The following is a 55,797-nucleotide window of genomic DNA, read 5'->3' as shown; positions in this document are numbered from 1 at the left end:
GTGACCGGACGCGAACTGCAAGTTGTGGCTCTGCAGCGTCTGGAGGATCTGCAACACGACCTAGTTCACGGCGATTTCCAGCAAGGCACCACCTTGCGCGCATTGCCTGACGAAGCGGCTGTACAAAATTGGATGGCCGATCGACTACGACAGGCGCAGGGGACATCCTATTCGATTGAACGCGAAGTGCGGGTTGCCGATGAGAAGGAGCCAGATTTGCGATTCCGGGCGAAGGCCAGCGACGCGAATGTGGCGACTGAAATCAAGGTTGCGGAAAGCTGGACGATGCAGCAGCTTGAGGACGCGCTGATTACGCAGCTATGCGGACAGTATTTGCGCGGACAAGACGGTCGAGAAGGCATCCTTCTCCTGGTGCACCAGAAATCGCGTCCAAAGGGATGGGAGCTTCCCGATGGCACTTTCCTGAACTTTGGGGCGGTAGTGGAGCGACTGCGTGCTTTGGCCGCAAGCGTCCGGGGAAAATCACCTGTTGGCCCGCAGCCAGAACTCTGCGTGATCGATGTTTCGAGTTGCGTTCCTCTTGTCGAACGTCGCAAATCGTTCCGTAAGAAGTCTACGCGAGCGAGCAAAGACACCTCCGCGTAAGGGAGGCTGGAACTATTCGTTGAGTGAGAAGTGACGACTTGCACTCGCTGCGTCACTCCGTATCGCTGCACGTGGGCAATGGCCAATATGAGTCCAATGATCGCGGCGCGGTCTGGCAGTACCTTGCCGTTATAGGCCGCTCGAACTACGAGGGCCAGACCGACAGCATTCGATCGGTAAGTGACGCTCGCGGAAACCGGTAGGTCATTGCGTATGGTCGATCACAAGCCGCTCTCGGGTCTCAACATCACGCCGTTTCGCCGCCCACCTTCGGCGTCTTGTGTAGCTCGATCCAGAAGTCGTTGAGTTGATCGTCTTGTACGTTGAACCGGCGCAGCCAACCGTCGGTCGCTACGACCGTATTTAGCAGGGGAGCAGTGCTATCCCGTGTCCCGTCTTGCAGGGTATCAACGTTATCCGCGATGATCGGCCGCAGTGCACGGTTCAGAATGACGTACGCGGCGGGCGGCGATCGTCTGGCCGTCCGCCGAGGTTACCGTGTAAGGGTGATTTGGGATCGGTGCGCGTGTTTTGTCGTCGACGAGCTGGAAGCGGCCGCGATAAGCGCCGTCGTCTTGGGGCGTCGTCTGTGTGACAACGCTTTTGCCAGCGCCCACCGAGCCGCCTGTCCCTGAGGTCGGTTCCACCGTTGCCATGCCTTGTGATGCGATCAGCGTTGCACCGCATGCAGTCTTGTCGCCGTCGGTAGCTACGGCCCGGCCCCCGAATGTCATGCTGCGGACTCGGACGCCGACGATCGGATAGACGCCGCCGCACTTGGGGCATGACACCATGTTGCCTTCGAGCGCGAGTGGCTTGCCGAAGACGATGTTGGTAGATGTGCAGGCGAGCACCCGGCCACCGTGCGACGTCGTATCGCCTTCCCGAATGAACGCAGAACTCATGCCGAGTCCGCTGTTGAAATTTTGCGAGGACTGTAGCACGCACCGAATAAGGGTAACTACCCTGTCAAAGTTGCCGGGAGGCTTCGCAGTGAGCGGCGTGGTGCAATTTTTGACCGTCCAAAGTCACTTTTCATTGAACACAATGCCAGCTTTGCCGTTGCATCGGGGAGGGCTGCGGCACGGAGTTTCTTTGCGCGCAGCGTTCCAGACCGCACGGTGCTTCTCGACACGGCTGGCGTCATGCGACGTATTTGCCAGCTATCTCCAACTTTGTCTCCAAGTAAATGAGTGTTTTGGAGATACGCTTGGAGATAGTCGGACCCTTGGCCAATAAGGCTTCCGGGGTGAATTGAGCATATATCTCCAAATCTCCAGAAGTTTTCTGTTCGGGCGGCCGACGATCGGCGACTTACGCCACAATTTTTCGCTCGGTGGTCTCATTCGCATGGGTTCAACCGATTGGGGGTATGTTTGGGGGTTCAGATTCCAATCTACGATTCCATTTTCTTTTTGAATCAATATATTGGATAAGGATTGTTGATCCTGCAGCCGCACCAAATTGAACGAAGGGCCGGGAGGTTTTCCTCCCGGCCCTTCGTCGTTTCAGCGCTCACTTTACTGGCCGGCCAGTGCAGCCTGGATGCCTTCACCCAGTCCGGCGAGATACGCGCGCCCTTCACTGCCGTACTCGGGCCTGTCGAATGCCTTGCCGTCCACGACGACCAGGATCGCGGTCGCTTCTGTCGGCGCGATGCCCGCGGTGTTTTCGCCGATAAGATCAGGCGTGGCGACGCAGCCGCTTACGGGCGCTGCAACCACGCTGGAAGCTGGACCCCGATCAGGAGATTTTGATGTCGTGTGAAAAGTGTCGAAGCTTTAGCGGAACGAGTTCCAACTATGAGTATCTGGGTATAAATATTTCCAGGCATGCGGAGTTGTACCGGTGCAAGAATTGTGGCCAACTTCTAGAGATTGTTGCGGAAGCGAGAGCGCCATATTTTCTTACGCTTGAGCAGGCCAAAGAGCACTTTCCGGATGCCCGAAAAGATCTCGAAAATCTTGCACCATGAATGTGACCGCACGAGTATGCTCGAAGGGTACTAGGCTGGCGATGATGGCTGGAGGAGGTTCTCCGATCTCTTCTCGTCTTCTCGAAATACAAGGATTTGCCGGAGGTCCAGGAGCTGGCCAGAGACCTTCATGAGCAACTCGATCTTGCTTACCCAATTTACCGGGTTGCCGGTCCGGAATCTGCCAAAAAAGTGGATAAACTCCAATGTCCCCGCATTCGACGGTATTCGCCCCATTGATTGTGCCGGCGATTCAAAGTTGACTAAGCCTCTGCGCGAATACCTAATGCGCGTGCCCTCTTGATGATCGATGCGAGTAATTCGCGGAGTGTGATCGTGCTTCTGACTCATCCATGCCGCCGTAGCGGCTATGCCAGCTATAGAACGTCGCATCCGATATGCCGTGCTTGGGGCACAGATCCACGATCTTCATGCATGCCCCTCACATCTGCCTGAACAACCCCGCATACGCACGACTGACGGGCAGCATTTCCCGCTGCCCGTGCACGCGAATCCGCAACCGTCCCAGCAAGTCGCGCTCGATACGATCGATCGCTGCATACGCAACGATCACGCCGCGATGCACCTGCGCGAACCGTTCCGGATCGAGCCGCTGCATCAGCTCTTTCAGCGGCGTGCGAATCACGAGCCGTTCGCCGGCCGTGACGACTTCCGTGTATTTCTCCGACGCCTGGAAATACAGCACATCGTCGACCGAAACGAGCCGCGTCGCATCCTTCACGCCTACCGTCAGCCAGCGGATCGGCACCGCTTCTCTCGCTTGTGCCGCCTGCGCGAGCGCATCGGCCTGCGCAAGCGCCGGCCCGCCGCGCTGAAGCTTCGCGATACACCGCAGCAGCCGCTCGTCCGTCACCGGCTTCAACAGGTAGTCGACGGCCGCGCGATCGAATGCATCGACCGCATATTCGTCGTAGGCCGTGACGAACACGACATGCACGTCCGGCACCAGCGCGGCCAGCTTCAACCCGTCGATGCCGGGCATCCTGATGTCGAGAAACGCGATGTCCGGGCGTGGCGACGCGTTCAGCGCGGCCAGCGTTTCGATGCCGTTGCGCGGCATCGCGACGATTTCCAGTTCGGGCCAGAGTTGCCCCAACCGCTGCGCGAGCGAGGCGGACAGGTTCGGTTCGTCGTCGGCGATGAGGGCGGTCGGCATGTCAGTCGATCGGAATCAGCAGGGTAGCGGTGACGCCATACGCGGCGGTGGCGTTCGTTTCGACGCAGACGCGGCCGCGCTCGCCGTGCAGTGTCCGGATGCGCGCCGCGACGTTGGCGAGCCCGACGCCGCCATGCAGGCGCGTGTCGCTTTTACCGAGGCCGACGCCCGTATCGATCACGTTGAGTTCGAGTTTGTCGCCACGCATCCTGCCGCGAATCACGATCACGCCGCCGTCGATGGAAGGTTCGATCCCGTGCAGCAGTGCATTCTCGACGAGCGGTTGCAGCAGCAGCGGCGAGAACGGCAGCGCGTGCAGGTCCGCCGGCACGTCGATCGTATAAGAAAGCCGCTCGCCGAGCCGGATCGATGCGATCTTCAGCAGCGCTTCAACGAGTTCGAGTTCCTCGCCGAGCGTCGACGTCGCATCGCGCGTGCGTCGCAGGCTCGCGCGCAGGTAGCGGTTCAGGCTGTCGAGCATCGTCGATGCGCGGGCCGGGTCGCGCTCGATCAGGCTCTGCACGTTCGCGAGCGTATTGAACAGGAAGTGCGGCTCGATCTGCGCCTGCAACAGTGCCAGACGCGCGGCGGTCTCGGCCTGGCGTGCTTCGGCGGCTTCGCGGCGCTCGGTCTCGAGCGTTGCACGCATGCGCATCGATTGCAGGAACAACGATACGCACACGAACAGGATCGCCGAGATGAGCAACGACGGCCCATAGTTGTCCCATGTTCCGACGCGGGCGCGCCCGAACACGTGCGGCACGTTCCCGCGGACGATCGCTGCCGATATCTCGAAACCGACGAGCACGCTGGCCGGTGCAATCACGACGGTCTTCAGCGCGAGCCCCGGCTTGCGCGGCAGCAGGCGGTCGGCGGCGTGGCTGAACAGCAGCGCGCAGAAACCGATCGTGTTGGCGACGACGAGGTAGGGCAACAGCGGTTCGTTGAAATGGATCGCCCAGAACCCGAGGCCGACGACCGAGTTGAAGCACGCGAACGCAAGCAGCGCGGCCGGATCGCGCAGCAGCCGCGGCGGGGCGCCGGCGGGTGGCTGCGGAATCGGCGACGGGTCGGACGTGGCTCGCATGGTGTCGGGTGAAGGTGGGCGCGCGATGCGCCGATGGCCTGACCTTACTGCCGGACCGGTCGATAACGCGCCCGTTGCGACGAACGGCGCGCGGCTTCGACGAAGCGCGTCGGCTGCCGACGGTTGGCCGGTTTCCGCCACGAGTGTAGTGGAAGGTGCTGCGGAAGGACATGGGGTGTTGCCGGTTGCGCGTCGAGCACGAAGCGCCGGCCGGCGGGGGAGCGTGGACCATTCAGCTCGGACGTCGCCGGCGGCCGGATTCGGTGGCGCGTCATTCGTTCCGATTCGCCGGACGATCATCGCCGCGACGCGCAACTCGTCCGCAATTTCCGGCCGCCCGTCGCAAGCCGTGCCGTCTGCCTGAGCGGCGCAGTACGGTGTTGCCGTGTCCACTCCGACCAGGCGACTTCGACCATGTCCGCGCTCCTTCACCTGAAGCCTTACGTGTACGTAATGTTCTGCGTGCTGCTCTACATCGGCATCAAGCGCTGTTTCCCGCGCGAGGTGCCGGCGGCCCGACCGCTGATCTCGCCGGTGGCATTCGGGATGCTCGGCATCGTCAGCCTGAACGGGCTTTTTCCGCATGCCGGCATCGACGCGAACGCGATTGCGCTGGCGGCCGTCCTGGGCGGCGCAGCGCTGGGCTGGCTGCACGCGAGCCGGTGGCGGCTCGAGTATCGTCCTGCGTCGTCGGGCCTGCGCGTGCGCTTGCCCGGCGACGCCAGCCTGCTCGTCACGCTGATGCTGACGTTCGTCGCCGAGACCGGCATCCATTACGCGGTCGCCGTGCACGCGGCGTGGGCGGCGACGAGCGGCTTCGTGATGCTGTCGTTCGCGGTATGGGGCGTGCTCGTCGGGATGACGCTCGGGCGCGCGGTGAACGTGGTCGTGCGCTGCATGCGCCATGCGAGCGGATCGGCAAGCGGCGGGTTCCCGTATTCGGCCGACCCGCGATGAAGGGCGCGAAACAACCGGCGAGCAGGTAACCGCCGGCCGAGCATGCGATCCGTCTTCGTCAATTGGATCGGCATCGAATCGAAGCGGCATAACGCGCGCTGTCTTGCGCCCTGTTTTTCTGTCATGGCCGCGTCATGGTGCGCCCATAACGTTGCACGTTCCCGTCGCGACGACGTGCCCGCGTCGCAGGCAGGCCTGCCGGGATCTCGCTCCCGGCGGCGCGGCAGTCATGCCACGCGCCATTACATTCGAAAATACGATCGACGCCGGTTCGAACCGGATCGCGGACGATCAGGAGACAGGGACCATGCTGAGCCCGCATGAATTCTCGATGCTGTTGCGCGTTGCACGTGCGCCGGACAGCGTCGATCCGTCGAATCCGGCTTTTGCCGTGCTGGTCGAGAAGCGGCTGGTCGACGATACGCAGATGCGCATGAACGCCGTGGCCGCGCGCCCGGCGCTGACACCGGTCGGCCAGATGCTGCTGGCACGCTTCGACGAAGCGGCTTGAGAAAAAGCGTCACGCGTTCGTCGACACGAAGCGCGTGACGCGTCGAGGCTGTGCCGTTTATTGCGCGACCGGCACGGTCACATCGCTGCCGAACCAGTGCATCGAGATCTTCTTCAGCGTGCCGTCCTTGTGCAGCGAGTCGAGCGCGTCGTTGATCGCCTTCTCGAACTTCGGGTTGCCCTTGCGGAACGGGATCGCCATTTCCTGCTTGCCGCCGTTCAGCACTGCGCCCGCGCGCAGCGGCAGGTTCGACGTCTTGATCATGTACGGCAGCATCAGGCGGTCGTCGAGCGTCGCCTCGATCCGGCCGGCGGCGAGGTCGCGCAGTTTCTCCGGCGCGCCCGGATACGTCTGCACCTCGATGCCCGGCACGGTGCGCGCCATCTGGTCGTAGTTGGTGCCGAGCGTCACGCCGAGCTTCTTGCCCTTGAAATCGTCGAGCGACTTGAAGTTGCGCGTGTCGTCCTTGCGCTGGATCAGCTGGGCGGCCGAGTACGTGTACGGCTCGCTGAAGTCGAGCGCTTCCTTGCGCTGCGGCGTGATCGTGACCTGGTTGACGATCACGTCGAACTTGCCGGCCTGCAGGCCGGCGATGATGCCGCTCCATTCGGTCGGGATGAACTGCGTCTTCACGCCGAGCTTGCCGGCGACCGCGTTCGCGACGTCGACGTCGAAACCCTCGAGCTGGCCGGACGTGCCGCGCGAGTTGAACGGCGGATACGTGCCCTCGAGGCCGACGCGCAGCACGCCGGCTTTCTTGACCGAGTCGAGCAGGTCTTCGGCGTGCGCGGCGACGGCCGTGAAGCCGAGGGCCGACGCGAGCAGCAGGCCCGACAGCAGGAACTTCGAACGTTTCATCGCAGATCTCCAGAGGTCAATGTCGTGTGGTGAGCGCCGGGTATCGGTCGAACCCGGGGGCGGCCGGAATACGGGCATGTAGACACTACTCGCAACCGCGCCGCGCCGGAAGTCGAATTGGCCCTGATTGAAATCGATTTCAGCAGGGCGGGGGCGGCCGGCCGCGTGATTGGCGTGTGGGGGGGGCGTCGTACAAGGCGTGGGGAGTCGCGCAAGAAGTTGTTGCGCGGGTATCGCGAGTGACGGGCGAAATCACTCGAAATTCACTCCGATTTCAGGGTCAGCAAATTGATGATGAAAGTGGATTGCACGGAGTTGGACGCCTGGACGCGGATTGTCTGGCCTGCTGCAAGCCGTTCGTTGATCGTCGACCGGTTCAGCGTCCCGGGCACCAGTTGCTTGATCAGTGCCGGGTCAAGGTTCAAGCCGTCGTGCCCGGTTCAATCGTCACTTCCTCCTTGCGTTTGCGTGGCATAAAAGTGATTCCTTGGCTCTCGGTTTATGCCTCACACAAAAGATCGGATAAGCTCCTGCCCGTCGGTCTGGATAGACGGCCTTGTTGCCGACTACGCCGTCGTCGCGGATCTCGATCCGCAGTGAGTCGAAAAAATAGTCGCATGCATACATTGCGAAGAAATTGGAACGCTTTCATTCCAATGAGTGAATTTTCATTTTTAAGCCTATGTGTCGCCGCGGGTCTCGCCGTCGCGTGGTCGATAATTTTTATGCGAAAAATTACGAGGCAAAAGAAAATCACCTGGGGTGATGTCAAGACGTGGATCAGGAACGTCATCGATTCGCTCTAGTTGCGAATGGGAAACGACAATAGGATGAGACATGGGCCGGATACTGTGTAAATCGCATGGCGCAACCGGGGTGATACATGTTTCAAGCGATATTGCCGCCGACATGAAAACGGACGCGAGGCGCTTGAAGATTCTCCGTTACGACATCGACTGGCTGGGAGACGGACTCGCCGACATTTCATACTTTGTTTCGACCGATGTCGCGAAACAGTTCGGTTTGCCGGAGCCTGGTGATGCGCCGTTTGGATCGGATTTCGAGGATCAGCATGCGGCCGTCTTCGATGGGCTCGTTGCTGTTTGCGACAAGTGTTTTGGCGAGTATCAGAGCAGAGCTGCTTGACCGGTTGGGCTCACCATGTACTGGTCATGTGCCGAAGCGAGCCTGCGGATGGGCAGGGAGTCGATATCGAAGCCGACAAAGCGGCGTTCGAGATGCTGACGCTGGGCGTTGCGGTTCAGGTGGTGCGCACCAAGGTCGCGCCGACGCTAAAAAGGTACGGCAGCCTATCTCTACAACCTGCAAGTCGATGACAAGCCTGCTCAGTACACGAGAGCGAATTACGAGCCGGTCACGCTGAACGGCAAGTATCCTGCGCTTGCATCACGCTACACGCACAAGATTTTCAAGGTCGACCGGGTGTATGCACATCGGCTTGACCTGATCGCAAGCAAGCCTTGCGGTGACGGTTGGACCTGCGTCATTTTCTCGTCGGGTCTGGCGGCCAACGAAAATCCTGCGAAGCAGGGTATGGCGAAAATCTACGAGACAGTTCGATACCAGCCTTGATCGATGCGTTGTGCCCTGGTCACTGCTCGATAGCGTCTCCGTGTGGTGGCCAACAGTGTATTGGGACTGATCGGCAGCACTGGGAACGGGGCACATATCGCGCCTGCGTTGCTGGAGCCATCACCACGGCCAGATCGGCGCGTTCGCTTCATTGGCATAATCACGACCTTTTGCGGCATCATGCGCGAGCGCTGATGTCCGATTCCGTGATGCCGACGAACTACGTACGTGCTTTGCGGCGCTCACACGAATCTACCGACGATATCGCACATGCATGTCACGACGCCGTGCCATCCGCACCGCCAAACGTCACTCCCACCCCCTACAACCCATGCTCGCAACAACCGACCTGACGACCGTAGTCAGCCTGAAGCAGATCCTCGAAACGCCCGGCGACTTCTCTGGTTGGCTCCATCTACCGCCGAAGCCGTGGACGCTCGATACAGAGGGCGCATTCTCGGCAGACGCGCAACATGCCGAAGACGATGCATCGTCCTCGATCGCGCTGCAACCCGGCTGGAGCGTCACGCTGAACAGTGCGACGATCGAAGATATCGTGATCAACGCCCACGACCAAATCGACGAACCGAGCGTTTCGCAGTTGCTCGACGCATTCGTCTTTTACGTAGAGAACGATGAATTCATCCTGTTCTGACGACGTGGTTTGCCACACGTCATCATGAAATCCTGGCGGGACATCCTGATTGCAGCCAATCCGCTCGTTCGATTTCTCGAGGAGGATGCATTTTTGGCACCGTCTATCTCGGCAATCCCGCGGCGCATTACGTTGTCCGGGATGCGAAGGTCGCAAGTCGTTTAGCGACCGATGACTCCATCGACGATTTCGGTGAATTCAAGTGTCGGCATGCGGCTGACAGAGAGACCCGAGACCGGTATCGTTCGCAAGCGATTCGACAAGGCGCCATGTCGCCGGGAGGCACGATGCACACTCGGGATCTGAAGCAGTTCATCGTCGAAATTCGCGACACGGTGGGCGTGCACGCAAGCATCGGCGCACCTGCGCCCGACCATGCAACACACACGAGCTTCCTCTCCGTGAGCGATGAAATTGCTGCATGGTTCAGCGCACTCGACGATGTCGATCTGTCGATTCCCTGGACCGCCGACGACCTCCTGTTGTACGGCAACCAGGCGAGTCTCGCGCGTGGCCAGGCCGGCTATCGTGTCGACGCATCTGGCCGGCGTCTGTCCGGATGGCACGACGACTGGATCGTGCTGGGCCAGATGGGCGGCGATCCCGTGATCGTCGTCCCGGGAGGCGATGTGCTGTTCGACCGCCACGGCGCGGGCTCCTGGGCACCATCGCGCGTTGCGTCATCCCTCACGCACTTCGCCCACGCGCTGTGTATCTGGTGCGAGTTGTACGTTGGAAGGTACTCACGCGATATCTTCGACGACACGTATGAAATCCGGCCGGCATTCCTTGCTGAAGTCCGGGCGCGGATAGGCGAGGCGCTGCCCGATGCGGAAGCGGTGGTGTTCCTGGAGATGGTCGGCGGGTGAGTGCGGGCGAGCAGTCTCGAGCAATGCGCAGGCCAATCCGCAGGCAGCCCCGGGTGACACAAGTGATTGACTGAAACACGGTCTTACGTACGGCGAGAACGAAATGCTTGACCCCGACCAGGATGACGACCTGATCTACGTCTACGCAGGCAACTCCGGAGACGCACCGGTTCGCGAAGAACTTCCCGCGCGTCAGGTCGAGCCGGGCATCTACGAATTGCTGGCATCGCCTGGCCTGACGCTGAATCTCGCGAAAGGCGATCTTGTCCGCATGGATGACCCCGATCGTCCTGCCACGGTGCTGAAGCGCGGCGGAAACTACTGCATCCAGATCTATGGCGACGCGATTCCGGATCGCGACATCGACCGGCTTGCGCATGAGGTCGAATCCGAACTGGGCGGTACGCTCGACGGTCGTTACGGCGGCTCGCTCGCGTTATCGGTGCCGTCCGGTGCGGGAGGCGAACGAATTCGTACCGTCTTCGACGGCTTCACGGCAAGAACCGGCCTTGCCTGGTACTACGCGAACATCTACCGGAACTTCGAGGATCCGGACGACGAAACGCTGCTCGACTGGTGGCTCGAGCCGTGACGCGCAACATCGAACACGTGTACGTCGGAGATACCGACAGGAAGATCAACCGATGACCCGCACACCGACCATCGGCACGACCGTGGCCGAAATCGAAGCAGCCGAAGCATCACTCGGCCGCGCGTTGCCGCATTCGTTCGCGACATGGCTGCTGCTCAACAACGGCAGGTCGCTTGGCGGAGTGTCCGTGTTCCCCGTCTTCGATGCGCGCAATCCGCGCAAGACCTGGAATTCGATCGTTCGGCACTACAGCGAAGGTTGGCGCGCGTGGCGAGACAACTTCGACCACACGGATGCCGATTTCTCGAATCTGTTGCCGTTTGCCGAGTTCGGGACGGGTGACTACTATTGCTTCGACTACGACCGGACAGAGGCATCGTGCGAACCGGCCGTCGTCCTTTGGTCGCACGAGACGGGCGAGACGACGCCGGTATCCGACAGTTTCACGGCTTTTCTGTCGATGCAGGACGGCATGGAGGGGAGCGGGAAATGAACCTGACGGATGATCCGGCCGCGTTACGTGAACGCCAGGAGGCCGTGTGTGCGCGATACGCTCTGCGTGCTGCCGAACCCGGGCACAAGGTTGCGGTCGCGATAGCGACGCTCGGGCGGATGCCAGTCTATGGCACGCGCATCGCGCTGTCGGAAGGCGATGACATCGGCTGGTTTTTCCACTGCGGCGAATATTCAGAGGCGCCCGACTTCTACCAGCCGCTGCACGCCGCACATCTGCCCACCTACCTGCCGCTGGTCTTGCCCTATTTGATGCTGCCGCCCGGCGCGCGTTTCATCATCGACGACGCCGGCTACGAAGACGTCTGGATGGATCTCCCCGGCAACGAGGCGTCGCGGTGAGTGCGCGGCAGACCTTTCGCAAGGCGCTGATGCTGCTCGATCATGGCATGACGGATCGGGGCGAAGCCGTGCTGCATCTTGCGCTGACCGAGGCCGAGCAGGAGGGCGATCGCGTTGCCCTCGCCCAGTCGCTCGTCGCGCTGGGCGACCTGATGTGCGAGACGTCACGCAGTGGATCGGCGCGTCCGTTCCTGGAGCGGGCGCTTGCGGCGGCACGAGACCTCGATGCCGGCTTACTGGCGTGCGAGCGTGACAGGGCCGAACGATTGCTGGCGCGTATCGAATGCGAGCGCATCGGATTGCAGATTCGCGGCCCGGAAGATTTCAAGAACAGGACGTTCACGCTTGCCGACTTCATCGTGGTTGTGCGAGCGAAGGCCGAACGGCCGGAGGGCTACGATCCGGCGTGGCAATACGATGTGTACGGAAATGACGGCGATGCAGACTGGTGTCCGCGGCAGACGATCTATATCGGCGACAAGGTACACGTCGACGACGACGATCGCGAGCGCTACCCCGAGCGGGTCACTGAGCTCGGTTACGTATTCCGCTACTCGTGCGAGCACTTCCAGGACGTCGTCGATCTGGCCTGTCGCCAGAAACCGGGCGCATCGATCGACGACCTCGTCCGCTGTCTCAACCACTTTGATCGCCGCGACGACTTCCTCGATCTGGATTCGAACGGCGAGTAGCCGCGAGCACGACGAACGGGACGTCGCAACAAAAAAGGACCGCCGGGGCGGTCCTTTCTCATCGTGAAGCGAGGCAGAGAAGCCTCCGCTCCTCAAGGCAGCGAAATCGTCAAATTGGCCGATTCCGGCCCGACCTTGATGACCTGCGAATAAGGCGCCAACGCCTGCAGCGTCTTGTCCTTCAGATACGTATTGAGCCCGAGATACCCGAGGAGCGCCACCAGCGCAAAAACCGCCCCGATCGCCCAAACCGGCACTTCGCGTTTGAGTCGATGCGCGATCTGATCCGGCAACGGCCAATGCGGCGCGAACGGCGCCCGCTTGCCCTTCATATGCGCGATCTCGTCCCCCAGCCGTGCGGTGAGGTAAGCCAGCTTCTCCGGCCCTTCGAGCAGATACTTGCCCTGGAACCCGAGCAGCAGGCACATATGAAACACCTCGAGCGACTGCAGCCGCGCCGCACCCTGCGCGCGGCACTCCTCGAGATACTGAAAGAACTTCTCGCCCGCGAGCTGCTCGCCGAACAGCACGAGCTGCAGCGGCCGGCGTTCCCAGTCCGCACGGATCTTGAACTGCGACGACAGCACCATCTCGTCGATGGCCGCGCAGAACGCGAACTTCGCGCCGTACACATCCTCGGCCGCGATATTCAGCTTTTTCGCGCCGCGCTCGAAGTCCGACAGGAATTCCTGGATCCGCGTGCTGAACTCGCTCGCGCTATCCGGCTCCCGCCTGTTCTTGAGCAGGAACAGCATGAAGAACCCGTCGTACAGCAGGTCGAGCAGCGAACGGGCCTGGAACGAGGCATCCGTCGACGCCGGGGTATGCAGGGGAGGCGGCGCGTTGTCGCCGAACAGGGAAGGCGCGTAGCTCATGATGTGACCGCGATCAGTTCGAACTTCAGGTCATTGATGCCAGTCGGCGCGTAGATCATCGCGGACTGGGCCTGCAGCATGCGCTCGTACAGCGCGCCGCGCGAATCGAGCGCGAAGTAGCAGGCGCCGGGGCGCACCGGAATCGCGGGCGGTACCTGCGGCGTGTACGACAGCCGCACGCCGGGCATCGCCGACAGCACGAGCTTGTCGACGTCGTCGGGCGCACCGACCTTGAAGCGGGCCGGCACCGCATCGACGAGCTCGACGCTCGGCATGTCCGCGGACACCGCGAGGTAGAACTCGGTCTTGTCGTCGATCTTGCCGGAATCGAGGCGGCCGAGGTGGAACGACGGGCGCACCTCGTCGAGCGTGATCGCGAAGTAGCGCGTCGAGATCACGGTGTCGAGCAGCTCGCGCAGCATCAGGTCGAGACGCGCAAAGCTCGGGCCCGGATCGTCATGGCGGTACACCGGCAGGTCCGCGAGCGTGTAGCCCTTCGAGAACGTCATCAGCTGGCCCGCGAGGCGCAGCAGTTCCTGGAACAGCCGCTCGGGATGCAGCGCCGAATGCTGGTGCAGGTGCGCGAGCGTCGCGAACGCGGCGTTCGCCGTGTGCAGCAGCCAGAACGACGCGATGTCGCCCGAGCGGAATTCGATGATGTTCTTCGACGGCTCGCGGTGAAAGCCGTACAGCGCGTTCACCTTCGCCTGCAGCGCATCGACGAGCTGGCGCAGCCGCTGGTGCAGGATCGGCGATGCGTCGATCGCGAGGCACGGCGGCACGAAGCTGTCGTCGATCTCGAAACCGGACGTCGCGGTGCGGCGCACGCGTACGAGCGGCACCGACAGCAGCTGGTCGCGCGGTTCGCTGTGCGCGATCAGCTTGACCTGCGTCTTCAGGAACGTGATGTCGGCTTCGGCTGCGTCGGTGAAGTTGTCGCCGACGCTGGTCTGCTCGCTGACGAAACGCGTCATGAAGCCGGCGGCCGGATCGTCGCTGTAGTTGGTGCCGTTCTCGCGCAGCGGGTGCAGCGCGAGATAGAACACGAATTCGTTGATGCCGTCAGGCAGCGTGTCCAGCGCGATCGGCGGCGGCAGGTCGTCGGCCTGCGGCGCGGCATACAGCGCGCCGTCCGGGAACACGAGCGCGAGCTCGGCCACCCGCAGCACGTTGCTGCCGAGTGCGTCGCGGTCGATGCGCACCGAGCGCACGCCCCAGTTGTACGGCTGGATCGCCTGGATCGATTCGAACAGGCGCGCTTCGTGGTACGCGTCCTGTCGCTGAAAGTGTTGAGGCCGGAGGAACAGCCCTTCCCCCCACAGCACCTTGGCCGAATAACTCATGTCAAATCCGGTTAATGTCGCGTTGCGATGTAATCGATTCGTTCGTGCCCGAATTAAATCGCCAATTGTTAACTCTTGTTAATTGACATTCGTGCGTCATGTTTAACCGCAGGAGACCGAAGAAAGCAAATTCAGCGGTTGCGAAGGCGCACCCTGTTGCGGTGCGATGACGGTGCCATCGGTGACCGTCATCGCGCAATTATGCAGGCCGATGATTATGCCGGATTTCTCCGACTTCACCGGATCGAACGTCAGTTTCCATCGTTGTAGTGCGGGATCGCGGAACAGCGCGACGATGCCGAACGCTTGCGCTTCGCGCGAAACCTTCTCGGTCGCCGTATAGCGCTGGCCCGGAATCAGCGTGATTTCACGCACGTTCAGCAAATCCGCGCCCAGCGCGGCTTTTTCCTTGGTCGGATCCGTAAATGCGTCGAACGGCGCCTGCTGGAACGACGTCGGGTCCTTCAGCGCATAGAGCCGCACGACGAGCGCGAGCGGCTTGTTGTCGGTCGCGGCGTTCAGGTTCGGCGCCGCGGCGAGCGTGATGCCGAGGTTGCGCGGCGGCTTCTGCGCGTCGGGCACCTCGGGCTTGCCGATGCCGGCCGCGGACATCACGGCGCTCGCGGCCGAGCCGAGCAGCGGGGCGGCCGCGCATCCGGCCAGAAGGGCGCAGGCAAGCAGCGGCAGCGCATAGCGAATCATCAACGATCTCATCGTATTTCCGGCGTGCTGCCTTTATCCCTGTCAAATCTGCCGGGTATTTCCGCGCGCGTTGCGTATCCCCGACATTGCACTGTTCAACTATTAAGCACGCCCGCGTCGTGGCGAGCGCCCGGAAATTTTTTCCGCCGCCCCGGCGGCGCGTCGTGCAACCAGTAAAACTTGCCCATTCCGGCCGAAAGAAAAATCGCTGCGAGCCCGCGGCGAGCGGCCATTGGAGGGGGTAGCGCCCGGTTTTAAAAGGAATTACTCTTCACACGACGATTGAATTATGAAAAATTGATCGGTACTATACCCGCGCGCTTCTTGCAAAGCAAAAGAACCAGATTCTCAACGATTTAAAACTCACGCGCCGGTGGATATAACGATGAAAGACCGTCTCTTCGCAAAACTGTCTGGGGTAGTAGTGGCTTGCGGCGTGATCGCCGGCTGTGCGAGCCAGCCTCCCGCACCGCCGACTGCCGAGGTGTTCAACAAGTCGCTGGCGGATGCGGACGCAGTTGCGAAGGCGGGGGACCAGGACAAGGCTCTCGGCCTGTATCAGCAGCTCGCGAAGTCGGATCCGACGCGCGAGGAGCCGTGGTCGCGCATTGCGCAAATCCAGTTCGCACAGAACCACTACGGTCAGGCAATCGTTGCCGCGCAGGAAGCGCTGCAGCGCGACGCGACCGACCGTCAGGCGAAGAGCGTGCTGGCCGTGGCCGGCCTGCGGATCGCGACGCAGTCGCTCGGCGAGCTGCGTCAGGATTCGTCGCTCGCGGGCGACGCGAAGTCCGATGCGCAGGCGCTCGCGAAGCAACTGCGCGACACGCTGGGCGAATCGGCGCTGTTCCCGCCGGAGACGAAGGCCGTGAAGCCGCGCCCGCCGCGCCGGGTCGTTCATCGCCCGAAGACCGGCGGCGCACCGGCGGCCGAGGCAGCAGCGACCACCACGCCGACGCCGCCCACCACGCCGCAAAAGGGCGGCGCGGATCCGTTCGGCGCACTGCGCAACTGAAACCGCAACTGACGCGATAACCACAACTAACCTGGGAGCCGTCGAGATGGCCAAGAAAGAAAGCATTCAGAAAAGCTTGCAGAAAATACGGCCGCCGCGCGTCCAGCTGACCTATGAGGTCGAGAAGGGCGATGCGATCGAGGTGAAGGAACTGCCGTTCGTCGTCGGGGTCGTCGGCGATCTGGCGGGCCAGTCCGAAATCGAGCAGCCGAAGCTGCGCGACCGCAAGTTCGTCAACATCGACCGCGACAATTTCGACGACGTGATGAAGGCGATCGAGCCGCGTGCCGCGTTCCAGGTGGAAAACCGCCTGAGCCCGGAAGGCGGCAAGTTCGCGGTCGACCTGAAGTTCCGCTCGCTGTCGGATTTCAGCCCGGACGAAGTCGTCGAACAGGTCGAGCCGCTGCGCCGCCTGCTCGAGGCGCGCTCGAAGCTCGCCGACCTGCGCAACAAGCTCGCCGGCAACGACAAGCTCGAGGATCTGCTGTCCGAGGTGCTGAAGAACACGCAGCAGCTGCAGGAGCTCGCGAAGGGCACCGGCGGCGACAAAGACGGCGAATGACGACGGAGTGTTGAGATGAACCAGCAAACGGCTGCGGCCCAAGCGAGCGGCGCGGAATACGCCGCCGGGACTTCGCTGCTCGACGACATCGTCGAGAAGAGCAAGGTCGCGAAATCCGATTCCGAGCATGCGCGTGCGAAGGACCTGATCGGTGAACTCGTGCACCAGGTGCTCGACGGCACGGTGATCGTGTCGGACAACCTGTCGGCCACGATCGACGCGCGCGTCGCGGAACTCGACCGCCTGATTTCCACGCAGCTTTCCGCGGTGATGCACGCGCCGGAATTCCAGCGTCTCGAAAGCACGTGGCGCGGGATGGACTATCTGGTCAAGGAAAGCAACACCGGCCAGACGATCAAGATCAAGGCGCTGCACGCTCCGAAGCGCGACCTCGTGCGCGACTTCAAGGGCGCGAGCGAATTCGACCAGAGCGCGCTGTTCAAGAAGGTCTACGAAGAGGAATTCGGCACGTTCGGCGGCTCGCCGTTCGGTGCGCTGATCGGCGATTACGAGATCTCGCGCCAGCCGGAAGACATGTACTTCATCGAGCAGATGTCGCACGTCGCGGCAGCCGCGCATGCGCCGTTCATCGCGTCGGCGTCGCCCGAGCTGCTCGGCCTCGAGTCGTTCTCCGACCTCGGCAAGCCGCGTGATCTCGGCAAGGTGTTCGATACGGTCGAATATGCGAAGTGGAAGTCGTTCCGCGACGCCGAGGATTCGCGCTACGTCGGCCTGACGCTGCCGCGCTTCCTCGGTCGCCTGCCGTTCAATCCGAAGGACGGCCAGACCGCGGAGAACTTCAACTTCGTCGAAGACGTCGACGGCACCGACCACGACAAGTACCTGTGGTGCAACGCCGCGTGGGCGTTCGCTGCGCGCCTGACGGCCGCATTCGACGACTTCGGCTGGTGCGCGGCGATCCGCGGCGTCGAAGGCGGCGGCCTCGTCGAGGACCTGCCGACCCACACGTTCAAGACCGACGACGGTGAAGTCGCGCTGAAGTGCCCGACCGAAATCGCGATCACCGATCGCCGCGAGAAGGAACTGAGCGACCTCGGCTTCATCCCGCTCGTTCATTGCAAGAACTCGGATTACGCTGCGTTTTTCGCTGCGCAATCGGTGCAGAAACCGAAAAAATACAGCACCGACAGCGCGAATGCGAACGCCGTCCTGTCCGCCCAGCTTCAGTACATCTTCTCGGTGTCGCGCGTGGCGCACTACCTGAAGGCGATGATGCGGGACAAGATCGGCAGCTTCGCATCGGCGCAGAACGTAGAGACTTTCCTCAACCGGTGGATTTCGCAGTACGTCCTGCTCGACGACAACGCGTCGCAGGAACAGAAGGCGCAATTCCCGCTGCGCGAGGCATCCATACAAGTGTCGGAGATTCCGGGCAAGCCGGGCTCGTATCGTTCGGTCGCGTTCCTGCGCCCGCACTTTCAGCTCGACGAACTCTCGATTTCTCTGCGACTTGTCGCTGATCTGCCCAAACCGGCAAATTCATAAGCGAGTAAATCGCCCGGGCGGGCCGCCTGGGTAGGACGTTAAAACCACCTCTTTGGGGAGTCGAAGGGCCATGTTACATATGCACTTGCAGTTTGGTAGTCCCGCGGTGAAGGGCGAGTCCGCGGACAAGGACCACCAGGGCTGGATCGAACTGAAATCGTGGGATCACTCGATCGTTCAGCCGCGTTCGGCAACCGCATCGACCGCTGGCGGTCACACGATGACGCGTTGCGAGCACGGCGACATGATTTTCACGAAGGAAATCGATTCGTCGAGCCCGCTGCTGTACCAACACGCTTCGGGCGGTACCACGTTCGACGAGGTGACGGTTCATTTCTCGCGCGCTGACGGTGAAGGCAAGCGCGTGCAGTATCTGGAAGTCAAGCTCAAGTACGTGATCATCTCGAGCATCGCCCCGAGCGTTCGCGAGGAAGGTCTGCCGCTCGAGACGTTCTCGCTGAAGTACGCAGCCGTGCAGTGGAAGCAAACCCAGCAGAAGATCGGCGGCAACCAGGGCGGCAACACGCAAGGCGCCTGGAGTCTGACGAAGAACGACAAGACCTACGCGGTCTAAGGTCGGTTGCGGCAGCGGGGCGCTCGGCGTCCCGTTGCCGTTTTCGCTGTAAGTCAGGGCCTGTTTCCGCTAATAACGGGCTTGCGCTGGCCCCCAGAAGGGCCGAGCGCAAGGATTGCGACGAAGCGAATACTCGACGTATTCGCGAGGAGCGTGACGCGGCGATCGGCCCTTCTGGGGGCCAGCCCCACGAATGATTTTTTCAAACAGGGGAACGTGCGTTGCCGGCCGTATTGCGGCGTCGTTCGTCGCTTGTTTGGCTCGGCCAAACGGCGCTCCTCACTCCTTGCACTACGACCGGCAACACACGTTCGCAAGCCCGTTATTAGCGGAAACAGGCCCTTATGAAACGATTCGAACCCAGTTTTCTCGACAAGCTGTTCGACGACGAACCGCACCTGCCGGCCTCGGCAGCGATGCGGCAATTGTCGCTGGACGAGCTCAAGAACACGGTCGCCCGCGACGTCGAGGCGATCCTCAACACCCGTATCGCCCACACCGAGAACGAGCTGGCCACGCTGCCGGAGTGCCAGAAGTCGGTGCTGACCTACGGGCTGAACGATTTTGCAGGGCTGAGCCTGGCGAGTCACTACGACCGCGCGTTCATCTGCAAGTCGATCCAGCAGGCCATCGCGCGCCACGAGCCGCGCCTGCAGCAGGTGCAGGTGACGTTCGAGCTGAACGAGCAGGCCACCAACGCGCTTTATTTCGCGATCCAGGCGCTGCTCGTCGTGCACCCGGCCGAGGAGCCGGTGAGTTTCGACGCGATGCTGCAGCCGTCGACGCTGCAGTATTCGGTCACGCGCGCACGCGCCGCCAGAATGCAGTAAATCAAGCCGCCGAGCGGGCCGGACCGCCCGGTGATGGTTCAGGGTCCGGCAGGAAATATTGAGGTTCGGGGTCGTCGATGGAAGAATTGCTGCCGTATTACGAGCGCGAATTATCGTTTTTGCGGCGCTATTCGCGAGATTTCGCCGAACGTTATCCGAAGATCGCGGCGCGGCTCGCGCTGTCCGGCGAGCATTGCGAGGACCCTCACGTCGAGCGGATGATCGAGTCGTTCGCGCTGCTCGGCGCGCGCATCAACAAGAAGCTCGACGACGATTACCCCGAATTCACCGAAGCGCTGCTGGAAGTGCTCTATCCGCACTACCTGCGGCCGTTCCCGTCGTGCTCGATCGCGCAGTTCACGCCGGCCTCGCCCGGCCAGCAGACCGAGCCGGTCGTGATCGATCGCGGGACCGAGCTGAAGAGCCGCCCGATCCGCGGCGTGCAGTGCCGGTTCCGCACCGCCTATGACGTGACGCTCGCGCCGATCCGCATCTCGGAAGCGCGCTACACGCCGGTCGCGCTCGCGCCGAGCGCGACGGTGCTGCCGTCGAACGCGACGGGCGTGATCTCGATCACGTTCGAGTCGCTCGCCGCGCAGCTCGATCTCGGTGCGCTGAAGCTGCCGACGCTGCGCGCGCACCTGCACGGCGAGCAGTCGTTCGTCGCCGCGCTGACCGACTGCCTGTTCGTCAACGTGCTCGGCGCGTATGTCGAGCCTGAACGCAACGGCCGCTGGACCGCGTTGCGCAAGCTGCCGATCGCGCACGCCGGCTTCGACGAGGACGACGCGCTGATCGACTACCCGGCGAAATCGCATCCCGCGTATCGCCTGCTCACCGAATACTTCGCGTTCCCCGACAAGTTCGATTTCGTCGACTTCGACATCGCGGCGATCGCGCGCGCGACGGGCCGCTGCCAGCGGGCGACGCTGCACCTCGTGCTGCAGGACGTGCGCAGCGATTCGCACGTCGCGCGGCTGCTCGAGCTGCTGACGGCGAGCCACTTCCGGCTGTTCTGCACGCCGATCGTCAACCTGTTCCGCCAGCACGGCGAGCCGATCCGCATCACGCACCGCGCGGTGTCCTACCCGGTGATCGCCGAGGCGCGGCGCGCGTTCGCGTACGAGGTGTATTCGATCGATTCGGTGAAGCTCGTCAGGCAGCAGGCGCACGAGGAATCGGTGATCGAATTCCGGCCGTTCTACTCGCTGCATCACGGCGAATCGGCGCGGATCGGCCATTACTGGTTCGCGCGCCGCAACGACTGGGTCGCGCAGAAGAGCCCCGGTTACGAAACCGAAATCTCGATCGTCGACATCGATTTCGAGCCGACGTCGCCGCAGACCGACACGCTGAGCCTCGACCTCACCTGCACGAACCGCGACCTGCCGGCCATGCTCGCGTTCGGGCTCGAAGGCGGCGACCTGTTCCAGGAAGGCGGCGCGCAGACGAGCGGCATCTCGATGCTGCGCCGCCCGACACAGAGCGTGCGCTTCGAGCGCGGCCGCGCCGCGCACTGGCGGCTCGTGTCGCACCTCGCGCTCAATCACGTGTCGCTGGTCGCGCACGGCCTCGCGCCGCTGAAGGAAATGCTGACGCTGTACGACCTGCGGCGCACCGCCGTGTCGATGCGCCAGATCGACGGCCTCGCCGGCGTCGAGCAGCGCGGCGCCGTGCAGTGGCTGCCCGGCAAGCCGTTCGCGACCTTCGTGCGCGGCATCGAGATCCGCCTGACGATCGACGAGGAGCACTTCGTCGGCGCGAGCCTGGCCTCGTTCGTGCGCGTGCTCGACAGCTTCTTCGGGCTGTACGTCCACCTCAACAGTTTCGTTCAACTAGTCGTCGTGTCGAAGCGCACCGGCGAGGAGATCATCCGATGCAAGCCCCGGACCGGCGAATCGATCCTGGCGTAGTCGACGCGCTGCTCGACGAACCGCACCGCTTCGAGTTCTTCCAGGCCGTGCGCGTGCTCGAAGGGCTGTTCGCGCGGCAGGCGTCGGATGCGCCCGGCGCGTGGCGGCAGGGCGACGTGGTCGCGCAGCGCATCGAATTCCGCAACACGCTGTCGCTCGGTTTTCCGCCGAGCGAGATCGAAGGCGCGCGCTCGTTCGACGGCGACGGCACGCAACTGAAGACGGACGAGCAGCGCGGCGCCGCGCTCGCGGCCGGCGAGCTCGGCCACGTCGAGCTGACGCCCGCGTTCTTCGGGCTGCTGGGCGGGCAGGGCGCGCTGCCGCTGCATTACACCGAGCAGATCATCGCGCGCGAGCACCTGAAGCGCGACCACGCGGCGCGCGCATTCTTCGACGTGTTCTCGAACCGCGCGACCGCGCTGTTCTATGCCGCGTGGAAGAAATACCGGCTGCCGTTCCATTACGAGCTCGATCGCGACGAACGTTATCTGCCGCTGCTGCTCGCGATCGCGGGCGTGCCGAGCGACGAAGTGCGCGACAGCCTCGCGGCCGGCGTGGGCGGCGTGCTCGACGAGGCCGTTGCCGGTTATGCGCTGGCCGCGCGGCACCGGCCGATGTCGGCCGCATACCTGCAGCGCACGCTGTCGGACTATTTCCGCGTGCCGGTGAAGATCGACCAGTTCGTCGGCAAGTGGTACGACGTGCCGCCCGACCAGCTGAGCGTGCTCGGCGAGGTCAACGCGGTGCTCGGCGCGACGGCGCTCGTCGGCGAACGCGTATGGCAGCGCGACATGCGCGCGCGGATCGTCGTCGGCCCGCTGTCCAAGCGCGACTACGAGGCGTTCCTGCCCGGCGGCGCGCAGGCCGTCGCACTGGAGCGGATGCTGACGCTGCTGGCCGGCGTCACGCTCGAATACGAGGTGAAGCTCGTGCTCAAGCGCACCGAGGTCGGTGCGAGCGTGCTCGGCGCCGGCTCGCGGCTCGGCTGGGACGCGTTCCTGTGCACGCGAGACGCGCTCGAGGATCGCTCCGACGCGCGCTACGAACTGCACGTGATTCACTGATTCCAAGGGTCTGTTTACATATGGAACGCGCATGCGAATGCCCGAAATCGCTCGTCCCCCAAGGGGACTTCCTAACGGGGCGCAGGCAAGAAGTGAGGAGCGCCGTTTGGCCGAGCCAAACAAGTGACGAGCGACGCCGCCATGCGGGCGATTTCGGGCATTCCCGTGATATGAATTTTTTGATTTGGGGTTGCCACGAGAACGGCCGCTCGCCGCGTTGCGCTCCTTGCGAATACGTCAGTATTCGCGGCGTCGCGCGCCTCGCGAGCGGCCGTTCTCGTGGCAACGCATGCGCGTTCCATATGTAAACAGACCCTAACAACAAACACGCAATCGAACCTGAGATCGACGCCATGAGCACGCCTCTGAAGACCCTGATCACGAAACTGAACCCGCTGTGCCGCCACGCGACCGAGCGTGCGGCGAGCGCGTGCCTGGCGCGCGGCCACTACGAAGTCGATCTGGAGCACCTGTTCCTCGCGTTGCTCGAAGAGCCGGCGGGCGACCTGCCGCTAGCGCTGCGCGCGAGCCGTGTCGATCCGCATGCGCTGCGCGCCGATCTGGAGCGCGAACTGACGCGCCTGAAGACCGGCAACACGCGCACGCCTGTGTTCTCCGTGCACCTGATCGCGCTGTTCGAGCAGGCGTGGCTGATCGCGTCGCTCGATTCGCAGCTCGGCCGCATCCGTTCCGGGCACCTGTTGCTCGCGCTGCTGACCGCGCCGGATCTCGCGCAGTTCGCGCAGCGGATGTCGTCGCAGTTCGCGGAAGTGAACGTGACGGACCTGAAGCACAAGTTCGACGAAATCATGGCCGGATCGAGCGAGGCCGAACCGCGCCAGGGCGATACGGAAGACGGCAGCCTCGCGCCGGCAGCCGACGGCACGGCGCCCGCGGCGGGCCCGTCGAAGACGCCCGCGCTCGACACGTACACGACCAACCTCACGCAGCGCGCACGCGACGGCAAGATCGACCCGGTGATCGGCCGCGAAGCCGAGATCCGCCAGGCGATCGACATCCTGATGCGTCGCCGCCAGAACAACCCGATCATGACCGGCGAGGCCGGCGTCGGCAAAACGGCGGTCGTCGAGGGCCTTGCGCTGCGCATTGCGGCCGACGACGTGCCGCCGCCGTTGCGCGGCGTCGCGCTGCACGTGCTCGACATGGGGCTGCTGCAGGCCGGCGCGAGCGTGAAGGGCGAGTTCGAGAATCGCCTGAAGAGCGTGATCGACGAGGTGAAGAAGAGCGCGCACCCGATCATCCTGTTCATCGACGAGGCGCACACGATCATCGGCGCGGGCGGCCAGGCCGGCCAGAACGATGCGGCGAACCTGCTGAAGCCGGCGCTCGCGCGCGGCGAGCTGCGCACGATCGCCGCGACGACGTGGAGCGAATACAAGAAGTACTTCGAGAAGGACGCGGCGCTTGCGCGGCGCTTCCAGGTCGTGAAGGTCGAGGAGCCGAGCGAGCCGCTCGCGGCCGCGATGCTGCGCGGGATGTCCGGCCTGATGGAAAAGCACTTCAACGTGCGGATCCTCGACGATGCGATCACCGAGGCCGTGCGTCTGTCGCACCGCTACATCAGCGGCCGCCAGCTGCCGGACAAGGCGATCAGCGTGCTCGACACCGCGTGCGCGAAGGTCGCGCTCGCGCACAGCGCGACGCCGGCGGCGATCGACGACACGAAGAAGCGCATCGAGCGGATCGACGCGGAAATCGCGTCGCTGGAGCGCGAGGCGGCCGGCGGCGCGGCGCACGACGAGCGGCTCGGCGAGCTGCGCGGCGCGCGCGACACGGCGCTCGAACAACTGGCGAAGGACGAAGCGCGTTATGAAGCCGAGCGCGTGATCGTCGCCGAAATCACCGAACTGCGCGACACGCTCGACAAGGCACGCGGCCCGTCGGAAGACGGCCAGCCGGTCGACGTGCAGGCAACACGCGACAAGCTCGCCGAGCGCGTCGCGGCGCTGCACGCGCTGCAGGGCGGCGAGCCGATGGTGCCGCTGCAGGTCGACGGCCATGTCGTCGCCGAGATCGTCGCCGCGTGGACGGGCATTCCGCTCGGCCGGATGGTGAAGGACGAGATCGACACCGTGCTGAACCTGCAGCCGCTGCTCACCGCGCGCGTGATCGGCCAGGACCATGCGCTCGACGCGATCGCGCAGCGCGTGCGCACCGCGACCGCGAACCTCGAGGATCCGAACAAGCCGCGCGGCGTGTTCATGTTCGTCGGGCCGTCGGGTGTCGGCAAGACCGAGACGGCACTCGCGCTGGCCGACATCCTGTACGGCGGCGAGCGCAAGATGGTCACGATCAACATGAGCGAGTACCAGGAAGCGCACAGCGTGTCGGGCCTGAAGGGCTCGCCGCCGGGCTACGTCGGCTACGGTGAAGGCGGCGTGCTGACCGAGGCCGTGCGCCGCAACCCGTATTCGGTCGTGCTGCTCGACGAGGTCGAGAAGGCGCACCCCGACGTGCTCGAGATGTTCTTCCAGGTGTTCGACAAGGGCGCGATGGACGATGCCGAAGGGCGCGAGATCGACTTCCGCAATACGCTGATCATCCTGACGTCGAACGTCGGTTCCGCCGCGGTGATGCAGGCGTGCCTGAACAAGCCGGCCGAGGAACTGCCCGATCCGGATGCCCTTGCCGAGACGCTGCGCCCGCAGCTGTACAAGACGTTCAAACCCGCGTTCCTCGGGCGCATGAAGGTCGTGCCGTACTATCCGATTTCCGACGACGTGCTGGCCGAGATCATCGAGCTGAAGCTCGAGCGGATCCGCCGCCGGATCGAGGCGAACCACAAGGCGGCGTTCGAATGGGACGAGTCGCTTGTCGACGCGGTGCTCGCGCGCTGCACCGAAGTCGATTCGGGCGCCCGCAACGTCGACCATATCCTGAACGGCACGCTGCTGCCGGAGATCGCGGGCCACGTGCTCGGCCGGATCGCCGACGGCGCGGCCATCGCGCGCATCGCGGTGCGCGCGGACGAGGCCGGCGAATTCACGTACACCGTCGAATGAGCGCGGCCGCGCATCACCCAGCATTGATGAACTGAAACCATGCCGATCAATCTCCCCGAGCTGCTGACGCCGATCAGCGATGCGTCGCCCAGCGGCGACGACCTGCTGTTTTCGAACGAATTCGACGCGATCCAGGACGCGCGGCGCTACGACGACCCGACGCTCGACCAGGGCGAATGGGTGACCGAGATCAAGGAGGCCGACTGGGGCTTCGTCGTCGATCACGCAGGCGAGCTGCTGCGCACGCGCACGAAGGACCTGCGGCTCGCCGTGTGGCTGACCGAGGCGCTCGCGCTCGAGGACGGCATCACCGGCCTCACCGAAGGTTATGCGCTGCTCGAGGGCCTGTGCCGCGACTTCTGGGACACCCTCCACCCGCTGCCCGAAGACGACGACATCGAGCACCGGCTCGGCAACGTCGCGTGGCTGTCCGGCCGCACGGCCGAGCTGCTGCGCGCGGTGCCGTTGACGGACGGCGCGTCGAACGCGTTCAGCACGCTCGACTGGGAAGTGGCGCAGCACGTCGCGCAGGCCATCAAGCGTGACCCCGAACACGCGGACGACATCGCACGCGGCAAGCCGTCGATCGAGCAGATCGATTCGTCGCGGCGCGTGACGTCGATCGCGTTCTACACGGCGCTGCTCGCGAACCTGAAGGCGTTCGAATTCGCGCTCGATGCGTTCGAGGAGCGGCTCGTCGAGCGCGCGGGCGATTCGGCGCCGAGCTTCCGGCAGGCGCGCGACGCGTTCGAGACCGTGTACCGGCTCGCCGAGCGCTTTGCGCGCGAGCAGGGTTATACGGGCAGCGCGCCGCACACACAGTCGGCACCGCAGGCGCAACCCGAGCGCATCGAGCCGGTGTTCGGCAATCCGATTCAGACCGAGGAGACTCACGTGCAGCCGCAGCCCATTCCGCGCGCCCCGGTGACGCAGATGATCGCCGGCATCCAGAACCGTGCGCAGGCCGTCGACCAGCTGCGCGCGGTCGCCCGCTATTTCCGCCAGACCGAGCCGCACAGCCCGGTCGCGTATCTCGCCGACAAGGCGGCCGAATGGGCCGACATGCCGCTCCACAAGTGGCTCGAGAGCGTCGTGAAGGACGACGGCTCGCTGTCGCATATTCGCGAACTGCTGGGCGTGAGGCCGGACGAGCAGTCGTAAACGCGAAACGGGCGGCGCATCGCTGCCGCCGCCCGTCGCCTGCCGGGCCGCTTCGCACGAAGCGGCCCGTGACACCCCTCTACGCTTACTGCCCCACCCGGAACTCGATCCGTCGATTCCGCGCGCGCCCGTCCGCCGTATCGTTCGGCGCGATCGGCTGATCCGGCCCGACACCCGTCGTCGTCATCTGCTGCGGCGGGATGCTCTTCGTGATCAGGTAACCCTTCACCGCATCCGCGCGCGCCTGGCTGAGCGCGATGTTCGACGTGCGGTTCCCCGAGTTGTCGGTGTGGCCGATGATGTCGACCGTGCGGTTCTGCATCTTCGCGAGCGCGGCCGCCATCTGGTCGAGGATCAGCTTGCCCTGCGGCGTGAGCGTCGCGCTGCCCGTCTCGAACTCGATCGTCCGGTTCGCGAGCGTCTGGTCGAGCACGCCCTGTTCGGATGCCGATACGCGCAGCCCGTTCCTGATCGTATACGTCGGGTTCAGCGTATTCGCCATGTCGCTCGCGAGCTGCTGGCGCTGCGCTTCGTTGTGCACCTCGCCCTTCATCTCGATCTGCGTGCCGTTGATCTTCAGCTGCCCCTTGCTGATCTGCTTGAGCTGCGCGCCGAGCAGCTTCTGCACGTTCGCGCTCCAGTTCGGCGGCGTTGCGACGTCGCCGACCTCGATCTGGTCGACGACGTTCGTCGCGCCGTAGGTGTCGCGCAGCTTCTGCAGCACGGCGGCCTTGGTCGCCTCGTCGGGCACCTTGCCGCCGACGACCACCTGGCCGGGTGTCGCGGCCGCGGGCGGCGGCGTGATGGTGCTCGCGGTGCCGGCCGTGCCGTGCACGACGGCGCCTGACGCCGTCCCCGGTGCGGCACCGGGGTTCGCGGGCAGCGCGGTCGTCGCGACCGTGCCGTTGCCGACCGGCGTGACCGTCGCGCCCGTGTTCTGCGCGAAGGCCGCGCCGCTGCCGATGAACAGGCCGGAGGCGAAGAGGGCGGCGAGGACGTGATTCATGCGATGCATCCCGTCAGCCTCCGATGAACGCTTCACGGAACGCGTCGATGGCGACGCGCAGCGAGAGTTGCGGTTGTTCGAGGTAGCTGACGAGCTTGCTGATCTGGTGATCGTTTTGCGCATGGGCGTCGATCCACTCGGGATCGTCGATGTCGATGTTGTGGGCGGCGTAGGTCTGCGGGTCGACGACGCTCAGCAGCGTCTTGGCCGACGCGCCGTTGAAGCCGATGATGAGCCGTTCGCGTTCGGCGATCGTGCCGATGAAGATCGCGAGCTCGAAGTCGGCCTGCGCGACGAACGGCGCGATCAGTTCGAGCCAGAACGCGGCGACGAGGCTGCGGTAGAACGGATCGACCGGCAGCGGCAGCGTGAGGCCGCGTTCGATGTGCGACGAGCCGCTCTGCATCACCGGCCGCAGCAGCGAGCCGAGCGCGAGCATCGCGCCGCGCAGCCGCACGGGATGACCGCTGTCGAGCAGCATCTCCTGGAGGCCGTACAGTGACTGGTGTTCGACGAAATCGTTGAAGGTGCCGTCATGCGACGTGCCGGGGCCGCCGACGTCGATCGGCACCTGCGTGTCGCCGAGCGCCTGCAGCGCGCCGGGCGGCTCGTCCTTGCCGAGCAGCGGCGGGATCTGCGTGGCGACGCGCGACCACAGCCGCGCGAACGCCAGCGGGCTGCGCGCGAGGAACGCGAGCGGCCGGTCGACCTCGAGCGCCGTTGCGCCGAGGAACGGGAAGCGGCGCATCGACACGTCGTGGCTCGCGACCATGTGGCCCGCGATCGCGAGCTTGCTGCGCGAGCCGAGGAACGCGAAATGCATCGGCTTCGCATCCTCGTAGACGAGCTTCCAGCGCGGATCTTCCGCGAGCAGTTCGAGCGCCTGCGCGATCCAGCGATCGAGCGTCTGCAGCAACTGCGGATTGTGCGGGCTCTTCACGAAGTCGCCGCGCGACGGAATCTTGCCGAAGTAGGCGATTTGCGCCTGTACGGTTTGCGTCATTGCGCCCCCTGTGCATTCGTTGCGTTGGCGGCCGCGACGGCCGGCGCTGCGCCCGGCGTACCCGTGCCGGACTGGGTCGCGTTCTGCGCGGCGCCCGCGCTCGCGTCGGCGACCGACGACGGCAGCTGCAGGCCGCGCAGGCTCTGCTGCTGCGGCTGGTCGCTGCCCCCGCCGCCGGACGGTTGCGACGTGCTGATGATGCGCATCGTCACCGACACGTTCACGCTGCCCTGCGCCCACGTCAGGTCGAAGGTGCCGTCCGGACGGCGCTTGCGTTGCGCCGAGTTGATCAGCTTCTCGAGGCCGTAGCGGCCCGGCTCGTTGACGAGCTGCACCGTGCGGCCGTCGAAGGTCGTCGCGGACAGTGTCGCGCCCGGCGAGCCCTGCGGGTTCGGCCACACGAAGTTGGTCCACTGCGGCGGCGTGTTGCGGTAGCGCAGTTGCTGGCCGTCGATCGCGATCGTGTATTCCGTCGTGCCCGTGCTCGGCTGCGGCAGGATCTGGAACACCGTCTGCGGCTCGGACGACGCGGCCGCGCCGCCTGCCGCACCGCCCGCGAGCGGCGCGACCCAGCGCGCGAAGCCGTTCGTGAAGTCCGGCGTGAGGCCGATGCCCATGTCGCCCCACGTGCGGGCGGCGAGGGTATCGCCGCGGCGCACCGCGAGCGGCCCGAGCGTCGTGCCGACGAACTTCGCGATCGAGCCGTCCGGACCGAACACCTGCGCGATTTCACCGGCGCCGGCCTCGACCTTCGCGCTCGCCGCGAACGGGTACTTCGTCGCGAGCGAGTTCTGGAACGGCTGGTAGACCTGCGCGTTCCACACCTTGTTGACTTCGGCGCTGGCCGGCTGGATCACGACCGCGAACGCCTGCATCAGCGGCCGCACGAGCAGCGGACGCAGCGACTTGCGTTGCGAATCGGTGAGGCCGGTCAGCATCTGTTCGTCGACGAGCTTCAGCGAATCGGCGAGTTCCGAACCGTTGCCGTCGAGCGTCTGCTGCATCAGCTGGCGCGCGCCCGGGCCCGGGTCGCCCTGGTTCTTGATCACGTTGAAGCGCGTGCGGACCTTCGACAGCGACTCCATGTAGCCCTTGAGCATCGACGTGCCGTCATGCACCGCGACGATCCGCGCGAGCCCGATGAATTCCTGGCCGATCGGACCCATCGGCACCTCGGCCGGATTGCCGTTGATGTCGATGTTGGCGGCCGCCACCTGGCCGGCCGGCGAGCGCGAGAACAGTTGCTTGACCCAGTTCACGACACCCGTCTGCGCCTTCTTGATCGTCACGTTCGCGAGCGACGGGTTGTCCCACGACGTCTGGTCGTACGCGGTCTCGAGGATCTTGCGGATCGGCGAATCCTGCGGGTCGCCGAGGCGGTTCATCCCGTCGACTGCCTGGCCGAAGCTGCTGAAGCCCTGCACGGCGATGCCCTGCATGAACTTCTGCCAGTGCTGCGCATACTCGGTCTTGTACATGCCGACGAGCGTCTTCTGGATCTGCTCGGGGCTGCCCTCGAGCGTCAGGTCGTCCTGCGTCGACGTGTTCAGCACCCAGTCCTTCGCCTGCAGTTCCTTGGTCGCCGCGTCGCGGATCGCCGGCTGCACGTAGTCGAACCACGCTTCACGCGTGAACGTGCCCGGAATCGCGTAGCTGCCTGCCACGAGCCCCTGGTTGCCGTCGCCGACGATGCGCGCGATGGTCATCGGCGCGAAGCGGGTCGACGCGCGTGCCTTGATTTCCTCGTACACGCGCTGGCGGGCCGGCATGCCGCGCACGACGCGGCGCAGGTTCTCGCGGGTCTGGTCGACGAGCGCGAGGTTCGCGTCGATCATCGGCCAGTCGTCGTCGTTCACGCGCGACAGGTAGAACGAGATCATGCGCTCCGCGCTCTTGATCATCTCGTCGCGCGGCATGTTGCCGCGATTCGTCTCGAGCCAGCCGCGCCAGAAGCGGGCGAGCTGGTCGGTCAGGTGCGCCTGCTCGACGTGACGCTTGTCGGACAGCATCAGGTACGTCTTGAGCGCGTTGTACGCGTCCTGCACGTTGGTCGGCGACGCGTCGCTGTAGAGGCCGCCCTGCGGAGCGGCCGGCTGTTGCGCTGCGGCCGGCGCGGTGCCGGACGCGGCCAGTGCGGCACCGGCCTGCGGCGCGGCGCCTGCCGCGTTCGTCGAGACCGGAATCGCGCCACCCTGCACGGCGCCCGATTCGGGCGGGCGCGTCATCGGCACGAGCTGCTCGGGATGCGCGTTCACGTCCTTCATGAACGACGCGAGATTCTGCGACACGGGGGCCAGCAGGATCTGGCGCACGCCGTTGTAATACTCGGTCAGCAGGTGCTGCTCGAGACGGTCGCCCTGGTACAGGCCGAGCGACACCGAGACCGGCTTGTCGCGGCGGAACTGCTCGAGCTGCTCGATCCGGTCCTCGAGGATGTCCATCGCCTGCAGGCGCGACTGCAGGTCGTTGCGGCCCTGCTGCAGGCGCGTGACGTTGTCGAGGTCGGCCTGCACGTTCGCGACGAGCTGCTGGTTGCCGATCGTCGACCAGGTCCAGCCGCCCAGCGCGAGCGCGAGCGCCGCGACGAAGCCGAAGAAGGTCGCGTAGCGCAACCGGGTCTTGGTCGGGCTCGCGAACTGCCGCACCGTCTGGCGGTCCGCGAAGATCACCTTCGAGAACAGGTCGCGCAGGAAGAAGCCGTTCTTCGAGAACGCGCTGTGCGGCTTCGGCAGCGCGCTGCCGTCGAGGCCGAAGCGCTGCGCGATGCGCTGCGCGGCCGCACTGTTGGTTTCGCCTTCCTGCAATGCGCTGGTGAAGTAGAAGCCGCGGAAGATCGGCTTGTACTGGAACGGGTTGTTCTCGAACAGCGTCGCGAGGAACGCGCGCAGCGACGGCTTGATCGTCGAGAATTCGAGCGGGAAGCTCAGCTGGCCCGGCGACAGCTGGTTGCCGCGCGACAGCGACAGCTGCGCGACGCTGATTTCCTTCAGCCCTTCGTACAGTTCCTCGAAGTGCGTGTCGAACTGCGCGACCACGTCGCGCTTGTCGTCGGGTTCGTAGGGCAGGGTGGCGCCCCACACGCGGTCGTACTCGTGCTTGTCGCTGCTGCTGAAGAATTCGGTGAAGCCGGTGATCAGGTCGGCCTTCGTGAACATCACGTAGACCGGCGCGAACACCTCGAGCTTCTCCGTCAGCTCCTGAACGCGCTGGCGGAGGTTTTTCGCGAGGTTGATCGCGAATTCGGGGCGGTTGCCGGTGAGTTCGGCGATGCTTGCGGTGACGATGATGCCGTTGATCGGCGCCTTCGGGCGATAGCGCTTGAGCAGGCCGAGGAAGCCGAGCCATTCGCTGCGATCTTCCTCGTGCACCGAATAACGGCCGGCCGTGTCGAGCAGGATCCCTTCGGTCGTGAAGAACCAGTCGCAGTTACGCGTACCGCCGATGCCGTGGATCACCGCGCTGTTCTTGTCCGCGAACGGGAACTGCAGGCCGGAATTGAGCACGGCGCTGCTCTTGCCCGCGGCCGGGTTGCCGATGACGATGTACCACGGCAGTTCGTACAGCGCGGAGCCGCCCGACACCTGGCCGATCTTCGACGTCTTGATCGTCTTCACCGCGTCCGACAGGCGCGTGCGCAGCACGTCGAGATCGGCCGTCTTCGCGTCGGGGGCGAGCGCGGCGGCGGCGGGCGCGGCGATCTTGCCGGTTTCCGCCTGCTCCTCCAGCACCTGGCCGAGCTGCTGGTTCGCGCGCTTCACGCGCCAGCGGCGCCACAGCGCGACGACGAGCCACAGCGCGAGGATCGCCGCGAACGCGATCGCCGCCCACAGGAGCGGCAGCTGCAGCATGTCGGCGACGATGAAGAGGATGGCCGCTAGCGCGACGATCCCGACGATCGAGAGCGTACGCGGATGAGTCAGCACGTTGAGGATGCGTTGCATAGGACGTTCAGGTTCCGGTGCGATTCGGTGAGGCGACGCAGGCGCGTCGAGCGGCAAGGGTGGCGCCGCGATGTGTCGCCATGCTGTCAAACGGGATGAAGGGGGCTGGCATCAATGCGCCCGCGGCATCGGAGAAGGCGCGCGCATTAACGAAAGGACGCTGTGAGATTTAAAACGGAAGCGGCGGCCGGAAAAAATCGCGCACCGGAATGCATGATTTTTTGCGCCGCCCATATCGTTTCCTGCCGGGATATTAAAAAGCCCCATGCCGCCCTCATTATTTCCTGTCCGGCAGCCCTGGCTAGCTGCCGCGTCCCAGTTTAAAACCGGGTTTATGGTATTCCACGTGCCCGAGATCCATCATTTTCCAGCGGCCCCCCCAGGTCAGGCCAACCTGTTCGGCGACCTGGCCGTACAACTGGTAGCCGCGCATCGCCCACGGATCTTTCTCGGAAATGACCAGCTTGCCGTCGCGCAGGAATGCGTTGTCGGCCGCCAGCCCGAATTGGTGATAACTCTGGAAGGCCGCCGCGTTGGTCACGTTGCCGCCCATTGCCGCCAGCCGGTTCTGCCGTTCCGGGCTCCGGTAACCTTCCAGCAACGCCATTTCATATCCATATTGTTCGTGCATGATCTTGTAGACCAGCAGCAAACGCGTACGGAAATCCGGATCCAGCAGGTTCCAGTCGCGGCTTGCATCCTTCAGCGCCGGACGTACCTGTTCGACTTCCTTGGTGGCGAAGACTTCCGGCGGCAGCGGCGGGGGCGGTACGAGCTGTTCGCCCTGCAGCAGGGCGGCGATCTTCTCGTCGGGCACGCGCGCCGTGTCGTCGTACTGGAACAATTGCCGGCCGCGTAACGCAATGGCGACCAATGGCGGCGTCGCAAGAATACCTGCCGATACCATAATCATCAAGCGCCGTCGAACCAGTAAATTTTGCACATCGTTTAAAGCGCCGCGCGTAACGCTTGCCGATTTAACAATCTGACTTCGCGTACGCGCGGCGCGATCGTTCGCACGGCGTGTAAGACGGCCGTGAAACTGGGCGACGGATTCGAAAACGGTCGCGCGGATACCCGGTAAAAGCAACAGTGCCGCAACTGCTACGGCAAGGGCGAAATAGGCGACGAGTGCGACGGCAATCAACGAAATCCCCGGAAATTGGAATTGATTGTGTTTTGCAATGCTTGCTCTTAGAATCAGGCTGCTTCGAGAGGCCGGGCTATATTATCGCGGTGAATTAAACCAGGATTCAATGAGACGCTGAATGAGTGCGCCGGAAAATTCAAATTCGAAATCTCCGCCCAGCCTGCTGTCCGATACCAAACCGGCAGGCGACGGAGCTCAGCAGTCGCGCATTCTCGCGAATCTGGAAGGACGTGTCACGCCGCCGGCCGAACCGCCGCGCCGTTCGCTGAAGGCGCCGATCGCAGCCGTCGTTGCACTGGTGGTTGCCGTCGGTGGCTGGGGCGCATGGCGCATGCAGCATTCGAGCGAGCAGGCCGCCGCCGTCACGGCCGAGGCCGCACCCGCGGCCGCCGCGCCGGCGAAGGCCGCAGCGGCCAGCGACGCTGCCGTGCAGGTCGCGCAAAATGCGGCATCCGCCGCGCAGCCGGCCACGATCGTCAACGACGACGCAGCTTCCCGAACCGTTGCTTCCGCATCGTCCGCGTCCGCCGCGGACAACAGCCGCCTGTCGCGCGCGCTCGCCAACGGCGCCGATGATGCATCGGGCACGGCCACGGCCGGTGCGGCGGCCGCCGCTGCTGCTGCGACCAAGACCGCGAAGGCCGACGCAGCGAAGAACGCGAAGGTCGCGGCGCACGGCAAGACCGACACGAAGGCCGAAACCAAGGCTGACGCAAAGGCCGAGGCCCGCAAGCATCGCAAGGAACAGCAGGCCGAGCTCGCGCAGGCGAAGAAGCGTCGCGACGCGACGTCGACCCGCACCGCAAGTGCGAAGGCGGCCGGGAAGGACGATCCGGATGCGGATCTGCTCGCGGCGCTCGTCGCGCGCACGAAGCCCGCCGACAAGAAACTCGCCGCGCAGAAGGCGCAGGCCGTGCCGACCAAGACGGCCGCGACGGCCGGCTCGCTGGCGTCGCGCGTGAAGGAATGTTCGGAGCGCGGTTTCTTCGAGGATCAACTGTGCCGCTGGCGCGTCTGCGAAGGTCACTGGGGCAAGGATCCCGCGTGCCCGAGTGCCGCGCAGTCGGAGACGCGGCAGTAACGCGTCTCGTGTTTGCCGGCCTGCCGCACCTGCGCCGCCCGTTGGGCGGCGCGTTGCTTTTTGGGGGGGGCGGAATCGGCCGGTATGATGCGGCGTGACGCTGTCACCGGCGCGTCATGCCCGTCGGGCATACGTTTCCTTTCCTTTTCCGGCGCGGGCTCGCGACCCGCGATGCGCGGCGCGCCGCGCGCCGCACGACTTTCGACACGATGGACCTGATCGTACAGACTTACGGCGCCGATACGTCCGGCATGGTGTGCGGATTCCGCTTCGATCCGGGCGGATCCGGCGCGACGCTCGACGCGGACACGGCCGCCGCGTGGCTGCGCACGTGCCGCGAGCGCGATGGCGCGTCGGACGATTTCGTCTGGCTGCACTTCAATCTCGCACACGGCGCGAGCGAGCGCTGGATGCGCACGCACCTCGATCTGCCCGACAGCTTCTTCGAATTCCTCCACGAAGGGTCGCGCTCGACGCGCATCGAGCAGGAGGACGGCGCACTGCGGGCGATCGTCAACGACGTGATGTTCAACCTCGAACTGACGCCGTCGGAAATCGCGACGCTGTTCGTCCACGTCGAGCGGCGCATCATGGTCACCGCGCGGCTCAAGCCGCTGCGCTCGGTCGACACGCTGCGCGCGTGCGTGCGCGACGGCGAGCAGTTCCGGTCGCCGGCGGAGCTGCTCGTGCACCTGCTGCGCGACCAGGCCGACCTGCTGATCCAGATCATGCGGCGCACGAGCGTCGACGTCGATCGCATCGAGGACCGCTTCCTGTCGCAGCGGCTCACGTCGAGCCGCATCGAGCTCGGCGCGATGCGCCGCACGCTGACGCGCCTGCAGCGCATGCTCGCGCCCGAGCCCGGGTCGATCTTCCGGCTGCTCGCGAAACCGCCCGCGTGGCTGCACGTGGAAGACGTGCAGGAGCTGCGCGAGTCGACCGAGGAGTTTTCGCTGGTGCTCGCCGACCTGGCCGGGCTCAACGAGCGGATCAAGCTGCTTCAGGAAGAGATCGGCTCGCGTCTCGACGAGCAGAACAACCGGACGCTGTTCACGCTGACGCTCGTGACCGTGATCGCGCTGCCGATCAACATCGTCGCCGGCTTCTTCGGGATGAACGTCGGCGGCGTGCCGTTCTCGGAGAACAAGCACGGCTTCTGGCTGATGGTGCTGCTCGTGGCGGGCTTCACGGCACTCGCCGCGTGGTGGGCATTCCGCCGGCGCGACGACCGCTAGCGGCATCGACCCGTCAGCGCAACAGCGCGATCGCGCGTTCGCCGATCACCATTCCAAGCAGCCCGACGAGCGCGACGAGCGGCGGGGCCGGCGAGCGCACGTGCAGCAGCGCATACAACACGCCGACGCCGAGGCCCACCGCGAGCGAGGTCACGTAATCCGTCATGGCGGTCTCCCGTGTGATCCGGCGTCAGGGTTTGAGGATGACGCGCTCGCGCGCACCGGCCAGCACCGCGCGATACGCATCGTGCGCGCGCTCGAGCGGATAGACGTAGTCGTCGCCGATCGGGAACGGGCGCAGGGTGCCGTTGCCGAAGCCGGGCGCGAGCGTGTCGAGGATCTGCGCGACCGCGGCGCCGCCGAGCTGCAGCGAATCGATGCCCACGAACGTGTGCTGGCCGCGATAGAACGCGAAGATGTCGAACGGCACGCTGCGCTCGATCGTCGAGATGAAGATTTGCCGCGCACCGATCGCCATCGACGCGTTCGCCGCTTCGAAGTACGGGCTGCCGACCGTGTTGTAGACGATGTCCGCGCCGCGGCCGCCGGTCGCCGCGCGCACCGCGTCGGCCACCGGTTCTTTCGACGCGTCGATCATGTGCACGTCGCTCGATGCGTGGCCACGATAGCCGCCGGCGCTGCGCTCGACGCCGATCACGGTTGCGCCGTGCGCGGTCGCGAGCTGGATCGCGGCCTGGCCCACCTTGCCGTTCGCGCCGAACACGAGCACGACGTCGCCGGCCGCCGGCATGCCGGCGCGGCGCAAGCCCTCGTAGGCTGTGACGAACGGCACGCCGACGCCGGCCGCTTCGTCGAGCGTCAGCACGGCGGGCTTGCGGCGCACCAGTGCCGCGTCGAGCACGAGCCATTGCGCGTGCGAGCCGTCGCGCCCGACGCCGAGATCGCCGCCCGAACCCCACACTGGCGCACCGATCCAGCCTTCCGGGCCGCTGCGCACGATGCCGGCCCAGTCGCGCCCGGGCGTGCGCGGCCACACCGCGTGCGGCATGCGGCCGAGCGCGGCCTTCACGTCGCTCGGGTTCACGCCGGCCGCGTGCACCTCGATCAGCATCTGGCCGTCGCCCGGTACGGGCGTGTCGATTTCCCTGACCCGCGCGTCGAGCGACTCGATGTCGGCGGCGGGGGCGTCGAAGCGGATGCTGCGCATGGTGATCTCCGTGGCGGTTGGCTGCCGCGCGGCCCGGTGGGGCGGGGCGTGCAGCGAGTGAAATGGATGAACGCAGTCTAGTCGGCCCGGTTTGACGCGGAAACCCGCAAAGGCGGATGATTGTTTTGCGATGAACGCATAGCCAAATCCGAAGGCACCGAATGGACGATTTCCTCTCCCCGCACCTGGCGCTGTTCGTCGACGTGGTCGACCAGCAGAGCTTCTCGGCGGCCGCCCGCCGGCTGGGTGTCGCCGCGTCGTCGGTCACGCGGCGCATCGACCGGCTCGAGACACAGCTCGGCATCCGCCTCCTGCATCGCACCACGCATGCGCTGCGGCCCACCGAGGCCGGGCAGTTGCTGTACGGGCGCGCGACGCGGATGCTGGCCGAGCTGCGCGGCCTGCAGGAAGACCTGCACAGCCAGCAAGACGAGCCGAGCGGGCTGCTGCGCGTCGACTGTCCGGCGCCGTTCGGCCGGCGGCACCTGGTGGCCGCGCTGGCCGCGTTCATGCAGCGTCATCCGGCGCTGCAGGTCGACCTCGTGCTGACCGACAGCATGGTCGACCTGCAGGGCGCGCGGCTCGGCTCCGACGTCGATCTCGCGGTGCGTATCGGCCCGCTCGAGGACACGCGCCTCGTCGCAACCGTGCTGGCGCCGCAGCGGCGCGTGCTGTGCGCGAGCGCGACGTATCTGGCGCGGCGTGGCGAGCCGGATACGCCCGACGCACTCGCCGGACACGACTGCCTCGCCTGGCACGGCGTGCCGCCGCCGGGCGCGTGGCGCTTCGGCGAGCGCCGCCACGCGCCGGCGCAGCCGCGGTTTCGCAGCAATCATTCGGAAGCGTTGCTCGAAGCCGCGATCGACGGGCTCGGTCTCGCGCACCTGCCGACCTGGCTCGCGGGGGACGCGCTGCGCGACGGCCGCTTGCGCGCGGTGCTGCCGCAGTTCGCGGCGGCGCCCGAGCCGGCGACGATCCACGTGTTGCGCCAGCCGGCGCGCGGCACCGCACGCGCGTCGCGGCTCGTTGCGTTCCTCGCGACGTGGTTCGCGCAGCCGGCGTGGGATGCCGCGTGGGCGTGACGACGACGGCGGGCGACGGTCGGCGGCGTGTCGCCGGGCCCGACGCACGCCGGGCATGAAAAAGGGCCTCGCACGCGAGGCCCGTCAAAGGTCGGAGAAACCGGTACGCCGGCCGGCCGCCGCAGGCTGCGCGGCACCGGCCGGGCGCGCACCGTTACTGCGTGACTACCTTGCGCGGCTTGAAGATGCCCTGGTATTGCAGTGCCGGGCGTTCCTTCGTCACCGGTTCGATGCCGCCGAAGGTCGGCGTCTGGCGCAGCTTCATCGCGGCCGGCGATGCGACCGAGCCGATCGACGTCGAGCGCGATGCCGGCGCGAGGTTGTTCGCGACGAGCAGCGCGGCTTCGCTCTTCAGGTTCGCGAGCAGCACCGGATCGGTCGAGCCGTTGACCTGCGTGAGCAGCCCGCTCCAGGCCGCGTCGCTGTAGTTCACGACGTAGTAGTCGAGCCCGCTCGGGTCGGCCACCACGCCCGTGCAGCCGTCGATCCGCGTTTGCGTCTGCGTATCCTTCAGCGCGAGCGTCGTGCGTTTCGCGAGACCCTGGCCGTACGCGAGCGTGATCGGCACCGTCCACTGCAGGCCCGGATACGCGTTCTTGTTCGGGAACGGCTGCTGTTTCAGCGTGACGACCGTCTGGTTCTTCGTCAGGTCGCACTGCGTGTCGAGCGAGATCAGCGGCACGCCGGTCTGGCGGATGTAGCTGTCGCCGATCGCGCCGATCGCCTGGCCGCTTTCCTTCGACAGCGCATCCCACAGGCGCTTCGGTGTGCCGTTGCCGAACGAGTAGTCGACGAGGTACTGCTGCAGACCCTTGCGCAGCGTCTGTTCGCCGAGATAGTTCTCGAGCGTCTTCAGCACGTGGCCGCCCTTGTCGTACGTGAACGCGCTGGCGCTCAGCACGAAGTCGTTCGAGGCCCAGCCGTTGAAGTTCGGCGCGACCGGGAAGGCGTTCGGGCCGATGTCACGATTGATCACGCGGTACTTGTTCTTCACCTGGTCGAGCCAGCTGAACTCGTCGGGGAAGAACTGGATCGTCGTCTTCGTCTCGAAGAACGTCGCGAACGACTCGTTGAGCCACACGTTGTCCCACCAGTCGGTCGTGACGAGATCGCCGAACCACTGGTGCGCGACTTCGTGCGTCAGCACCTCGTTGCCGTAGTGCGACATCGGCTGGCCCGGCTGCGGCAGGATGTCGTCGGCGAACTCGAGGATCGACCCCCAGTTTTCCATCCCGCCGAAGTTCAGGTCCTTCTGCTCCTTGAACGCATCGTTCGCGGCCACCGTGTCGAACTTCGTGAGCGGCAGCGCAATGCCCGTGTAGCGGTAGTAGAAGTCGAGTGCCTGCTTGGTGCGGTCCATCGCCGGCTTCGCCCAGTCGCTCATGCCCGGCGGCGTGAACACACGCAGGTGCAGGCCGCCCTTGCCGCCCGGCAGCGGGCTCGTGAAGTCGTCTTCATAGGTGTCGAACTGGCCGCCGCCGAAGAACAGCAGGTACGACGGCATCGGCGGGGTCTTCTCGAACTGCACGAGCTTGTAGCCGCCGCCGACGTTGGTCGACGGCTTCTCGGCCGCGTTCGACACGACGCGCCAGTTCGACGGCACTTCGGCCGTCACTTCATAGGTCGGACGGAACGCCGGCTCGTCCCAGCCGGGGAACCACTGGCGCGACAGGTTGGTTTCGCCCTGCGTGAGGATTGCGCCGCTCGTCTTGCCGTCGGTGCCCTTCAGGTCGACGCGGAACACGCCTTCCGCGGCCGAGCAGCCCGGATACGGATCGTCGCCGCAGCTGCCGCCCGTCTTCGTGCCCGGATCGTCGTACGACTTGAAGTTGATGATGCCCGACCACTCCATGTGCAGCGAATAGTTGCCCGGCGAGATCGTGCCGCTCACGGGGCGCAGCTGGTAGAAGTCGCCCTTGTCCTGCGGCGTCGCGATCAGCTGGATGTTGCCCGGCTGCAGCGTGATGCGGCCGTTCGTGAACTTGATCCGGTGGCCGGCGATCACGATGTTGTTGACCGGCTTCAGCACCTTGATCTCGACGTCGGCGCGGCCGTCGAACGCGTTCAGCGCGTCGTTCGGGCGGAACCACAGCCGGTAGTTCACGGGCACCACGGTGTCCGGCAACTCGACAGGCGACACGCTCTTGTCGACGTTGGATGCGCTCGGCGGCGCGTTGACGGTGGGCGACGAGCCCGAGTGCGGTGCGCCGGCGGAGCTGAGCGCGGAAGCGGAGCCTGCACCGCCGTCGTCACCGCCGCACCCGGCGAGTGCGAGCGCGGCGACGAGCGGCAGATAACGCATCTTGCGAATATCGATCGACATGACTGAAACCTCGATTGTTGAAAGAATCGTTCAGTGCTGCGAAAACGCCGGCAAAAACAATCCCCTCGCCGTTAATCAACAGCGATGAAAATGCCAATGACGGATTATTCGAAAACGCGGCGGCTGACTACGTGAAGGTAATCATGGTTTACTGCCCCCTCTGGATTTCCGGATGTCGGTTAACTTGCCGGTTCAAAATGGCCGGGCGCGTGTTGTACTGAGTTGATTTCGCGCGCACGACACGGAGCTGCACGCCCTGCGCGGGCGCGCGATTCCCTTGAACCGACGACCTACGGGGCTGGCCGGGCCGGGCCGCAGGATGGCCGGAAGGCGTGTCGCCGTTCCGTAAAATCGCCGTCATGCGGCTTCAAGCTTTGTCGGCTTGCTCGAAGGATGCGTAAATATACTTGATGGTTTTAGGTAAAGGAAACGAAAAATTTAGAAATTGCATCTATTGAATTCGCCGCGCTTCATTGAATGCTGGAAAGCATTAATGCGCTTTCCGTTTGGCTGGTATTTTCGTAGTTTTAATCTATTAACGATCCGGCGTGGCCGCGAAAACTACGAAATCCGGTGTGCGGGGGCGCACTCGGTACAATGCAGCGACGATCCGCTCACCGATTGCCGCGAGGAGGCCCCCATGCCACGAACCCTGTTCCGAATCGCGGCGCTGCGCGTCGTGCTGCTGCTGTTCGCCGCCGTGCTCCTGCTCGGCGGCTGTGCGGGGCTCACGCGCGATTCCGTGCGCGTGTCGGTCGCCGGGCTCGACCCGCTCGTCGGGCAGGGCCTCGAGATGCGTTTCAACCTGAAGCTGCGCGTGCAGAACCCGAACGACACGCCGATCGAATACGACGGCATCTCGGTGGCGCTCGACCTGAACGGCACGCCGTTCGCGAGCGGCGTGAGCGACCGCTCGGGCGTCGTGCCGCGCTTCGGCGAGGCCGTGCTCGACGTGCCGGTTTCCGTGTCGGCGTTCGCCGCCGCCCGGCAGGCGTGGAACCTGCCCGGCGCGGCTGCCAGCGGCGAGTTGCCGTATGCGCTGCGCGGCCGGCTCGCGGGCGGCGTGCTCGGCACCGTGCGCTTCAGCGATGCGGGCACGCTGCGCATGCCGGCGACGCCCGGGTGGGGCGGGTAGACGATGCCGGGCCGGACGAAGCGTCGCGATCGCGGCGCCGTCTGACGATTCCTGACGATCGGGCTTCGAATGCCTTACGTTTTGCGCGTCAATCGCGTTTAGACTGCCTCAGTCCGGAGGGCCGGGCGACTTTTTCGAGAGGGCACCATGGCAGCGAAATTCGTCATCAAGAAAGCGAGCGACGGGCAGTTCCTGTTCCACCTGAAGGCCGCCAACGGCGAGATCATTCTGCGCAGCGAGCTGTACAAGACCAAGGCGTCGGCGGAAAACGGCGTCGCGTCGGTGCGCAAGAACGCGCCGGACGACGCGCGCTACGAGCGCAAGACCGCGAGCAACGGCCAGTTCATGTTCAACCTGAAGGCCGGCAATCACGAGATCATCGGCACGAGCGAGCTGTACAAGGCCGAAGCGAGCCGCGAGAACGGCATCGCGTCGGTCAAGCAGAACGCGCCGGATGCCGCGCTCGACGACCAGAGCTGACCGGCCCGATAGCGCCAATACGCCGCGGGCATCGCGCGGGTGGCAGTCGGGGCCGTCGCCCGCGCTTTGCCGCGCGGGCAAAGCGCGGTATGGTGTGGTCCGCGCGGCGCACGCCTGTAGCGCCGCCTGTCTGAAGCCAACCGTAGCCGAGCTCGCGTGACCGATTTCCCCGTTTTCCACTGGACCGACGCCGACGGCGCCGAACATGCCGCGCGCTGGCGCTCCGAAGCCGGCGTGCAGCCGCCGAAGCGCGCGGTGCCCGCCGACGACCGTCTCACCGCCGACGCGGCGTACCGCCTGGCCTGCGAGGGCACCGCACTCGTCTGGCAGGGCGACTTCCAGAATGCGCGCCAGCTCGTGCAGGCGATGGCGCGCCGCGTCGAGCGCAAGCCGAAGAAGGCGAAGGCCGCGGTGGGCGTCGACGCATTCAACCTGCATCGTCTTGCGCAATCGCAGCGTGCCCGCACGCTCGGGATGCTGCTGATCCCGCTCGATGCCGACTACACGATCCCGCTGCGCCGCGCGCCCGACGTACGCGCCGCATGCGAGGAAGCGTACGGCCCGGGCGGCGAACCGTCGGTCGTGTCGCTGCGCGAGCTGCTCGGCCTCGTCGGCGCGCACGAATGGCGCAAGAAGGGTGTGCCGATCCCGGCGCTGGACGGCGCGCCGATTCATCCGCACTACGGCGTGTTCTCGCCGGTACGCGGCGAATACGTCGAACTCGTCGCGCGCGCGCCGCTGCCGGCGACGTCGCTCGCGTTCGACATCGGCACGGGCACCGGCGTGCTCGCGGCCGTGCTGGCGTCGCGCGGCGTCGAGCGCATCGTCGCGACCGATCAGGATCCGCGGGCGCTCGCCTGTGCGCGCGAGAACGTCGAGCGGCTGGGCCACGCGGGCCGCGTCGAGGTCGTCGAGGCGGATCTGTTTCCGGCCGGCCGCGCACCGCTCGTCGTCTGCAACCCGCCATGGGTGCCGGCCCGTCCGAGTGCACCGATCGAATACGCGGTCTACGATCCGGACAGCCGCATGCTGCGCGGTTTCCTCGCGGGGCTCGCCGACCATCTCGAGCCAGGCGGCGAAGGCTGGCTGATCCTGTCCGATTTCGCCGAACATCTCGGCCTGCGGCCGCGCGACACCCTGCTGCAGTGGATCGACGAAGCCGGCCTCGTCGTGCTCGGCCGCGAAGACATCCGCCCCGCACACCCGAAGTCCACCGACGCCGACGATCCGCTGCATGCGGCACGCCGCGCCGAGGTCACGTCGCTCTGGCGGCTCGGCGCACGAGCCTGACCGCGCATTTTCGGTAAACTATCGCCATTCCTCACGAATTCCCGCCGCCGGGCCGTGGTCTGCCGACCGTGGCCCGGCGCCGCATCACGATGTCGAACAAGACCCACGAAATCCGCCCGGAGCAGTCCGTCGAACTGCTGAAGGAACTGCACATCCTCACCCGCGACGGGAAGCTGAACCAGGACAGCCGCCGCAAGCTGAAACAGGTCTATCACCTGTTCCAGTTCATCGAGCCGCTGCTTGCCGGCGTGCAGGCCGACCGTGGCAGCGTGACGCTCGTCGATCATGGCGCCGGCAAGTCGTATCTCGGCTTCATCCTGTACGACCTGTTCTTCAAGCAGCAGCCGGGGCACGGCACGGCGGCATTTGCGTCGCACGTGTACGGGATCGAGACCCGCGAGGAACTGGTCACGCGTTCGGCCGAGCTGGCCGCGCGGCTCGGGTTCGGCGGCATGTCGTTCCTGAACCTGTCGGTCGCCGATTCGATCACGTCGCCGAAGCTGCCCGAAACGGTCGACGTCGTCACCGCGCTGCATGCGTGCGACACGGCGACCGACGACGCGATCCGCTTCGCACTCGCGAAGCGCGCGCAGCACATCGTGCTCGTGCCGTGCTGCCAGGCGGAAGTCGCGGGCGTGCTGCGCAAGAACAAGGGCAAATCGCTCGCGAACGCGCTGACGGAAGTGTGGCGGCATCCGCTGCATACGCGCGAATTCGGCAGCCAGATCACCAACGTGCTGCGCTGCCTGCAGCTCGAAGCGCACGGCTACCAGGTCAGCGTGACCGAGCTGGTCGGCTGGGAGCATTCGATGAAGAACGAGCTGATCATCGCGCAGTACAAGAACCTGCCGCGTCGTCGGCCCGGGGAGCGGCTGAACGAGATCCTGGGGATGTTCGGGCTTGCCGAGCTGAACGCACGTTTCTTCGTGCCGGAAGCCGCGGCGGCGGGCGGCGAGGTCGCGGAGCCGGCTGAAGGCTGAAGCACGGGCGGGCGGCGGCGCGCGGCGCGGCGCACGTTGCACGCCGCACGTTGCACGCCGCGTCAGACGTCGTCGCCCGGCCGGCGCATCCATTCGCGCCAGCCGTCGTGGCCGAGGCGGCGCAGAGTTTCCTGATTCCTTTCGTAGATCGCGGACGCGTCCGGGAACGCGTCGACAGCGCGCGCGATGCTGTCCTCGCGCAGCAGGTGCAGGATCGGATACGGCGCGCGGTTCGTGTAGTTCTCGATGTCGTCGGGCTCGCTGCCTTCGAACCGGTAGTGCGGATGGAAGCTCGCGATCTGCAGCACGCCGTCGAGCCGCAGTTGCCGCACCAGGCGGTCGGCAAAGAACAGCGCATCGTTGTAGTCGACGAAGTCGGCGAACGCATCCGGGAAGATCAATAGCGTCGTGTCGACCTGCTGCGGGTCGGCCGCGTCGAGCGCGCGCAGTTCCGTTTCGAGTTCGGCGAGCGCGTCTTCGAGCGTCGTCGCTTCGCTGATCGCGTAGCGCACCTGTTCCTTCACGTAGACGCTTTTCGCGAACGGGCACAGATTGAGCCCGATCACCGCGCGCGCGAGCCAGTGCCGCGTGGCGGCGAGGATGTCGTCGTGCGATTCGGGGCGGGTGTCGGTCATCGTGAAACCAGTCGGGAGGAAGGGCGGCGAGGGCCGCATTGTAGCGGGCGCGCAGGGTGCGGACGCGCGCGGCCCGTCACGCGCACGCGGCTTCGATCAATTGCGTGACGAGCGCGGGTGCGGTGCCGATCGGCGTTTCGCCGTGCCGGTAGGTCTGGCTCGCCGCGTAGATACCCTCGATCACCAACGCGAGCGCATCGGCGAGCGCCTGCGGTTGCCGCGCGCCGGCGCCTTCGCATAGCGCGACGAGCCGCTTCATCAACTGTTCCTTGTTCTGCGCGACGCGCTCGCGCGCCGGGTGCGATGCATCCGGAAACTCCGCCGCGACGTTGACGAACGGGCAGCCGCGATAGTCCTTCTGCGTCGCGCGCTCGGCCAGGTCGACGAAATACTGGATCAGTTGCGCCTTCGGCTGGCCCGGATGCTTCGCGGTGCTTGTGTCGAGACGTTCGAAGAAACACGCATCCATCCGCTCCAGATACGCGAGGATCAGGTCGTCCTTCGACGAGAACTGCCGATACAGGCTCATCTTGTTGACGCCCGCGCGTTCCACGACCGCCTCGACGCCCACCGTCCGAACGCCTTCCCTGTAAAACAGCTCCTCGGCGGCGCGCAGCAGGTGCTCCTGCGCGGTGGCGCCGTCGATCGGCCGGCGCGTACGGCGCGCCGGCGGCTTGGCGATCTCGATGCCCGACATGATGACCCTCGACTGCATATTGGATTGCTTGACATGTTACCGATTGGTCACTACGATCGCAACACACTTGTGACCGGTCGGTAACAATGCCGACCGGATCGACAGACAAATGCCAAGCGTCGGCCCGGGTCAGCCGATGCAGCGTGCGGCGGAGGTGGCCTGGCTGGGTGAGGCGGAGCGGGCGCGGAGGTGCCGGCGCCGCCAACTGGAGAACGCGAAGATGAACTGGGCGGTGACACGAATCGGCGGGCGCTTCCACTACGGATGGCTCGCGGCGGCGGTGGTATTCCTGATCCTGCTGGCGGCCGCCGGCACGCGCGCGACGCCGAGCGTGCTGATGGTGCCGCTCGAACGCGAGCTCGGCTGGAGCCGCGCGGCGATTTCGCTGGCGATCTCGGTGAACATCGCGTTGTATGGCCTGACCGGCCCGTTCGCGGCCGCCGCGATGCAGCGCTTCGGGCTGCGCCCGACCATCCTCACCGCGCTCGTGACGATGTGCGCGGGCGTCGCGCTGTCGTCGATGATGACGCAGAGCTGGCAGATGGTCGTGATCTGGGGCCTGATGGTCGGCTGCTCGACGGGTGTCGTCGCGCTGACGCTGTCCGCGACCTTCGTCACGCGCTGGTTCCATGCGCGGCGCGGCCTCGTGATGGGGATCCTGACCGCGAGCACGGCCACCGGCCAGCTCGTGTTCCTGCCGATGCTCGCGGCGATCGCGCAGCGCCATGGCTGGCGGCCGGTCGTGCTTGTCGTCGCGGTGGCGGCCGCGATCGTGATTCCGCTCGTTGCGTTCCTGTTGCCCGAGCGGCCGGCCGACGTGCAGCTGCGCCCTTACGGCGAGCCGGCCGATGCGCCGCCCGCGCCCGATGCGACCAAGGAGAACCCGCTGGCGGTCGCGTTCCGTACGCTGCTGACGGCGAGCCGCTCGCGCGATTTCTGGCTGCTGTTCTTCAGCTTCTTCATTTGCGGCGCAAGCACCAACGGTTACGTCGGCACGCACCTGATCGCGATGTGCAGCGACTACGGGATGACGGAAGTGCAGGGCGCATCGCTGCTCGCGGCGATGGGCGTGTTCGACCTGTTCGGCACGACGCTGTCGGGCTGGCTGTCCGACCGCTACGACAATCGCGTGCTGCTGTTCTGGTACTACGGGCTGCGCGGGCTGTCGCTGATCTACCTGCCGCACGCGTTCGGGATCGATTTCTTCGGGCTGCCGCTGTTCGCGATGTTCTACGGGCTCGACTGGATCGCGACCGTGCCGCCGACCGTGCGCCTCGCGACCGACGTGTTCGGCAAGGCCGCGGCGCCGGTCGTGTTCGGCTGGATCGTCGCCGGCCACCAGCTCGGCGCGGCGTTCGCGGCGCTCGGCGCGGGGCTGCTGCGCGCGAGCCTCGGCACCTACACGATCGCGTCGATGATTTCGGGCGGGCTCTGCATCGTCGGCGCGCTGATCGTGCTGCGCATCAACCGCGGCCCGTCGCGCGCGGCTGCGCAGGCGGCCTGATCGCGGCAAGCCGGCAGTCCGGCCGGCCCGCGCGGCGGGCGGCCGGCCATTGCACGCACGGAGATTTGCATAGCGCGGCAGGATCGGGCGCGGATCGGCTCAAGCGGGTATGCTTGCGGTTCGCCAGGCGTTCGCGCCCCTTCATCGATGTCAGCGAGGATCCGCATGTCCGTCAAACCTGCTCCCACCACTGTTTCGATTCACGATCTGATCGCGGGCCGCTGGAGCCCGCGCGCGTATTCGGATGAACCCGTCAGCGCCGGCGATCTGCACGCGGTGCTCGAGGCTGCCCGCTGGGCACCGTCTGCGTACAACGCGCAGCCGTGGCGCTTCATCGTATTCGACCGCACGCAGGACGAAGACGCATTCAAGCGCGCGTTCGCGACGCTGGTGCCGTTCAACCAGGGCTGGAATGCGCCGGCGCCCGTGCTGATCGCCGTGACCGCGCATACGCTCACGCCGAAGGGGGAACCGGCACCGACCGCGCTGTACGACGCGGGCGCCGCCGCGATGTCGCTGGTGCTGCAGGCGCACGCGCTGGGCCTGGCCGCCCACCAGATGAGCGGCTTCGACGCGAAGGCGTTCCGCGACGCGTTTGAGATCCCGGCCGACGTCGCGATTCCGGCGATCATCTCGCTCGGTCACTACGGCAACGTCGACAAGCTCGATCCCGTGCTGCGCGATCGCGAGAAGGCGCCGCGCACGCGTCATGCGATCGGCGAGGTCGTCTATGCGGGTGCGTGGAAGAAGGGCTTCGACGCGGCGGCCTGACCCGCCTGGAGGGGGCTGCGTCGCGCGTCCCGTCCGCCTGTCTTCCCGGCGCGCCCGTCTGCGCGCCGTCGCCACCGGGGCCCGCTGCGCGGCACCGGTGGCCGGCCCCGGTTGTGATCCCGCGGGCTTCATGTTAAAAAGCCCGTCCTTTCCGTTTTCGCGCCGGCCCTGCTGCGGCAATTTCCCATGACTTACTGCGCGATCGATTTCGGCACGTCCAATTCCGCCGTGGCGCTGCCCGACGGCGATGGCATGCGCCTCGCGCCCGTCGAGGGCGACCACCTGACGCTGCCCACCGCGATCTTCTTCAACAACGACGAGGAGACGGTCGAATACGGCCGTGCGGCGCTGGCTTCCTACATCGACGGTTTCGACGGCCGGCTGATGCGCTCGATGAAGAGCATTCTCGGCTCGCCGCTCGCGGAAACGACGACCGATCTCGGCGACGGCAGCGCGATCGCGTACACCGACATCATCGCGCGCTTCCTGACGCACCTGAAGCGCAAGGCCGAAACCCGCGCGGCTGCGCCAATCGGTCGTGCGGTGCTCGGCCGGCCCGTGTTCTTCGTCGACGACGATCCGCGCGCCGACCGCCTTGCACAGGACCAGCTCGAGGCTGCCGCGCGATCGGTCGGCTTCACGGACGTTCAATTCCAGTACGAACCGATCGCGGCCGCGTTCGACTACGAATCGCGTCAGCAGGCGGAGCGCCTCGTGCTCGTTGCCGACATCGGCGGCGGCACGTCCGACTTCTCGCTGGTGCGCGTCGGGCCCGAGCGGATGGCGCGGCTCGAGCGCAAGGACGACGTGCTGGCCCACCACGGCGTGCACGTCGCGGGTACCGACTACGACCGGCGTGTCGAGCTGGCCGCGATCCTGCCCGCATTCGGCTACCGTTCGCTCGATCCCGAAGGGCGCGAGCTGCCGAACAAGATCTACTTCGATCTCGCGACCTGGCACCTGATCAACACGGTCTACACGCCGAAGCGGCTCGGCGAGCTGAAGCTGATGAAGCACCTGTACCGCGATGTGCAGCAGTACGACCGGCTCACGACCGTGGTCGAGCAGCGGCTCGGGCATGCGTTGATGGCGCGCGCGGAGGAAGCGAAGATCGGCGTCGCGGCGGGCGGGGAGACGATGATCGATCTGAACGACGTGGAAGAGGATCTGCAGATCGCGTTCGATGCCGAGCGCCTCGTCGATGCGAGCCACGACGACACCGCCCGCATCGTCGAAGCCGCGCGCGAGACGGTGCGGCTTGCGGGTGTCGCGCCGCGCGATGTCGGCGCACTGTATTTCACCGGCGGCTCGACGGGGCTCGCGTTCCTGTCGGGGGCGCTCGCAGGTGCGTTCCCGGATGCGCAGCCGGTGTTCGGCGACCGCCTCGCGAGTGTCGCGACGGGGCTCGGCATTCACGCGCAGCGATTGTTCGGCTGAATGCGGGCGGCTGAAAGGCCGTCAGGCCGGGCGACCGTCGCCGAAAAACAAAAAGCCCCGCCGAAGCGGGGCTTTTTTTACACGAATTATCGCGCCAAGCTTAGACCGGACGGATGTTCGCAGCTTGCAGACCCTTCGGGCCCGTCTTCACTTCGAATTCAACCTTCTGGTTTTCTTGCAGCGTCTTGAAGCCTTCGACGCGGATTTCCGAGAAGTGCGCGAACAGATCGTCGCCGCCGCCTTCCGGGGTGATGAAGCCGAAGCCCTTTGCGTCATTGAACCACTTGACGGTACCGGTTGCCATGTTACTTGTTCCTAAAAAGATAAAACGGGGCCGAAGCCCATGGTGTGCGGAAAATCAAGGAAGGGGTAATAGGACCAACCGGAGTACCGTTGATGGGCGAACTACGAAAGAACCAATTCACTCGCCACTTGAAATCCTGCGAAGTCCTTTATACGGCTTATCACCCGCGTGGTCAACCGTATTTCCATGGACTCAGGGTTATTGCGGAGATCAGGTTTACAAAGCTTGCAAACGATGCGAATTTTTTGTAGGGGCCGAACGATTTTGGCGCCACGCCCGAGGTGCAACCGTTAAACTACGCGCCGCGCGGACGGGTTGCCCTGATCGGGTGACGCGTCCCCCCAAGAATGCGTGCGCGGTGCAGTCCGAGCCGATCCCGGACCGCGGGCCGACCATGCTTTTTGAGACACAGGAGAGGATGTGAAGAGTTCTATTCAACGGAACATCGGCCCGTTTGCATTGATGCTGACGGGGCTGGGTTCGATTATCGGCTCGGGCTGGCTGTTCGGCGCCTGGAAAGCCGCAAAGATCGCCGGTCCGGCAGCGATCTGCGCATGGATCATCGGCGCGGTCGTGATTCTCGCGATTGCACTGACGTATGCGGAATTGGGTGCGATGTTCCCCGAGTCGGGCGGCATGGTGCGCTACGCGCGCTACTCGCATGGCTCGCTGGTCGGTTTCATCAGCGCGTGGGCGAACTGGATCGCGATCGTATCCGTGATCCCGATCGAGGCTGAAGCGTCGATCCAGTACATGAGCACGTGGCCGTATCCGTGGGCGCATGCGCTGTTCGTGAACGGCGAGCTGACGACACCCGGCCTGCTGTTGTCGGCCGTGCTGGTCGTCATCTACTTCTTGCTGAACTACTGGGGCGTGAAGGCGTTTGCCCGGGCGAACACCACGATCACGATCTTCAAGTTCCTGATCCCCGGCCTCACGATCCTCGGCCTGATGCTGACGAGCTACCATCCGGAAAACCTCGGCACCGCATCCAATGCAAGCTTTGCGCCGTACGGCTGGTCGGCGGTGCTGACCGCGGTCGCGACGAGCGGCATCGTGTTCGCGTTCAACGGCTTCCAGAGCCCGGTGAACCTCGCGGGCGAGGCGCGCAACCCGTCGCGCAGCGTGCCGTTCGCGGTGATCACGTCGATCCTGATCGCGCTCGTGATCTACGTACTGCTGCAGATGGCGTACATCGGCTCGGTGAATCCGGCTGACGTCGCGCAGGGCTGGTCGCACTTCAACTTCAAGTCGCCGTTCGCCGAACTGGCGATCGCACTGAACCTGAACTGGCTCGCGATCCTGCTGTACGTCGACGCGTTCGTCAGCCCGAGCGGCACCGGCACGACGTACATGGCGACCACCACCCGCATGATCTACGCGATGGAGCGCAACAACACGATGCCGAAGATGTTCGGCAACGTGCACCCGCTCTACGGCGTGCCGCGCCAGGCGATGTGGTTCAACCTGCTGGTCTCGTTCATCTTCCTGTTCTTCTTCCGCGGCTGGAGCTCGCTCGCGGCGGTGATCTCGGTCGCGACGGTGATCTCGTACCTGACCGGCCCGATCAGCCTGATGGCGCTGCGCCGCTCGGCGACCGACATCGAGCGTCCGCTGTCGATTCCGCTGATGAAGCTGATCGCGCCGTTCGCGTTCGTCTGCGCGTCGCTGATCCTCTACTGGGCGAAGTGGCCGCTGACGGGCGAGATCATCCTGCTGATGATCGTCGCGCTGCCGGTGTACTTCTACTTCCAGGCGAAGTCGGGCTGGACCGGCTGGGGTGCCGACCTGAAGGCCGCATGGTGGCTGGTCGCGTACCTGCCGACGATGGCCGTGCTGTCGCTGATCGGCAGCAAGGAGTTCGGCGGTTACGGCGTGCTGCCGTACGGCTGGGACATGCTGATCGTCGCCGCAATCTCGCTGGTGTTCTACTTCTGGGGCGTGAATACCGGCTACCGGACCCAGTATCTCGACGAGCGTGAATCGCACGACGAGATCCTCGAGGGGGTCGGTGCCTGACGCGTGACCTGTCGCCGGATTCGGCGGCGGCAGCCAGCAGCGGAAAAAAAGCCCGCCCGAGCATCGCTCGGGCGGGCTTTTTATTGGCGGTCGACGGTTGTCGCGCGACGCTCAGGCGGCCGCGCTCGCGAACACGTAGTTCGTCATCGCGAGCACGCGCTGGTACGTACCGAGCGACTGGATGCCAAGCTGGTAGTCGTCGTCCGCCGCGCCGAGCGCCGTGAACACCGGCAGCAGATGCTCGTCGGTCGGATGCATCAGCGCGGCATGCGGCGCCTGCCGACGGTAGTCGAGCAGCGCGTCGACGTCGCGCGCGGCCAGCTTCGCCTCGAACCAGTCGGTGAATTCCGCGACGCGCGGGTCCGCATCTTCCGGTGCCGCACCGAAATCGGCGGCGCGCAGGTTGTGCGTGATCTGGCCGGAGCCGATCACCATCACGCCTTCGTCGCGCAGCGGTCGCAGCGCGCGGCCGAGCGCGAAGTGGTGCGCCGCATCCGCGCGCGGCTGGATCGACAGCTGTGCCACCGGCACGTCGGCTTCCGGGAACATCAGCAGCATCGGTACCCACGCGCCGTGGTCGAGGCCGTGCTCGGTCGTCGCGGTGGCGATGCCGGCCGCATTCAGCAGTCCGGCCGCGCGCTCGGCGACGTCGGGCGCGCCGGGCGCCGGGTAGCGGATGTCGTACAGCGCCTGCGGAAAGCCGTAGAAGTCGTGGATCGTTTCGGGATGCGCGGCGACGCTGGCGACGGGACGCTGCGTGCCCCAGTGCGCGGACAGCATCAGTACCGCGCGCGGGCGCGGCAATTCGGCGCCAAGGTGGGTGAACGCGCCGGACGGCAGCGTCGGGTCGATCGGCAGCGTCGGGGCGCCGTGGGACAGGTAGAGCGAAGGCAAGCGGTTCATGGTGGTGGCCTGCAAAGGGATTTGCCTGTGACTATAGGCGCGCACCGGGTATTGATAAATCCGTCGCGCGGAATTTGATTGAGTCGTATTGGTTGATAATCGGGCCGATTTCACGAACTCGAGGGCGGACGGGGGCTCGAGGTGGTCGATTCAGCACGGAAGGCAGGTGAATCGGCGAAGATGCGCGAAGAACGGCACAGAAGCGCCGCGGCGAGCGGCTTACTGCGCCGGCCGGATGCCGGCCCACGGCGTCGTCATCGGTGCACTGAGCGCGAACAGGTCGAGCACGCGGGTGACGGTCTGGTCGACGAGCTCCTCGATCGTCTTCGGCATCGCGTAGAACGCGGGTAGCGGCGGGAAGACGATGCCGCCCATTTCGGTCACGGCGGTCATGTTGCGCAGATGCGCGAGGTTGAACGGCGTTTCGCGCACCATCAGCACGAGGCGGCGGCGCTCCTTCAACGTGACGTCGGCCGCGCGCGTGATCAGGTTGTCGGACAGCCCGTGCGCGACGCTCGCGAGCGTCTTCATCGAGCAGGGCGCGATCACCATCCCGTCGGTCGCGAACGACCCCGATGCGATCGTCGCGCCGACGTCGCGCACCGAGTGCACGACGTCCGCACGGCTTTCGATTTCGGCCTTCGACAGCTTCAATTCGTGCTGGATGTTGAGCCAGCCGGCGTTCGAAATCAGCAGGTGCGTTTCGACGCCGCCGGCGGCGCGCAGCAGGTCGAGCAGCCGTACGCCGTAGATCGCGCCGGTGGCGCCGGTGATCGCGACGATCAGTCGGCGTGGCGGCGCGCTGGGAGATGCCATCGAAAAGGGGGCGGGGCGTATTACGCGGCGGCGAACAGTTGCTGCAGTTCGCCCGACTGGTACATCTCCATCATGATGTCCGAGCCGCCGATGAATTCGCCCTTCACATAGAGCTGCGGGATGGTCGGCCAGTTCGAGAATTCCTTGATGCCCTGGCGGATCTCGTCGTCTTCGAGCACGTTGACCGTCTTGAACTGATCGACGCCGCAGGCCTTCAGCACCTGGATGGCGCGGCCCGAAAAGCCGCACATCGGGAATTGCGCGTTGCCCTTCATGAAGAGCACGACCTGGTTTTCGTCGACGATTTGCTTGATACGTTGTTGGGTGTCCATGACTGACCTTGCGTTTGCGGGGCGTTAGATCGAAATGATAGCGGATTTCAACCGGACGGGCCGGGCATCAGCCCGGCAGGCGGCCGCCTGTCGTGCGTTCGATTGCGGCCAGATCGGCGAGCGATTCGACCGCGACGAAGCCGTGCGACGCGAGTACGGCGCGCACGGCCTCGGCCTGGTCGTAACCGTGCTCGATCCAGAGCGTGCCGCCCGGTTTCAGGTAAATGCCGGCGCCTGCGACGATCGTGCGGATCGCGCTGAGGCCGTCGGCATCGTCGGTGAGTGCGCCGCGCGGCTCGAAACGCAGGTCGCCCTGCGTGAGGTGCGGATCGTGCTGTGCGATGTACGGCGGATTGCTGACGATCGTGTCGAAGGCGAGCGCAGGATCGAGCGCCGCGTACCAGTCGCTCTGCAGCCAGTGCAGCGGGCCGCCGGGGCGGTGCGCGTCGAGCAGCTTGCTTGCGTTGCGTTGCGCGACCTCGAGTGCGGCCGGCGAACGGTCGAGCGCCCACACGCGGGCGTCGGGCCGCTCGGCGGCGATGGAGACGGCAATCGCGCCGCTGCCCGTGCCGAGATCGAGCACCGCCGGATGCGGCAGCCCGTCGATCGCATCGAGTGCGGCTTCGACGAGCAGTTCGGTTTCAGGGCGCGGGATCAGCACGTCGGGCGTCACGTCGAACGGCCGGCCGAAGAATTCGCGCATCCCGACGAGCTGCGCGACCGGCTCGCCGGCCATGCGGCGTGCCTCGAGCGTGCGGTAGCGTTCGACCGCGGCCGCATCGAGCGGCGCGTCGCCGCGCGTGATCAGTTGCGTGCGGGTCCAGCCAAGCGCGTGCGCGAGCAGCACGCGCGCATCGACCGCGTCGAGCGCGGACGCGCGCAGTAGTTCGTCGGCGGTCGTGTCGGGCATCGTGACCTCAGTCGGCGTCGCCGAGCGACGCGAGCAGTTCGGCCTGGTGCTCGCTGACCAGCGCGCTGATCAGTTCGTCGAGGTCGCCGTCCATGATCGCCTCGAGCCGGTACAGCGTCAGGTTGATCCGGTGGTCGGTCATCCGGCCCTGCGGGAAGTTGTACGTGCGGATCCGTTCCGAGCGGTCGCCGGAGCCGATCAGGCTCTTGCGCGTCGCGGCTTCCTTCGCGTGCTGCTCGTGATACTGCTTGTCCTTGATGCGCGCGGCGAGCACCTTCAGCGCGCGATCCTTGTTCTTGTGCTGCGAACGGTCGTCCTGGCACTCGACGACGATCCCGGTCGGGATGTGCGTGACGCGCACCGCCGAATCGGTCTTGTTGATGTGCTGGCCCCCCGCGCCGGACGCACGGAACGTGTCGATCCGCAGGTCGGCCGGATTGATCTCGACCTCGCCGATTTCGTCGGCTTCCGGCATCACCGCGACCGTGCACGCGGACGTGTGGATGCGCCCTTGCGTCTCGGTTGCCGGCACGCGCTGCACGCGATGGCCGCCCGATTCGAACTTCAGGCGCGAGTACGCGCCCTGGCCCGCGATCCGCA

General features: G+C 65.4%; 52 protein-coding genes and 5 pseudogenes (2 of these 57 only partly in view). 31 read left to right on the top strand and 26 right to left on the bottom strand.

The features are described from left to right. Positions 1-606, top strand: partial view of a hypothetical protein gene (locus tag DPV79_RS27615; RefSeq protein WP_113046984.1) — the 3' end only. It extends 3,783 nt beyond the left edge of the window; the window shows 606 of its 4,389 coding nt (coding positions 3,784-4,389); the start codon falls outside the window, past its left edge; its stop codon occupies positions 604-606. 247 nt (positions 607-853) lie between these two features. Here DPV79_RS27615 and DPV79_RS27610 read toward each other — a convergent pair. The 6 genes and pseudogenes from DPV79_RS27610 to DPV79_RS27580 form a co-directional block, all read right to left on the bottom strand. Next, a pseudogene (locus DPV79_RS27610) lies at positions 854-1,078 on the bottom strand (type VI immunity family protein); the annotation flags it as partial. Beyond that, complete coding sequence (locus tag DPV79_RS27605; protein ID WP_113046983.1) at positions 1,020-1,511, bottom strand: PAAR domain-containing protein; 492 nt, start codon at positions 1,509-1,511, stop codon at positions 1,020-1,022. The gene DPV79_RS27605 and the pseudogene DPV79_RS27610, both read right to left, overlap by 59 nt. A 615-nt stretch (positions 1,512-2,126) precedes the next feature. After that, positions 2,127-2,330 carry a hypothetical protein gene (locus DPV79_RS27600; RefSeq protein ID WP_113046982.1) on the bottom strand — a complete coding sequence of 68 codons (204 nt, stop codon included), beginning with the start codon at positions 2,328-2,330 and terminating at the stop codon, positions 2,127-2,129. Positions 2,331-2,915: 585 nt separating this feature from the next. Continuing rightward, positions 2,916-3,002, bottom strand: a pseudogene (locus DPV79_RS43890) (transposase); the annotation flags it as partial. A 21-nt stretch (positions 3,003-3,023) separates the two neighbouring features. Further along, positions 3,024-3,758, bottom strand: a complete 735-nt coding sequence (locus tag DPV79_RS27585) for a LytR/AlgR family response regulator transcription factor (RefSeq protein ID WP_060217503.1) — start codon at positions 3,756-3,758, stop codon at positions 3,024-3,026. A gap of 1 nt (position 3,759) precedes the next feature. Beyond that, positions 3,760-4,845 carry a sensor histidine kinase gene (locus DPV79_RS27580; RefSeq protein WP_244321822.1) on the bottom strand — a complete coding sequence of 362 codons (1,086 nt, stop codon included), beginning with the start codon at positions 4,843-4,845 and terminating at the stop codon, positions 3,760-3,762. A gap of 414 nt (positions 4,846-5,259) precedes the next feature. Here DPV79_RS27580 and DPV79_RS27575 point away from each other — a divergent pair, with 414 nt between their 5' ends. Together DPV79_RS27575 and DPV79_RS27570 are read left to right on the top strand one after the other, a co-directional pair. Continuing rightward, on the top strand, positions 5,260-5,802 hold the full coding sequence (locus DPV79_RS27575; protein ID WP_113046980.1) for a hypothetical protein: 543 nt from the start codon (positions 5,260-5,262) through the stop codon (positions 5,800-5,802). Positions 5,803-6,109: 307 nt separating this feature from the next. Beyond that, a complete protein-coding gene (locus DPV79_RS27570) occupies positions 6,110-6,313 on the top strand; it encodes a hypothetical protein (RefSeq protein ID WP_027788527.1) in 204 nt (67 codons plus the stop codon). A gap of 57 nt (positions 6,314-6,370) precedes the next feature. Here DPV79_RS27570 and DPV79_RS27565 read toward each other — a convergent pair whose 3' ends face one another. After that, positions 6,371-7,171, bottom strand: a complete 801-nt coding sequence (locus tag DPV79_RS27565; RefSeq protein ID WP_059486527.1) for a transporter substrate-binding domain-containing protein — start codon at positions 7,169-7,171, stop codon at positions 6,371-6,373. A 185-nt stretch (positions 7,172-7,356) separates the two neighbouring features. On the opposite strand from DPV79_RS27565, the pseudogene DPV79_RS44000 reads away from it, so the two are divergent. Next, positions 7,357-7,482, top strand: a pseudogene (locus DPV79_RS44000) (RHS repeat-associated core domain-containing protein); the annotation flags it as partial. Positions 7,483-7,515: 33 nt separating this feature from the next. Here the strand turns inward: DPV79_RS44000 and DPV79_RS27560 are convergent. Next, a pseudogene (locus DPV79_RS27560) lies at positions 7,516-7,646 on the bottom strand (IS256 family transposase); the annotation flags it as partial. Positions 7,647-8,008: 362 nt separating this feature from the next. Here DPV79_RS27560 and DPV79_RS27555 point away from each other — a divergent pair. From DPV79_RS27555 to DPV79_RS27525, 7 genes are all read left to right on the top strand, one after another. After that, a complete protein-coding gene (locus tag DPV79_RS27555) occupies positions 8,009-8,317 on the top strand; it encodes a hypothetical protein (protein ID WP_113046979.1) in 309 nt (102 codons plus the stop codon). A 778-nt stretch (positions 8,318-9,095) separates the two neighbouring features. Beyond that, positions 9,096-9,419: a DUF7716 domain-containing protein gene (locus DPV79_RS27550; RefSeq protein WP_027788523.1), complete on the top strand. Its 324-nt coding sequence runs from the start codon at positions 9,096-9,098 to the stop codon at positions 9,417-9,419. A 287-nt stretch (positions 9,420-9,706) separates the two neighbouring features. Then, positions 9,707-10,288: a hypothetical protein gene (locus DPV79_RS27545; RefSeq protein WP_113046978.1), complete on the top strand. Its 582-nt coding sequence runs from the start codon at positions 9,707-9,709 to the stop codon at positions 10,286-10,288. 103 nt (positions 10,289-10,391) lie between these two features. Continuing rightward, a complete protein-coding gene (locus tag DPV79_RS27540) occupies positions 10,392-10,880 on the top strand; it encodes a DUF4265 domain-containing protein (RefSeq protein ID WP_113046977.1) in 489 nt (162 codons plus the stop codon). 52 nt (positions 10,881-10,932) lie between these two features. Then, a complete protein-coding gene (locus tag DPV79_RS27535) occupies positions 10,933-11,373 on the top strand; it encodes an SMI1/KNR4 family protein (protein WP_113046976.1) in 441 nt (146 codons plus the stop codon). Then, on the top strand, positions 11,370-11,735 hold the full coding sequence (locus DPV79_RS27530; protein ID WP_244321821.1) for an immunity protein Imm33 domain-containing protein: 366 nt from the start codon (positions 11,370-11,372) through the stop codon (positions 11,733-11,735). The genes DPV79_RS27535 and DPV79_RS27530 overlap by 4 nt, the downstream gene beginning before the upstream one ends. Beyond that, on the top strand, positions 11,732-12,427 hold the full coding sequence (locus DPV79_RS27525) for a DUF7716 domain-containing protein (RefSeq protein ID WP_113046975.1): 696 nt from the start codon (positions 11,732-11,734) through the stop codon (positions 12,425-12,427). The genes DPV79_RS27530 and DPV79_RS27525 overlap by 4 nt, the downstream gene beginning before the upstream one ends. 92 nt (positions 12,428-12,519) lie before the next feature. Here DPV79_RS27525 and icmH read toward each other — a convergent pair whose 3' ends face one another. From icmH to tssJ, 3 genes are all read right to left on the bottom strand, one after another. After that, a complete protein-coding gene (gene icmH / locus DPV79_RS27520; protein ID WP_021161821.1) occupies positions 12,520-13,302 on the bottom strand; it encodes a type IVB secretion system protein IcmH/DotU in 783 nt (260 codons plus the stop codon). After that, positions 13,299-14,645: a type VI secretion system baseplate subunit TssK gene (gene tssK, locus DPV79_RS27515; RefSeq protein WP_011350756.1), complete on the bottom strand. Its 1,347-nt coding sequence runs from the start codon at positions 14,643-14,645 to the stop codon at positions 13,299-13,301. The genes icmH and tssK overlap by 4 nt, the downstream gene beginning before the upstream one ends. Positions 14,646-14,747: 102 nt before the next feature. Beyond that, on the bottom strand, positions 14,748-15,359 hold the full coding sequence (tssJ, locus tag DPV79_RS27510; protein WP_059677145.1) for a type VI secretion system lipoprotein TssJ: 612 nt from the start codon (positions 15,357-15,359) through the stop codon (positions 14,748-14,750). A 373-nt stretch (positions 15,360-15,732) separates the two neighbouring features. Between tssJ and DPV79_RS27505 the strand changes: the two genes are divergently transcribed. The 9 genes from DPV79_RS27505 to tssA all read left to right on the top strand — a co-directional run bounded on the left by DPV79_RS27505 (position 15,733) and on the right by tssA (position 26,995). Continuing rightward, positions 15,733-16,362, top strand: a complete 630-nt coding sequence (locus DPV79_RS27505) for a tetratricopeptide repeat protein (protein WP_059622474.1) — start codon at positions 15,733-15,735, stop codon at positions 16,360-16,362. Positions 16,363-16,408: 46 nt separating this feature from the next. After that, positions 16,409-16,924, top strand: coding sequence for a type VI secretion system contractile sheath small subunit (tssB, locus tag DPV79_RS27500; RefSeq protein WP_006484395.1), 516 nt, complete (start codon positions 16,409-16,411; stop codon positions 16,922-16,924). A gap of 15 nt (positions 16,925-16,939) precedes the next feature. After that, complete coding sequence (gene tssC / locus DPV79_RS27495) at positions 16,940-18,430, top strand: type VI secretion system contractile sheath large subunit (RefSeq protein WP_006477094.1); 1,491 nt, start codon at positions 16,940-16,942, stop codon at positions 18,428-18,430. A gap of 70 nt (positions 18,431-18,500) precedes the next feature. Then, the gene (locus DPV79_RS27490; RefSeq protein WP_006477093.1) at positions 18,501-19,004 is read left to right on the top strand and encodes an Hcp family type VI secretion system effector; all 504 of its coding nucleotides are present in this window, start codon (positions 18,501-18,503) and stop codon (positions 19,002-19,004) included. A gap of 344 nt (positions 19,005-19,348) precedes the next feature. Then, entirely contained in the window at positions 19,349-19,834 is a 486-nt protein-coding gene (gene tssE / locus DPV79_RS27485; protein WP_021161818.1) for a type VI secretion system baseplate subunit TssE, read from the top strand. Between the two features lie 77 nt (positions 19,835-19,911). After that, complete coding sequence (gene tssF / locus DPV79_RS27480; RefSeq protein ID WP_021161817.1) at positions 19,912-21,747, top strand: type VI secretion system baseplate subunit TssF; 1,836 nt, start codon at positions 19,912-19,914, stop codon at positions 21,745-21,747. Then, positions 21,711-22,811 (top strand): type VI secretion system baseplate subunit TssG, encoded by a 1,101-nt coding sequence (gene tssG, locus DPV79_RS27475; protein ID WP_021161816.1) that lies wholly within the window; start codon positions 21,711-21,713, stop codon positions 22,809-22,811. The genes tssF and tssG overlap by 37 nt, the downstream gene beginning before the upstream one ends. 353 nt (positions 22,812-23,164) lie before the next feature. After that, on the top strand, positions 23,165-25,834 hold the full coding sequence (gene tssH / locus DPV79_RS27470; RefSeq protein ID WP_059818110.1) for a type VI secretion system ATPase TssH: 2,670 nt from the start codon (positions 23,165-23,167) through the stop codon (positions 25,832-25,834). Positions 25,835-25,873: 39 nt separating this feature from the next. Further along, complete coding sequence (tssA, locus tag DPV79_RS27465; RefSeq protein ID WP_113046974.1) at positions 25,874-26,995, top strand: type VI secretion system protein TssA; 1,122 nt, start codon at positions 25,874-25,876, stop codon at positions 26,993-26,995. An 85-nt stretch (positions 26,996-27,080) separates the two neighbouring features. Here the strand turns inward: tssA and DPV79_RS27460 are convergent, their stop codons facing one another. The 4 genes from DPV79_RS27460 to DPV79_RS27445 all read right to left on the bottom strand — a co-directional run bounded on the left by DPV79_RS27460 (position 27,081) and on the right by DPV79_RS27445 (position 34,092). Then, the gene (locus DPV79_RS27460; protein ID WP_113046973.1) at positions 27,081-28,010 is read right to left on the bottom strand and encodes an OmpA family protein; all 930 of its coding nucleotides are present in this window, start codon (positions 28,008-28,010) and stop codon (positions 27,081-27,083) included. A 4-nt stretch (positions 28,011-28,014) separates the two neighbouring features. Further along, on the bottom strand, positions 28,015-29,004 hold the full coding sequence (tagF, locus tag DPV79_RS27455) for a type VI secretion system-associated protein TagF (RefSeq protein ID WP_021161811.1): 990 nt from the start codon (positions 29,002-29,004) through the stop codon (positions 28,015-28,017). After that, positions 29,001-32,945: a type VI secretion system membrane subunit TssM gene (tssM, locus tag DPV79_RS27450; protein ID WP_059486504.1), complete on the bottom strand. Its 3,945-nt coding sequence runs from the start codon at positions 32,943-32,945 to the stop codon at positions 29,001-29,003. The genes tagF and tssM overlap by 4 nt, the downstream gene beginning before the upstream one ends. A gap of 301 nt (positions 32,946-33,246) precedes the next feature. Continuing rightward, positions 33,247-34,092, bottom strand: coding sequence for a M15 family metallopeptidase (locus tag DPV79_RS27445; RefSeq protein WP_021161809.1), 846 nt, complete (start codon positions 34,090-34,092; stop codon positions 33,247-33,249). A gap of 121 nt (positions 34,093-34,213) precedes the next feature. Here DPV79_RS27445 and DPV79_RS27440 point away from each other — a divergent pair, with 121 nt between their 5' ends. After that, entirely contained in the window at positions 34,214-35,176 is a 963-nt protein-coding gene (locus DPV79_RS27440; protein WP_113046972.1) for a phage tail protein, read from the top strand. A 209-nt stretch (positions 35,177-35,385) separates the two neighbouring features. Continuing rightward, on the top strand, positions 35,386-36,411 hold the full coding sequence (locus DPV79_RS27435) for a transporter (RefSeq protein ID WP_048023647.1): 1,026 nt from the start codon (positions 35,386-35,388) through the stop codon (positions 36,409-36,411). Between the two features lie 16 nt (positions 36,412-36,427). Here the strand turns inward: DPV79_RS27435 and DPV79_RS27430 are convergent. Both DPV79_RS27430 and DPV79_RS27425 read right to left on the bottom strand, forming a co-directional pair. Next, positions 36,428-36,577, bottom strand: a pseudogene (locus tag DPV79_RS27430) (DUF1427 family protein); the annotation flags it as partial. A gap of 24 nt (positions 36,578-36,601) precedes the next feature. Next, positions 36,602-37,579: a quinone oxidoreductase family protein gene (locus DPV79_RS27425; RefSeq protein ID WP_113046971.1), complete on the bottom strand. Its 978-nt coding sequence runs from the start codon at positions 37,577-37,579 to the stop codon at positions 36,602-36,604. Between the two features lie 161 nt (positions 37,580-37,740). Between DPV79_RS27425 and DPV79_RS27420 the strand changes: the two genes are divergently transcribed. Then, the gene (locus DPV79_RS27420; protein ID WP_113046970.1) at positions 37,741-38,661 is read left to right on the top strand and encodes a LysR family transcriptional regulator; all 921 of its coding nucleotides are present in this window, start codon (positions 37,741-37,743) and stop codon (positions 38,659-38,661) included. Positions 38,662-38,815: 154 nt separating this feature from the next. Here the strand turns inward: DPV79_RS27420 and DPV79_RS27415 are convergent, their stop codons facing one another. Continuing rightward, a complete protein-coding gene (locus DPV79_RS27415) occupies positions 38,816-40,984 on the bottom strand; it encodes a M1 family metallopeptidase (protein WP_113046969.1) in 2,169 nt (722 codons plus the stop codon). A 640-nt stretch (positions 40,985-41,624) separates the two neighbouring features. On the opposite strand from DPV79_RS27415, the gene DPV79_RS27405 reads away from it, so the two are divergent. The 4 genes from DPV79_RS27405 (at position 41,625) to DPV79_RS27390 (ending at position 44,869) form a co-directional block, all read left to right on the top strand. Beyond that, the gene (locus DPV79_RS27405; RefSeq protein ID WP_113046967.1) at positions 41,625-42,119 is read left to right on the top strand and encodes an LEA/WHy family protein; all 495 of its coding nucleotides are present in this window, start codon (positions 41,625-41,627) and stop codon (positions 42,117-42,119) included. A gap of 147 nt (positions 42,120-42,266) precedes the next feature. Further along, positions 42,267-42,599, top strand: a complete 333-nt coding sequence (locus DPV79_RS27400) for a YegP family protein (protein WP_027788501.1) — start codon at positions 42,267-42,269, stop codon at positions 42,597-42,599. 156 nt (positions 42,600-42,755) lie between these two features. Further along, on the top strand, positions 42,756-43,889 hold the full coding sequence (locus DPV79_RS27395) for a methyltransferase (RefSeq protein WP_113046966.1): 1,134 nt from the start codon (positions 42,756-42,758) through the stop codon (positions 43,887-43,889). A gap of 89 nt (positions 43,890-43,978) precedes the next feature. After that, positions 43,979-44,869: a class I SAM-dependent methyltransferase gene (locus DPV79_RS27390; RefSeq protein ID WP_021161799.1), complete on the top strand. Its 891-nt coding sequence runs from the start codon at positions 43,979-43,981 to the stop codon at positions 44,867-44,869. A 62-nt stretch (positions 44,870-44,931) separates the two neighbouring features. On the opposite strand, the gene DPV79_RS27385 is transcribed toward DPV79_RS27390, so the two are convergent. Further along, positions 44,932-45,504: a DUF1415 domain-containing protein gene (locus DPV79_RS27385; RefSeq protein WP_048023616.1), complete on the bottom strand. Its 573-nt coding sequence runs from the start codon at positions 45,502-45,504 to the stop codon at positions 44,932-44,934. A 76-nt stretch (positions 45,505-45,580) separates the two neighbouring features. Beyond that, positions 45,581-46,201: a TetR/AcrR family transcriptional regulator gene (locus DPV79_RS27380; RefSeq protein ID WP_021161797.1), complete on the bottom strand. Its 621-nt coding sequence runs from the start codon at positions 46,199-46,201 to the stop codon at positions 45,581-45,583. Between the two features lie 220 nt (positions 46,202-46,421). Between DPV79_RS27380 and DPV79_RS27370 the strand changes: the two genes are divergently transcribed. The 3 genes from DPV79_RS27370 (at position 46,422) to DPV79_RS27360 (ending at position 49,913) form a co-directional block, all read left to right on the top strand. After that, positions 46,422-47,705: an MFS transporter gene (locus tag DPV79_RS27370; protein ID WP_059688481.1), complete on the top strand. Its 1,284-nt coding sequence runs from the start codon at positions 46,422-46,424 to the stop codon at positions 47,703-47,705. 165 nt (positions 47,706-47,870) lie between these two features. Continuing rightward, entirely contained in the window at positions 47,871-48,476 is a 606-nt protein-coding gene (locus tag DPV79_RS27365; protein ID WP_059688458.1) for a nitroreductase family protein, read from the top strand. Between the two features lie 186 nt (positions 48,477-48,662). Continuing rightward, positions 48,663-49,913, top strand: coding sequence for an Hsp70 family protein (locus DPV79_RS27360; RefSeq protein ID WP_113046965.1), 1,251 nt, complete (start codon positions 48,663-48,665; stop codon positions 49,911-49,913). Positions 49,914-50,013: 100 nt separating this feature from the next. Here DPV79_RS27360 and DPV79_RS27355 read toward each other — a convergent pair whose 3' ends face one another. Beyond that, positions 50,014-50,217 carry a cold-shock protein gene (locus tag DPV79_RS27355; RefSeq protein WP_006477070.1) on the bottom strand — a complete coding sequence of 68 codons (204 nt, stop codon included), beginning with the start codon at positions 50,215-50,217 and terminating at the stop codon, positions 50,014-50,016. A 420-nt stretch (positions 50,218-50,637) separates the two neighbouring features. On the opposite strand from DPV79_RS27355, the gene DPV79_RS27345 reads away from it, so the two are divergent. Beyond that, on the top strand, positions 50,638-52,236 hold the full coding sequence (locus tag DPV79_RS27345) for an APC family permease (RefSeq protein WP_021161792.1): 1,599 nt from the start codon (positions 50,638-50,640) through the stop codon (positions 52,234-52,236). 111 nt (positions 52,237-52,347) lie between these two features. Here DPV79_RS27345 and DPV79_RS27340 read toward each other — a convergent pair whose 3' ends face one another. From DPV79_RS27340 to prfA, 5 genes are all read right to left on the bottom strand, one after another. Further along, entirely contained in the window at positions 52,348-53,139 is a 792-nt protein-coding gene (locus tag DPV79_RS27340) for a DODA-type extradiol aromatic ring-opening family dioxygenase (protein WP_042976606.1), read from the bottom strand. 219 nt (positions 53,140-53,358) lie between these two features. Next, positions 53,359-53,955, bottom strand: coding sequence for a UbiX family flavin prenyltransferase (locus tag DPV79_RS27335; protein WP_048023612.1), 597 nt, complete (start codon positions 53,953-53,955; stop codon positions 53,359-53,361). 20 nt (positions 53,956-53,975) lie between these two features. Continuing rightward, positions 53,976-54,287, bottom strand: coding sequence for a Grx4 family monothiol glutaredoxin (gene grxD, locus DPV79_RS27330; protein WP_021161789.1), 312 nt, complete (start codon positions 54,285-54,287; stop codon positions 53,976-53,978). Positions 54,288-54,354: 67 nt separating this feature from the next. After that, positions 54,355-55,197 carry a peptide chain release factor N(5)-glutamine methyltransferase gene (prmC, locus tag DPV79_RS27325; protein WP_113046964.1) on the bottom strand — a complete coding sequence of 281 codons (843 nt, stop codon included), beginning with the start codon at positions 55,195-55,197 and terminating at the stop codon, positions 54,355-54,357. Positions 55,198-55,204: 7 nt separating this feature from the next. Next, on the bottom strand, positions 55,205-55,797 hold the 3' portion of the coding sequence (gene prfA / locus DPV79_RS27320) for a peptide chain release factor 1 (RefSeq protein ID WP_027788492.1). 490 nt of this gene lie beyond the right edge of the window; only the last 593 of its 1,083 coding nucleotides appear in the window; its start codon lies beyond the right edge, outside the window — the gene reads right to left on this strand; it ends in the stop codon at positions 55,205-55,207.

Origin of the sequence: Burkholderia reimsis (assembly GCF_003294055.1) — a bacterium.
In the GTDB taxonomy this organism is placed as follows: Bacteria; Pseudomonadota; Gammaproteobacteria; order Burkholderiales; family Burkholderiaceae; genus Burkholderia; species Burkholderia cepacia.
This window is presented reverse-complemented; position numbering and strand designations above follow the sequence as displayed.

Bases quoted from the DNA above. Each gene is read 5' to 3' on its own strand.
- DPV79_RS27605 (WP_113046983.1), bottom strand. From the start codon at position 1,511: ATGAGTTCTGCGTTCATTCGGGAAGGCGATACGACGTCGCACGGTGGC.
- DPV79_RS27585 (WP_060217503.1), bottom strand. From the start codon at position 3,758: ATGCCGACCGCCCTCATCGCCGACGACGAACCGAACCTGTCCGCCTCG.
- DPV79_RS27580 (WP_244321822.1), bottom strand. From the start codon at position 4,845: ATGCGAGCCACGTCCGACCCGTCGCCGATTCCGCAGCCACCCGCCGGC.
- DPV79_RS27575 (WP_113046980.1), top strand. From the start codon at position 5,260: ATGTCCGCGCTCCTTCACCTGAAGCCTTACGTGTACGTAATGTTCTGC.
- DPV79_RS27570 (WP_027788527.1), top strand. From the start codon at position 6,110: ATGCTGAGCCCGCATGAATTCTCGATGCTGTTGCGCGTTGCACGTGCG.
- DPV79_RS27565 (WP_059486527.1), bottom strand. From the start codon at position 7,171: ATGAAACGTTCGAAGTTCCTGCTGTCGGGCCTGCTGCTCGCGTCGGCC.
- DPV79_RS27555 (WP_113046979.1), top strand. From the start codon at position 8,009: ATGGGCCGGATACTGTGTAAATCGCATGGCGCAACCGGGGTGATACAT.
- DPV79_RS27550 (WP_027788523.1), top strand. From the start codon at position 9,096: ATGCTCGCAACAACCGACCTGACGACCGTAGTCAGCCTGAAGCAGATC.
- DPV79_RS27545 (WP_113046978.1), top strand. From the start codon at position 9,707: ATGCACACTCGGGATCTGAAGCAGTTCATCGTCGAAATTCGCGACACG.
- DPV79_RS27540 (WP_113046977.1), top strand. From the start codon at position 10,392: ATGCTTGACCCCGACCAGGATGACGACCTGATCTACGTCTACGCAGGC.
- DPV79_RS27535 (WP_113046976.1), top strand. From the start codon at position 10,933: ATGACCCGCACACCGACCATCGGCACGACCGTGGCCGAAATCGAAGCA.
- DPV79_RS27530 (WP_244321821.1), top strand. From the start codon at position 11,370: ATGAACCTGACGGATGATCCGGCCGCGTTACGTGAACGCCAGGAGGCC.
- icmH (WP_021161821.1), bottom strand. From the start codon at position 13,302: ATGAGCTACGCGCCTTCCCTGTTCGGCGACAACGCGCCGCCTCCCCTG.
- tssK (WP_011350756.1), bottom strand. From the start codon at position 14,645: ATGAGTTATTCGGCCAAGGTGCTGTGGGGGGAAGGGCTGTTCCTCCGG.
- tssJ (WP_059677145.1), bottom strand. From the start codon at position 15,359: ATGAGATCGTTGATGATTCGCTATGCGCTGCCGCTGCTTGCCTGCGCC.
- DPV79_RS27505 (WP_059622474.1), top strand. From the start codon at position 15,733: ATGAAAGACCGTCTCTTCGCAAAACTGTCTGGGGTAGTAGTGGCTTGC.
- tssB (WP_006484395.1), top strand. From the start codon at position 16,409: ATGGCCAAGAAAGAAAGCATTCAGAAAAGCTTGCAGAAAATACGGCCG.
- tssC (WP_006477094.1), top strand. From the start codon at position 16,940: ATGAACCAGCAAACGGCTGCGGCCCAAGCGAGCGGCGCGGAATACGCC.
- DPV79_RS27490 (WP_006477093.1), top strand. From the start codon at position 18,501: ATGTTACATATGCACTTGCAGTTTGGTAGTCCCGCGGTGAAGGGCGAG.
- tssE (WP_021161818.1), top strand. From the start codon at position 19,349: ATGAAACGATTCGAACCCAGTTTTCTCGACAAGCTGTTCGACGACGAA.
- tssF (WP_021161817.1), top strand. From the start codon at position 19,912: ATGGAAGAATTGCTGCCGTATTACGAGCGCGAATTATCGTTTTTGCGG.
- tssG (WP_021161816.1), top strand. From the start codon at position 21,711: ATGCAAGCCCCGGACCGGCGAATCGATCCTGGCGTAGTCGACGCGCTG.
- tssH (WP_059818110.1), top strand. From the start codon at position 23,165: ATGAGCACGCCTCTGAAGACCCTGATCACGAAACTGAACCCGCTGTGC.
- tssA (WP_113046974.1), top strand. From the start codon at position 25,874: ATGCCGATCAATCTCCCCGAGCTGCTGACGCCGATCAGCGATGCGTCG.
- DPV79_RS27460 (WP_113046973.1), bottom strand. From the start codon at position 28,010: ATGCATCGCATGAATCACGTCCTCGCCGCCCTCTTCGCCTCCGGCCTG.
- tagF (WP_021161811.1), bottom strand. From the start codon at position 29,004: ATGACGCAAACCGTACAGGCGCAAATCGCCTACTTCGGCAAGATTCCG.
- tssM (WP_059486504.1), bottom strand. From the start codon at position 32,945: ATGCAACGCATCCTCAACGTGCTGACTCATCCGCGTACGCTCTCGATC.
- DPV79_RS27440 (WP_113046972.1), top strand. From the start codon at position 34,214: ATGAGTGCGCCGGAAAATTCAAATTCGAAATCTCCGCCCAGCCTGCTG.
- DPV79_RS27435 (WP_048023647.1), top strand. From the start codon at position 35,386: ATGGACCTGATCGTACAGACTTACGGCGCCGATACGTCCGGCATGGTG.
- DPV79_RS27425 (WP_113046971.1), bottom strand. From the start codon at position 37,579: ATGCGCAGCATCCGCTTCGACGCCCCCGCCGCCGACATCGAGTCGCTC.
- DPV79_RS27420 (WP_113046970.1), top strand. From the start codon at position 37,741: ATGGACGATTTCCTCTCCCCGCACCTGGCGCTGTTCGTCGACGTGGTC.
- DPV79_RS27415 (WP_113046969.1), bottom strand. From the start codon at position 40,984: ATGTCGATCGATATTCGCAAGATGCGTTATCTGCCGCTCGTCGCCGCG.
- DPV79_RS27405 (WP_113046967.1), top strand. From the start codon at position 41,625: ATGCCACGAACCCTGTTCCGAATCGCGGCGCTGCGCGTCGTGCTGCTG.
- DPV79_RS27400 (WP_027788501.1), top strand. From the start codon at position 42,267: ATGGCAGCGAAATTCGTCATCAAGAAAGCGAGCGACGGGCAGTTCCTG.
- DPV79_RS27390 (WP_021161799.1), top strand. From the start codon at position 43,979: ATGTCGAACAAGACCCACGAAATCCGCCCGGAGCAGTCCGTCGAACTG.
- DPV79_RS27385 (WP_048023616.1), bottom strand. From the start codon at position 45,504: ATGACCGACACCCGCCCCGAATCGCACGACGACATCCTCGCCGCCACG.
- DPV79_RS27380 (WP_021161797.1), bottom strand. From the start codon at position 46,201: ATGTCGGGCATCGAGATCGCCAAGCCGCCGGCGCGCCGTACGCGCCGG.
- DPV79_RS27370 (WP_059688481.1), top strand. From the start codon at position 46,422: ATGAACTGGGCGGTGACACGAATCGGCGGGCGCTTCCACTACGGATGG.
- DPV79_RS27365 (WP_059688458.1), top strand. From the start codon at position 47,871: ATGTCCGTCAAACCTGCTCCCACCACTGTTTCGATTCACGATCTGATC.
- DPV79_RS27360 (WP_113046965.1), top strand. From the start codon at position 48,663: ATGACTTACTGCGCGATCGATTTCGGCACGTCCAATTCCGCCGTGGCG.
- DPV79_RS27355 (WP_006477070.1), bottom strand. From the start codon at position 50,217: ATGGCAACCGGTACCGTCAAGTGGTTCAATGACGCAAAGGGCTTCGGC.
- DPV79_RS27340 (WP_042976606.1), bottom strand. From the start codon at position 53,139: ATGAACCGCTTGCCTTCGCTCTACCTGTCCCACGGCGCCCCGACGCTG.
- DPV79_RS27335 (WP_048023612.1), bottom strand. From the start codon at position 53,955: ATGGCATCTCCCAGCGCGCCGCCACGCCGACTGATCGTCGCGATCACC.
- grxD (WP_021161789.1), bottom strand. From the start codon at position 54,287: ATGGACACCCAACAACGTATCAAGCAAATCGTCGACGAAAACCAGGTC.
- prmC (WP_113046964.1), bottom strand. From the start codon at position 55,197: ATGCCCGACACGACCGCCGACGAACTACTGCGCGCGTCCGCGCTCGAC.